53 protein-coding genes and 1 riboswitch (1 of these 54 cut by a window edge) are annotated in these 56487 nt (G+C 70.5%); of the genes, 17 read left to right on the top strand and 36 right to left on the bottom strand.

The window, feature by feature from the left end; all coding sequences use genetic code 11:
- Positions 1-193: 193 nt before the first annotated feature.
- On the bottom strand, positions 194-1147 hold the full coding sequence (locus tag ABZ027_RS24160; RefSeq protein ID WP_356771644.1) for a 2-hydroxyacid dehydrogenase: 954 nt from the start codon (positions 1145-1147) through the stop codon (positions 194-196).
- 75 nt (positions 1148-1222) lie between these two features.
- On the opposite strand from ABZ027_RS24160, the gene ABZ027_RS24155 reads away from it, so the two are divergent.
- Together ABZ027_RS24155 and ABZ027_RS24150 are read left to right on the top strand one after the other, a co-directional pair.
- Positions 1223-2221 carry an aldo/keto reductase gene (locus ABZ027_RS24155; protein ID WP_356771642.1) on the top strand — a complete coding sequence of 333 codons (999 nt, stop codon included), beginning with the start codon at positions 1223-1225 and terminating at the stop codon, positions 2219-2221.
- A gap of 118 nt (positions 2222-2339) precedes the next feature.
- Positions 2340-3512: a PQQ-dependent sugar dehydrogenase gene (locus tag ABZ027_RS24150; RefSeq protein ID WP_356771640.1), complete on the top strand. Its 1173-nt coding sequence runs from the start codon at positions 2340-2342 to the stop codon at positions 3510-3512.
- 21 nt (positions 3513-3533) lie between these two features.
- Here the strand turns inward: ABZ027_RS24150 and ABZ027_RS24145 are convergent, their stop codons facing one another.
- From ABZ027_RS24145 to ABZ027_RS24115, 7 genes are all read right to left on the bottom strand, one after another.
- Complete coding sequence (locus ABZ027_RS24145; protein ID WP_356771638.1) at positions 3534-3722, bottom strand: DUF6191 domain-containing protein; 189 nt, start codon at positions 3720-3722, stop codon at positions 3534-3536.
- A gap of 33 nt (positions 3723-3755) precedes the next feature.
- Positions 3756-6869 carry an AAA family ATPase gene (locus ABZ027_RS24140; RefSeq protein WP_356771661.1) on the bottom strand — a complete coding sequence of 1038 codons (3114 nt, stop codon included), beginning with the start codon at positions 6867-6869 and terminating at the stop codon, positions 3756-3758.
- Positions 6870-7114: 245 nt separating this feature from the next.
- Positions 7115-7300 (bottom strand): hypothetical protein, encoded by a 186-nt coding sequence (locus ABZ027_RS24135; protein ID WP_356771636.1) that lies wholly within the window; start codon positions 7298-7300, stop codon positions 7115-7117.
- 196 nt (positions 7301-7496) lie between these two features.
- The gene (locus ABZ027_RS24130) at positions 7497-8090 is read right to left on the bottom strand and encodes a hypothetical protein (protein ID WP_356771634.1); all 594 of its coding nucleotides are present in this window, start codon (positions 8088-8090) and stop codon (positions 7497-7499) included.
- 35 nt (positions 8091-8125) lie between these two features.
- Positions 8126-8701 carry a GNAT family protein gene (locus tag ABZ027_RS24125; protein ID WP_356771632.1) on the bottom strand — a complete coding sequence of 192 codons (576 nt, stop codon included), beginning with the start codon at positions 8699-8701 and terminating at the stop codon, positions 8126-8128.
- The gene (locus ABZ027_RS24120; protein WP_356771630.1) at positions 8679-10922 is read right to left on the bottom strand and encodes an MMPL family transporter; all 2244 of its coding nucleotides are present in this window, start codon (positions 10920-10922) and stop codon (positions 8679-8681) included. The genes ABZ027_RS24125 and ABZ027_RS24120 overlap by 23 nt, the downstream gene beginning before the upstream one ends.
- A 221-nt stretch (positions 10923-11143) precedes the next feature.
- The gene (locus ABZ027_RS24115) at positions 11144-11488 is read right to left on the bottom strand and encodes a hypothetical protein (RefSeq protein ID WP_356771628.1); all 345 of its coding nucleotides are present in this window, start codon (positions 11486-11488) and stop codon (positions 11144-11146) included.
- 195 nt (positions 11489-11683) lie between these two features.
- Here ABZ027_RS24115 and ABZ027_RS24110 point away from each other — a divergent pair, with 195 nt between their 5' ends.
- Positions 11684-12499 carry a methyltransferase domain-containing protein gene (locus ABZ027_RS24110; RefSeq protein ID WP_356771626.1) on the top strand — a complete coding sequence of 272 codons (816 nt, stop codon included), beginning with the start codon at positions 11684-11686 and terminating at the stop codon, positions 12497-12499.
- A gap of 57 nt (positions 12500-12556) precedes the next feature.
- On the opposite strand, the gene gatB is transcribed toward ABZ027_RS24110, so the two are convergent.
- The 9 genes from gatB to ABZ027_RS24065 form a co-directional block, all read right to left on the bottom strand.
- Positions 12557-14071 carry an Asp-tRNA(Asn)/Glu-tRNA(Gln) amidotransferase subunit GatB gene (gatB, locus tag ABZ027_RS24105; RefSeq protein ID WP_356771624.1) on the bottom strand — a complete coding sequence of 505 codons (1515 nt, stop codon included), beginning with the start codon at positions 14069-14071 and terminating at the stop codon, positions 12557-12559.
- A gap of 15 nt (positions 14072-14086) precedes the next feature.
- Positions 14087-14326 carry a hypothetical protein gene (locus ABZ027_RS24100; protein ID WP_356771622.1) on the bottom strand — a complete coding sequence of 80 codons (240 nt, stop codon included), beginning with the start codon at positions 14324-14326 and terminating at the stop codon, positions 14087-14089.
- Positions 14323-15825: an Asp-tRNA(Asn)/Glu-tRNA(Gln) amidotransferase subunit GatA gene (gene gatA, locus ABZ027_RS24095; RefSeq protein ID WP_356771620.1), complete on the bottom strand. Its 1503-nt coding sequence runs from the start codon at positions 15823-15825 to the stop codon at positions 14323-14325. Before gatA ends, ABZ027_RS24100 begins: the two co-directional genes overlap by 4 nt.
- Before the next feature lie 5 nt (positions 15826-15830).
- The gene (gene gatC / locus ABZ027_RS24090) at positions 15831-16127 is read right to left on the bottom strand and encodes an Asp-tRNA(Asn)/Glu-tRNA(Gln) amidotransferase subunit GatC (RefSeq protein ID WP_018531282.1); all 297 of its coding nucleotides are present in this window, start codon (positions 16125-16127) and stop codon (positions 15831-15833) included.
- 282 nt (positions 16128-16409) lie between these two features.
- Complete coding sequence (locus ABZ027_RS24085; protein ID WP_356771617.1) at positions 16410-18665, bottom strand: bifunctional diguanylate cyclase/phosphodiesterase; 2256 nt, start codon at positions 18663-18665, stop codon at positions 16410-16412.
- Positions 18666-18946: 281 nt separating this feature from the next.
- Positions 18947-21139: an NAD-dependent DNA ligase LigA gene (gene ligA / locus ABZ027_RS24080; RefSeq protein ID WP_356771615.1), complete on the bottom strand. Its 2193-nt coding sequence runs from the start codon at positions 21137-21139 to the stop codon at positions 18947-18949.
- 15 nt (positions 21140-21154) lie between these two features.
- Complete coding sequence (locus ABZ027_RS24075; RefSeq protein ID WP_356771613.1) at positions 21155-22156, bottom strand: methionine synthase; 1002 nt, start codon at positions 22154-22156, stop codon at positions 21155-21157.
- A 49-nt stretch (positions 22157-22205) separates the two neighbouring features.
- Positions 22206-22904: an SDR family oxidoreductase gene (locus ABZ027_RS24070; RefSeq protein WP_356771611.1), complete on the bottom strand. Its 699-nt coding sequence runs from the start codon at positions 22902-22904 to the stop codon at positions 22206-22208.
- Positions 22905-22938: 34 nt separating this feature from the next.
- Positions 22939-23478 (bottom strand): TIGR00730 family Rossman fold protein, encoded by a 540-nt coding sequence (locus ABZ027_RS24065; protein WP_356771609.1) that lies wholly within the window; start codon positions 23476-23478, stop codon positions 22939-22941.
- Between the two features lie 320 nt (positions 23479-23798).
- On the opposite strand from ABZ027_RS24065, the gene ABZ027_RS24060 reads away from it, so the two are divergent.
- The 3 genes from ABZ027_RS24060 (at position 23799) to ABZ027_RS24050 (ending at position 25534) form a co-directional block, all read left to right on the top strand.
- Positions 23799-24122, top strand: coding sequence for a DUF427 domain-containing protein (locus ABZ027_RS24060; RefSeq protein ID WP_356771607.1), 324 nt, complete (start codon positions 23799-23801; stop codon positions 24120-24122).
- A 49-nt stretch (positions 24123-24171) separates the two neighbouring features.
- Positions 24172-24948 carry an alpha/beta hydrolase gene (locus ABZ027_RS24055; protein WP_356771605.1) on the top strand — a complete coding sequence of 259 codons (777 nt, stop codon included), beginning with the start codon at positions 24172-24174 and terminating at the stop codon, positions 24946-24948.
- A gap of 388 nt (positions 24949-25336) precedes the next feature.
- Entirely contained in the window at positions 25337-25534 is a 198-nt protein-coding gene (locus ABZ027_RS24050; protein ID WP_356771663.1) for a hypothetical protein, read from the top strand.
- Positions 25535-25963: 429 nt separating this feature from the next.
- Here the strand turns inward: ABZ027_RS24050 and ABZ027_RS24045 are convergent, their stop codons facing one another.
- Positions 25964-27229 carry a hypothetical protein gene (locus tag ABZ027_RS24045; RefSeq protein WP_356771603.1) on the bottom strand — a complete coding sequence of 422 codons (1266 nt, stop codon included), beginning with the start codon at positions 27227-27229 and terminating at the stop codon, positions 25964-25966.
- Between the two features lie 431 nt (positions 27230-27660).
- Here ABZ027_RS24045 and ABZ027_RS24040 point away from each other — a divergent pair, with 431 nt between their 5' ends.
- Together ABZ027_RS24040 and ABZ027_RS24035 are read left to right on the top strand one after the other, a co-directional pair.
- Positions 27661-28740: a histidine kinase gene (locus tag ABZ027_RS24040; protein WP_356771601.1), complete on the top strand. Its 1080-nt coding sequence runs from the start codon at positions 27661-27663 to the stop codon at positions 28738-28740.
- Entirely contained in the window at positions 28737-29396 is a 660-nt protein-coding gene (locus ABZ027_RS24035) for a response regulator transcription factor (protein ID WP_356771599.1), read from the top strand. The genes ABZ027_RS24040 and ABZ027_RS24035 overlap by 4 nt, the downstream gene beginning before the upstream one ends.
- A 173-nt stretch (positions 29397-29569) precedes the next feature.
- On the opposite strand, the gene mnmA is transcribed toward ABZ027_RS24035, so the two are convergent.
- The gene (gene mnmA, locus ABZ027_RS24030; RefSeq protein ID WP_356771597.1) at positions 29570-30700 is read right to left on the bottom strand and encodes a tRNA 2-thiouridine(34) synthase MnmA; all 1131 of its coding nucleotides are present in this window, start codon (positions 30698-30700) and stop codon (positions 29570-29572) included.
- 60 nt (positions 30701-30760) lie between these two features.
- On the opposite strand from mnmA, the gene ABZ027_RS24025 reads away from it, so the two are divergent.
- On the top strand, positions 30761-31429 hold the full coding sequence (locus ABZ027_RS24025) for an N-acetylmuramoyl-L-alanine amidase (protein WP_356771595.1): 669 nt from the start codon (positions 30761-30763) through the stop codon (positions 31427-31429).
- A 35-nt stretch (positions 31430-31464) separates the two neighbouring features.
- Here the strand turns inward: ABZ027_RS24025 and ABZ027_RS24020 are convergent, their stop codons facing one another.
- The 3 genes from ABZ027_RS24020 to ABZ027_RS24010 all read right to left on the bottom strand — a co-directional run bounded on the left by ABZ027_RS24020 (position 31465) and on the right by ABZ027_RS24010 (position 33267).
- On the bottom strand, positions 31465-32628 hold the full coding sequence (locus ABZ027_RS24020) for a cysteine desulfurase family protein (protein ID WP_356771593.1): 1164 nt from the start codon (positions 32626-32628) through the stop codon (positions 31465-31467).
- A gap of 68 nt (positions 32629-32696) precedes the next feature.
- A complete protein-coding gene (locus tag ABZ027_RS24015; protein ID WP_356771591.1) occupies positions 32697-32975 on the bottom strand; it encodes a DUF4190 domain-containing protein in 279 nt (92 codons plus the stop codon).
- Between the two features lie 124 nt (positions 32976-33099).
- A complete protein-coding gene (locus tag ABZ027_RS24010) occupies positions 33100-33267 on the bottom strand; it encodes a hypothetical protein (RefSeq protein ID WP_356771589.1) in 168 nt (55 codons plus the stop codon).
- Between the two features lie 120 nt (positions 33268-33387).
- Between ABZ027_RS24010 and ABZ027_RS24005 the strand changes: the two genes are divergently transcribed.
- Positions 33388-34014, top strand: coding sequence for a TetR family transcriptional regulator (locus ABZ027_RS24005; protein ID WP_356771587.1), 627 nt, complete (start codon positions 33388-33390; stop codon positions 34012-34014).
- 157 nt (positions 34015-34171) lie between these two features.
- On the opposite strand, the gene ABZ027_RS24000 is transcribed toward ABZ027_RS24005, so the two are convergent.
- Complete coding sequence (locus ABZ027_RS24000; RefSeq protein ID WP_356771585.1) at positions 34172-35023, bottom strand: thioesterase family protein; 852 nt, start codon at positions 35021-35023, stop codon at positions 34172-34174.
- Positions 35024-35167: 144 nt separating this feature from the next.
- Between ABZ027_RS24000 and ABZ027_RS23995 the strand changes: the two genes are divergently transcribed.
- Positions 35168-36397 (top strand): alpha/beta hydrolase-fold protein, encoded by a 1230-nt coding sequence (locus ABZ027_RS23995; protein WP_356771583.1) that lies wholly within the window; start codon positions 35168-35170, stop codon positions 36395-36397.
- Here ABZ027_RS23995 and ABZ027_RS23990 read toward each other — a convergent pair.
- The 10 genes from ABZ027_RS23990 to ABZ027_RS23945 all read right to left on the bottom strand — a co-directional run bounded on the left by ABZ027_RS23990 (position 36306) and on the right by ABZ027_RS23945 (position 47892).
- Positions 36306-36962, bottom strand: a complete 657-nt coding sequence (locus tag ABZ027_RS23990; RefSeq protein WP_356771581.1) for a trimeric intracellular cation channel family protein — start codon at positions 36960-36962, stop codon at positions 36306-36308. The genes ABZ027_RS23995 and ABZ027_RS23990 overlap by 92 nt on opposite strands.
- Positions 36963-37025: 63 nt before the next feature.
- Positions 37026-38417, bottom strand: a complete 1392-nt coding sequence (locus tag ABZ027_RS23985; RefSeq protein WP_356771579.1) for a M1 family metallopeptidase — start codon at positions 38415-38417, stop codon at positions 37026-37028.
- 96 nt (positions 38418-38513) lie between these two features.
- The gene (locus ABZ027_RS23980; RefSeq protein ID WP_356771659.1) at positions 38514-39950 is read right to left on the bottom strand and encodes a dipeptide ABC transporter ATP-binding protein; all 1437 of its coding nucleotides are present in this window, start codon (positions 39948-39950) and stop codon (positions 38514-38516) included.
- Positions 39951-39970: 20 nt separating this feature from the next.
- Complete coding sequence (locus ABZ027_RS23975) at positions 39971-41068, bottom strand: ABC transporter ATP-binding protein (RefSeq protein ID WP_356771577.1); 1098 nt, start codon at positions 41066-41068, stop codon at positions 39971-39973.
- Positions 41065-42066, bottom strand: a complete 1002-nt coding sequence (locus tag ABZ027_RS23970; RefSeq protein WP_356771575.1) for an ABC transporter permease — start codon at positions 42064-42066, stop codon at positions 41065-41067. Before ABZ027_RS23970 ends, ABZ027_RS23975 begins: the two co-directional genes overlap by 4 nt.
- 128 nt (positions 42067-42194) lie before the next feature.
- Positions 42195-43961 (bottom strand): ABC transporter substrate-binding protein, encoded by a 1767-nt coding sequence (locus ABZ027_RS23965; protein WP_356771573.1) that lies wholly within the window; start codon positions 43959-43961, stop codon positions 42195-42197.
- A 92-nt stretch (positions 43962-44053) separates the two neighbouring features.
- Positions 44054-45055: an ABC transporter permease gene (locus ABZ027_RS23960; RefSeq protein WP_356771571.1), complete on the bottom strand. Its 1002-nt coding sequence runs from the start codon at positions 45053-45055 to the stop codon at positions 44054-44056.
- 359 nt (positions 45056-45414) lie between these two features.
- Positions 45415-46215 (bottom strand): enhanced serine sensitivity protein SseB C-terminal domain-containing protein, encoded by an 801-nt coding sequence (locus ABZ027_RS23955; protein ID WP_356771569.1) that lies wholly within the window; start codon positions 46213-46215, stop codon positions 45415-45417.
- Positions 46216-46313: 98 nt separating this feature from the next.
- Complete coding sequence (locus ABZ027_RS23950; protein ID WP_356771567.1) at positions 46314-47114, bottom strand: enhanced serine sensitivity protein SseB; 801 nt, start codon at positions 47112-47114, stop codon at positions 46314-46316.
- A gap of 109 nt (positions 47115-47223) precedes the next feature.
- Positions 47224-47892 carry an AAA family ATPase gene (locus ABZ027_RS23945; protein WP_356771565.1) on the bottom strand — a complete coding sequence of 223 codons (669 nt, stop codon included), beginning with the start codon at positions 47890-47892 and terminating at the stop codon, positions 47224-47226.
- Positions 47893-48070: 178 nt separating this feature from the next.
- A riboswitch (glycine riboswitch) is annotated at positions 48071-48180 on the top strand.
- Positions 48181-48369: 189 nt separating this feature from the next.
- Between ABZ027_RS23945 and gcvT the strand changes: the two genes are divergently transcribed.
- From gcvT to ABZ027_RS23920, 5 genes are all read left to right on the top strand, one after another.
- Positions 48370-49503: a glycine cleavage system aminomethyltransferase GcvT gene (gene gcvT, locus ABZ027_RS23940; RefSeq protein WP_356771563.1), complete on the top strand. Its 1134-nt coding sequence runs from the start codon at positions 48370-48372 to the stop codon at positions 49501-49503.
- Positions 49504-49613: 110 nt separating this feature from the next.
- Positions 49614-49991 (top strand): glycine cleavage system protein GcvH, encoded by a 378-nt coding sequence (gene gcvH / locus ABZ027_RS23935; RefSeq protein ID WP_356771561.1) that lies wholly within the window; start codon positions 49614-49616, stop codon positions 49989-49991.
- A 15-nt stretch (positions 49992-50006) separates the two neighbouring features.
- Positions 50007-51287, top strand: a complete 1281-nt coding sequence (glyA, locus tag ABZ027_RS23930) for a serine hydroxymethyltransferase (RefSeq protein WP_356771559.1) — start codon at positions 50007-50009, stop codon at positions 51285-51287.
- A gap of 74 nt (positions 51288-51361) precedes the next feature.
- Entirely contained in the window at positions 51362-52729 is a 1368-nt protein-coding gene (locus ABZ027_RS23925) for an L-serine ammonia-lyase (RefSeq protein ID WP_356771557.1), read from the top strand.
- A 132-nt stretch (positions 52730-52861) separates the two neighbouring features.
- Positions 52862-53419, top strand: coding sequence for a glycoside hydrolase family 25 protein (locus tag ABZ027_RS23920; protein ID WP_356771555.1), 558 nt, complete (start codon positions 52862-52864; stop codon positions 53417-53419).
- Between the two features lie 100 nt (positions 53420-53519).
- Here the strand turns inward: ABZ027_RS23920 and ABZ027_RS23915 are convergent, their stop codons facing one another.
- Entirely contained in the window at positions 53520-54179 is a 660-nt protein-coding gene (locus tag ABZ027_RS23915; protein WP_356771553.1) for an NAD(P)-binding domain-containing protein, read from the bottom strand.
- A 555-nt stretch (positions 54180-54734) separates the two neighbouring features.
- On the opposite strand from ABZ027_RS23915, the gene ABZ027_RS23910 reads away from it, so the two are divergent.
- Positions 54735-55991 (top strand): transposase, encoded by a 1257-nt coding sequence (locus tag ABZ027_RS23910; RefSeq protein WP_356771551.1) that lies wholly within the window; start codon positions 54735-54737, stop codon positions 55989-55991.
- Positions 55992-56025: 34 nt separating this feature from the next.
- Here ABZ027_RS23910 and ABZ027_RS23905 read toward each other — a convergent pair whose 3' ends face one another.
- Positions 56026-56238 (bottom strand): EF-hand domain-containing protein, encoded by a 213-nt coding sequence (locus tag ABZ027_RS23905; RefSeq protein WP_356771549.1) that lies wholly within the window; start codon positions 56236-56238, stop codon positions 56026-56028.
- 95 nt (positions 56239-56333) lie between these two features.
- Positions 56334-56487: the 3' portion of a MerR family transcriptional regulator gene (locus tag ABZ027_RS23900; RefSeq protein ID WP_356771547.1), read on the bottom strand. The gene runs 761 nt beyond the window's last position; the window shows 154 of its 915 coding nt (coding positions 762-915); the start codon falls outside the window, past its right edge — the gene reads right to left on this strand; it ends in the stop codon at positions 56334-56336.

The following is a 56487-nucleotide window of genomic DNA, read 5'->3' as shown; positions in this document are numbered from 1 at the left end:
GCACGGCGCAGCCCCTGTCGGGACGATACACCAGTCTCGTCACTCAGGGACATAGTTCCTCTACGCTCCGTGACGACCAGCGGGGATGCGGGTACCCACCGCGTCCGGAAGATTGCGGAGGGTACCGGAACCGGACTGTGCGCCTGTCGCGCCCGTCGCGCGGATCGCGCGCCTGGGGCTCGGGCCGTGGGCGTCAGGCGCCGGTCGCGCCCGTCGTGAGGATCACGTTGCGCAGCGGCTCCCGGTTCACGAACCGGTTCAACTGGTCCACCAGGAGCCGCTTGGCGCGGGGCAGGAACGCCGACGTGGGCCCCCCGACATGGGGGCTGATGAGCACGCCGGGCGCGTGCCACAGGGGGTGGCCCGGGGGCAGCGGCTCGGGGTCGGTGACGTCGAGGGCGGCGGTGAGGCGCCCGCTGTCCAGTTCGGCGAGCAGTGCCTTGGTGTCGACGACGGGGCCGCGGGCCACGTTGACCAGCAGCGCGCCGTCCTTCATACGGGCCAGGAAGCCGGCGTCCACCAGGTGGCGGGTGGTCTCGCTGAGCGGTGTGGAAAGGATCACGACGTCCGCCTCCGGCAACAGGGAGGGGAGGTCGGTGAGTGGGTGCACGGGTCCGCGCGCCGTGGTGCGCTGGGAGCGCGCGACGCGCGCCACACGCGCTACCTCGAACGGAACGAGCCGGTCCTCGATCGCCGATCCGATCGAGCCGTATCCCACGATGAGGACGTTCCGGTCCGCCAGCGCGGGCCGGAACCCGCCGCGCCACTCCCCCAGGTCCTGGGCGCGGACGAAGCCCGGTACGCCGCGCAGCGAGGCGAGGGTCAGCGTGAGCGCGAGTTCGGCCGTGCTCGCCTCGTGCACCCCGCGGGCATTGCACAACCGCACGCCGGGGCGCAGGTGTTTGAGGCCCGGCTCGACGGCGTCGGTACCGGCCGACAAGGTCTGCACGACCTGCACGGAACTCAGGCGCGGGACGGGCCGCAGGACGACCTCGGCGGGCTTCATGTAGGGGACCACGTAGTACACGCAGTCGGCGGGGTCGGCGGGAAAGTCCTCCTCGCCGTTCCAGAAGCGGTAGTTCAGGCTCTCGGGGAGTCCTTCGATCTCGTCCGGCGGGACGGGGAGCCACACGTCAGCAGCAGTCATGCTCAGGAGGCTATGTCAGGGACGCGGCAGCGCAGAGGTTAGGTTGGAGGCCAGGAGAGGGAGGGTCACGAGCAGGTGGAGCGCAGGACGATCGGCGCGGCGGCGCTCGCGGTGGGAGCCGTCGGACTCGGGTGCATGCCGATGAGCTGGGCGTACAGCGGGTCACGGCAGCGCGGCGAGGAGTCGATCAGGGCCGTGCACCGGGCGCTGGACCTGGGCTCGACGCTCCTGGACACGGCCGACATGTACGGCCCGTTCACCAACGAGCTGCTGATCGGACGGGCGCTGAAGGAACGGCGCCAGGACGCCTTCGTGTCGACCAAGGTCGGTCTGCTGGTGGGCGAGCAGCACATCGTGGCCAACGGCCGCCCGGGTTATGTGAGACGGGCCTGCGACGCCTCCCTGCGCCGACTGCAGACCGACGTCATAGACCTCTACCAGCTGCACCGGGCGGACCCCGAGGTTCCGGTCGAGGAGACCTGGGGTGCGATGGCTGACCTCGTCCGGGCCGGAAAGGTGCGGGCGTTGGGTCTGTGCGCGGTGGGTGCGCGCGAGGGCCGCCGGTCCGGAGTCGGTCTGCACGACGCGACGCTGCGGCAGCTGCGGAGAGTGCAGCAGGTCTTCCCGGTGAGCGCGGTGCAGGCGGAGCTGTCGGTGTGGTCGCCGGAGGCGACGCGGTCGCTGCTGCCGTGGTGCGAGGCCCGCGGCATCGGTTTCCTGGCCGCGATGCCGCTCGGCAACGGCTTCCTGACCGGCACGCTCACTCCCGGTGAGGGCTTCGAACGGGACGACGTGCGGGCCCGCCATCCCCGTTTCACCGCCGAGATGATGGCCGCGAACCAGCCGATCGTGGCCGGCCTGCGCCGGGTGGCCCGCCGCCACGGCCCGGACGTCACCCCGGCCCAGGTGGCTCTGGCCTGGGTCCTGACCCAGGCCAGACATGTGGTCCCGGTGCCCGGCGCCAAGCAGGAGCGCTGGGTGACGGACAACGCACGGGCGGCGACCCTGCGGCTGACGGCACAGGACCTGGCGGAGGTGGCGGGGCTGCCACGGGCGCAGGGATCCTGGGACTAGGAGGTCCGCGAAATTGCGCCTGCTCCGCGTCGCCCGGCACCTCCGGGGAACCCACGAGACGCGAGCGGGGTTTGACAAGGAGAAGCTGGAGCGAGACCGCCGTCGAAGGGACCACATCGTGCAACATCGAGCTGGGTCGGCCGTGTTGGCCGCAGCCGCTCTCCTGCTGACGGCCGGATGCTCGTCCGACGACGGAGGCGACGGAGGACCGTCGGCAGGCGCCGACAGCGCCCCTCCGAGCAGTACGGCCTCGGAGGCGTCGCCCTCCCGGGGTCCCGCGGAGACAGCGCCGCCGGCCAAGGGGTCGGTGAAGGTGGTCCGTACCGTCACGGAAGGCCTCGACACCCCCTGGGGCCTGGCCCGGCTCCCGGACGGCGACCTGCTCGTCTCGTCCCGCGACGAGGGCACGATCACCCGGGTCGACGGGCAGTCGGGCAAGAAGACCGGTCTCGGCGAGGTGCCGGGAGTCTCCCCGGCGGGCGAGGGCGGCCTGCTGGGCATCGCGATCTCCCCGGACTACGCCTCGGACCACATGGTCTACGCCTACTTCACCTCGGCCTCGGACAACCGCGTCGTCCGCATGCTGTACGACGAGAAGAAGCCGTCCGGCGAGCAACTGGGCGCGCCGGACACGATCTTCAAGGGCATCCCCAAGGGCGTGATCCACAACGGCGGCCGGATCGCCTTCGGCCCGGACCGGATGCTGTACGCGGGCACCGGCGAAAGCGGGGACACCGGTCTGTCCCAGGACACCAAGTCCCTGGGCGGCAAGATCCTCAGGATGACACCGGAGGGCGAACCGGCGCCGGGCAACCCCTTCCCGGACTCCCCCGTGTACTCGTACGGTCACCGCAATGTGCAGGGGCTCGCCTGGGATTCCAAGCAGCGCCTGTTCGCCTCCGAGTTCGGTCAGGACACCTGGGACGAACTGAACGCGATCAAGCCCGGCGGGAACTACGGCTGGCCGGACGCGGAGGGCAGGTCGGACAGCTCCGAGTTCCAGAACCCGGTGTCCCAGTGGCGCACGGACGACGCCTCCCCCAGCGGCATCGCCTACGCCGAGGGTTCCGTCTGGATGGCGGGTCTGAAGGGCCAGCGTCTGTGGCGCGTTCCCCTCAAGGGCACGGCGGCCTCGGCCGACCCGCGGGCCTTCCTCCAGGGCGAGTACGGCCGGCTGCGCACGGTGGTCGCGGCGGGCGGCGACAAGCTGTGGCTGGTGACCAGCAACACGGACGGCCGCGGAGACCCGAAGGACGGCGACGACCGGATCCTTGAGATACAGGTCAGCTGAGGCCTGCCCCGGCCCGGGCGCTCAGTCCTGCGCGGAGGGATCCTCGTCCGGCTTCGGCGGCCGTACGAGGACCTTCCCGGAGGTGAGGTCTATCGGCCCGCGCCCGGGATCGCCGTCCCCGACGTCCTCCCGGGTGAGTTCCAGCCGGTTCTGCTCGTCGTGGGTGTGCTTGCGGCCGGGTGCGAACAGTTCCTCGAACATGTTGAACACGGCGCCTCCCGCCAGTCTCTTGCAGCGTACGCCTCAGCCGGAGGTCGGCACCTGGGACATGTCGGCCGCGAACAGTCCCAGCCGGTGCGCCACCGCCGCCGCCTCGCCCCGGCCCGCGACGCCGAGCTTTCCCAGGATGTTCGAGACGTGGACGCTGGCCGTCTTCGGGGAGATGAACAGCGCCTCGGCTATCTGGCGGTTGGTGCGGCCGGCCGAGACCAGGCGCAGGACGTCGCGTTCCCGGCCGGTGAGGCCGAGGGCGCGGGCCGGGTCGTGCGGGGTGCCGGTGTCGGCCCCGCCGTCGGTGGCGGTCCGGCCGCCGTTGAGGGAGCGGGGGCCGGTGAGGGTGAGGCGGGCGCGCTGGGCCAGGCGGGCGGTGGATTCGGCGAGGGGACGCGCGCCGAGGTGTTCGGCGGTGGCGTGGGTCAGGCGCAGCAGTTCCGTGGCGCGGTCGCGGTCGTCGCCGCTGTCCCCCGACAGCAGCAGGGCCTCGGCCAGGCGGTGCCGGACGCGGGCGAGATCGTAGGGGCGCTCCAGGGCTTCGAAGGCGGTGACGACGTCCGCCCAGGTGTCCGCGCACGCGCTGTCCTCGGCTCGCAGCAGTTCGGCGCGGACCCAGCGTTCGTAGGCCTGCCACACCGGGACATGGGTGGCCAGGGGCTTGGCCGTGGCACGGATGCGTTCGAGGATCTCGGTGCGGCCGGGGGCGACGGCGGGCAGGTCGCGCGCGTCGGCTTCCGCGGCGGCCGAGGTGAGCAGCAGCCGCCAGACGTAGCGCTGGGTGCCGGGCGGGAAGCCGGCGTCCAGGGCGTGCGCGAGTTCGGCGCGGGCGTCGAGGAGGCGGCCCTCGGCCGCGGCGATGCCGATCGCGATGCGCACGAGGGGCAGTTCGTGCTGGGGTGCGCGGTCGTGGGTCCCGAAGTGGCCGCGGGCGGCGGTCAGATGGCTCGCGGCGGCGGCCAGGTCCCCGCGGTCGAGGGCGAGTTCGGCGCGGAGGGTGGCGTGGAAGCCGCGGGGCTTGGCGCTCTGGCCGACGTGTTCGGCCTTGGTGCCCGCTTCGGCGGCCTGGTCCCAGCGGCCCAGGGAGTAGAAGGTCTCGGCGAGGTTGCCCCAGATCCAGGCCTCGGTGTCCAGCAGGCCGAACTTCCGGGCGTGGGCGAGCCCCTCCTCGAGGATCGGCACGGCCTCCTTGGAGCGGCCGACGGCTTCGAGGGTGGAGGGCATGTTCACATAGGCACGGCCGGCGATGGCGGAGATGCCGTACTCGACGGTTCGGTCCTTGACCTCGGACATCTCGGCGAGCCCCGCCGCCACGTCACCGGCCTCGACCATGAGGCCGCCGAGCGTGAGGCGGGCGTTCATCTCGGTGTCGCGGACGCCGAGCATCCGCGCGTACTCCACGGCGCGTTCGGCAGCCGTGAAGGCGTCGGGGCCGGGGGCGTGCACCGCCAACCAGTTGGCCACGCCGGCGAGGACCTCGGCGTGCACCTGCGAAGGGGGCAGACCGCGTACGAGGTCCTGGGCGGTGCCCAGTTCGGCCCAGCCGTCGCCGCGGGACTGCGCCTGGACGAGGCGGGAGCGCTGGGTCCAGAACCAGGCGGCGCGCAGCGGGTCGTCCTCGTCGTCCAGCAGGCGCAGCGCCCGCTTGATGATCTTCAGGGTGCGTTCGCGTTCCCCGCACAGCCGTCCGGCGACGGCGGCCTCGGCCATCAGGTCGAGGTAGCGCAGCGGTGTGGTCGCGGGGTCGCAGCCGCTGGGGGTCCCCCCACGCCGTTCAGGCAGTGGGGGAGGATAGACCTCGGTGTAGTCGACGGGTCGCAGCCGTGCGCGGACGTCCTCGGGGGAGGTGTCCCACAGTTCCATCGCGCGTTCCAGCAGCCCCAGTTGTTCGGAGTAGGCGTGCCGGCGGCGGGCGGTGACGGAGGCGTCCAGGACCGCGGGCAGGGCCTTGGCCGCGTCGTGCGCGTGGTACCAGTAGCTGGCCAGGCGCATCACACGCTCGCCGGCCGGGACGAGCGTGGGGTCGGCCTCCAGGGCCTCGGCGTAGCGGCGGTTGAGGCGGGAGCGTTCGCCGGGCAGCAGGTCGTCGCTGACGGCCTCGCGGACCAGCGAGTGGCGGAAGCGGTAGCCGTCGCCGCTGGGCGCGGCGAGCAGGATGTTGGCGCCCACGGCGGCCCGCAGGGCCTCGATGAGGTCGTCCTCGGTGAGCCGGGCGACGGCGGCAAGAAGCCGGTACTCGACGGTGGAGCCGCCCTCGGCGACGATCCGGGCGACCCGCTGGGCGCTCTCGGGCAGCCCCTCGACGCGCACCAGGAGCAGGTCGCGCAGGGAGTCGGTGAGGCCGGTGCGGCTTCCCTCGTGGGCGGCGACGGCGAGTTCCTCGACGAAGAAGGCGTTGCCGTCGGAGCGTTCGAAGATGTCGTCGACCTGGTCCGGGTCGGGTTCGGAGGCGAGGATGCCGGCGATCTGGCGTCCGACCTCGGTGCGGTTGAAGCGGCCGAGTTCGATGCGGCGTACGGTGCGCAGCCGGTCGAGTTCGGCGAGCAGGGGACGCAGGGGGTGGCGGCGGTGGATGTCGTCGGCGCGGTAGGTGGCGAGGACGACGAGGCGGCCGGTGCGCAGGGTGCGGAAGAGGTAGGCGAGGAGGTGGCGGGTGGAGGCGTCGGCCCAGTGCAGGTCCTCCAGGGCGACCACGACCGTGCGGTCGGCGGCGACGCGTTCCAGCAGCCGGGCGGTGAGTTCGAAGAGGCGGGCCATGCCCTCCTCGTCGTGCCGTCCGGGGCCCGTCTCGCCGAGTTCGGGCAGCAGCCTGGCCAGTTCCTCCTCCTGGCCGGCGGCCGCGGCGGCGAGTTCGTCGGGCAGTTCCCGGCGCAGGGCGCGCAGCGCGGTGGAGAAGGGGGCGAACGGCAGTCCGTCGGCGCCGATCTCGACGCAGCCACCGAGTGCGACGACGGCACCCCGGCAGCAGGCAGCGGTGGCGAACTCCTCGACGAGGCGGGTCTTGCCGACCCCGGCCTCGCCGCCGAGCAGTAACGCCTGCGGCTCGCCCGCGGCGGCACGGGCGAGCGCGTCGTTCAACGTGTCCAGTTCATCGGTGCGGCCGACGAACACGGGACTGACGGACCTGGTCTCCACGGTGCCGAGCATCGCACGTGGGTCTGATGCCGCGGCACCTGTTTTCGACAGGTCCGTCAGTGCGGCACCCGCTGTGGCCGGATAGGGCGGCGCGGCACGTCCCGCCGCCAGGCCCGTCGGCGCGGCACGCGCTGCCGCCGGATCGGTCGGCCGGGCCGCACCCGTCTCGGCGATGTCCCACCCCGGCAGCACCTCGACGTCCCCGGCGCGTACGGGGACGGGCGGCGTCGTACGTCCGCCCGTCCCCGCCCGGGCGCTCACGCGGTGCGGGCGAACCTGTGCCGACGTGGGTGGCCGGTATGGGGATCGTTCTCGGCGGCGCGTAGGGCCGCTTCGCGGCGGGCGGCGCGGTTGCCGAGGACGGCCCGGCGGGCCAGGCGCTCCTGCTCGGCCCGGTGGATCAGTTCGGCGGAACGCAGTTGCTGGAGCTCGTACTCATACATGGTGTGTCCCCCAGGGAGGTCGGTTTCGGCTTCGCTCGGTGCGATGCCTCAACCTTCGTCTCCCAGGGGGGTGCGCCACATCGGGAGAGTTCCGCATCTTCGGCGAGGGACGGGGCCTTAGACGTGCGGGAGGGGCCTCAGGGAGCTCCGTAAGGTACTCACGGATTCCCTAAGGCCCCTCAGGAGCTGCGGTGACTCAGCCGGCCGACGGCAGTCCGAGCAGGATGTCGGTGTACTTGAGGACGGCCAGGAGCAGGCCGATGACGCCGAGCGCGACACCGCCCCAGGAGACCGACTTGATCCACGCCGCCTGCGGCCTGCCGGGGGCGCCGAACGCCGGACGGGCCAGCACCACGACACCGACGACCAGCGCGAGCAGCGCGAAGACGCCGCCCCACAGCGCGGCGGCGTGCCAGGCGTCGCCGTACACCTTGATCTGAGCGGCGACGCTCGCGGTCTGCGACATGTGCAGCTGACCGTCGAGCGTCTCGCGGGCGGAGGCGACCGTGGAGATCCAGCCACCGGTCAGCGACACGACCCCGAGCGCGGCGGAGACGACGGCGCCCGCGCCCTGGCCGACTCCGGTGGGACCCTCGCTAGCTGCCCTGGCCTCGGTGGCGCCCTCGGCGACGTCCGTGTCCGTGTCGTCGGCCGTGGTGTCCTCGGCGGCCTCGGCGCCGGTCGCGGACTCGGTCACCGCGTCGGTCTTGGTGACGTGCACCTTCTCCTCGTCGATCGTGGTCTCGGCGCCCGTCTTGGCGCCGGTCTCGTCAGCTGTCTTGGTTCCCATGGTGCGCACCGTACGGATCCCGTATGAGAAGTTCCTTAATGATCGCTGTGCGGGCCTCGCGCCCGTGCCGCGCGCCACTCGGGAGCGAGGATGGACCACACCTCGAGGTCCAGCCGTACCCCGTGGTGCGGGTAGCTCGCCCGCCGAACGCCTTCCCTGGACATGCCCAGGCGCCGGGCCACGTTCAGGCTGGGCTGGTTGTCCACGGCGGCGATCCACTCGACCCGGTGCATGCCGCGCCGCTCGATCGCGAAGTCGAGGAGCACCCGCATCGCCCGGGTGACCAGGCCGTGTCCGGTGCCGGCGGGTTCCAGCCAGCAGCCGACCTCGCAGTTGCCGTTCTCCGCGTCGAAGTTCAGGAAGAGCACCCCGCCGACGAGCTTCCCCTCCAGCCACAGCCCGTGCAGGGACGCGGTGTCGGCGGCGCGCAGGTCGGCGTACCGCTGGAGCATGTCGCGGGCGCCGTCCAGGTCCGTGGCCTTCTCGCCGAACGGAATGAACCGGTTGATGAACTCGCGTCCCCGGTCGAGGTGCGCCAGGAACTCCTCGGCGTTCCAGGGCTCCAGTGGGCGCAGTTCGGCTCCGTCGTCACCCAGGGATATCGCGTACATCCCGCTGCCGCTCCTTCGCCAGTACGTCCGCCACCGCGGCGTCCGTCGAAGCGGCCAGCCTCTCATGGGCGGCGCGGCACTCGGGCGGCTCGATGCTGATGCGCGGCATACGGCTCTCCAGCCAGCGCGGCAGCCACCAGTTGGCGCCGCCGAGCAGATGCATCAGGGCGGGCACCAGAAGCGTGCGCAGCACGAAGGCGTCGAGGGCGACGGCGGCGGCGAGCGCGATGCCGAACATGGCGATCACCCGGTCGCCGCTGAGTACGAAGGCGAGGAAGACGGAGATCATGATGACCGCGGCGGAGTTGATCACCCGGCTGGTCTCGGCGAGGCCGACGCGGACGGCCCGCCGGTTGTCACCGGTCTCCAGCCACTCCTCGTACATCCGGCTGACCAGGAACACCTGGTAGTCCATGGAGAGGCCGAAGAGTACCGAGACCATGATCACGGGCAGGAAGGGCTCGATCGGGCCCGCGCGCCCCAGCCCCAGCAGTTCGCTCCCCCAGCCCCACTGGAAGATCGCGACGACGACACCGAAGGCGGCGGCGACCGCGGCCACGTTCATCGCGGCGGCCTTGAGCGGGATACCGACGGACCGGAAGGCGAACAGGAGCAGCAGACAGCCCAGCCCGATGACGACACCGACGAACAGGGGCAGCTTGCCGACGATGACGTGGGCGAAGTCGTCGTAGCCGGCCGTCACCCCGCCGACCTGCACGTCGAGGGAGGTGCCGGTCTCGGCGCGGGGGAGCACCTCGGTGCGCAGCCGGTCGACGAGGTCACTGGTGCTCTTCGACTGCGGGGAGGACTCCGGGATGACGGTGAGGTACCCGGTGTCGCCGCCGGTGTCGTAGGTCACCGGCGTCACCGACGCGACGCCCTCGGTGCCGCGCAGGGTGGCGTCGAGGTTGTCCAGGGCGAGCTTGTCCTCGGCCCCGTTGACACGTGTGACCAGGGTGAGGGGCCCGTTCACGCCGGGTCCGAAGCCTTCCGCGAGGAGGTCGTAGGCCTGTCGGGTGGTCGATGCCCGTGGATCGTTTCCCTGGTCGGAGGTGCCCAGGTGGAGGGAGAAGGTGGGCAGCGCGAGGAGGGTGATGACACCCAGGGCGAGTCCGCCGAGCAGTCGGGGACGGCGCTGGACGAACGCCGACCAGCGGGCGGCGAACCCGGTCGGCAGCTCGGGTTGCGGCCCGTGCTCCGCGAGGTGGCGCCGCTCGCGCCGGCTGAGGGCGCGCGGACCGATCAGGGACAGCAGGGCGGGCAGCAGGGTCACGGAGGCCGCGACGGTCAGGACGACGGTCAGCGAGGCGGCTATCGCGACGCCATTGAGGAAGCCGAGCCGGAGGATCAGCATCCCCAGCAGCGCGATGCAAACGGTGGCGCCCGCGAACACGACCGCCCGTCCCGTGGTGGCGACCGCGTTGGTGACCGCCTCGGTGACGGACAGTCCCCGTTTCAGGCCGCGCCGGTGTCTGGTGACGATGAACAGCGCGTAGTCGATGCCGACGCCGAGCCCGATCAGCATGCCGAGCATGGGCGCGAAGTCGGCGACGGTCATGACGTGTCCGAGCAGCACGATCCCGGCGTACGCGGCGCCGACGCTCACCAGCGCGGTGGCGATGGGCAGCAGGGACGCGGCGAGCGAGCCGAAGGCGAGGAACAGCACCACCGCGGCGACGACCACGCCGACCACCTCGGCGAGGTGCCCGCCGGACGACTCGGTGAGCGCGATCGCGCTGCCGCCGAGCTCCACCCGCAGCCCGCCGGACTCGGCGTCCTCGGCCGCCCGGACCACGGCCCGCGCCTCGGACACGTCGATGTGCTCGGCCGGTTCCTCGAAGGTGACCGTGGCGTACGCCGTGTGCCCGTCCGCGCTGATCCGGCCGCCGCCCTGTGCGTCGTAGGGGCCGGACACGGCGGCGACGCCGGGCACCGCCTCGATCCGGTCGAGGGCACGCGTCATGGTCTTTTCGACATCGGTGGCGCGGACGGTGCCGGACGTGGTGTGCCAGACGACGGTGTCGTTGTCACCGCCGAGGTCCGGGAAGCCGTCCCGAAGCAGCTGGGTGGCGCGGCCCGACTCGGTGCCGGGGACCTGGTAGTCGTTCGAGTAGGCGGAGCCGGTGATCGCGGCGGCCGTGCCGACCGAGCCGAGAGCGAGGAGCCACAGCAGGACGACGACCAGACGTCGTCGGACACACCAGCGTGCGAGGGCTGCCACGAACGTGCTCCCAGGGGACCGTATGGATCTTTGACCGGGAAAAGACGTCCATGACACGTGATGAAGTGAACGGCCCGCAAAGAACGCATGAGCAATGTGACGACCACTGTCGCAGCCGAAAGAGATCGTTTACGGAGTTCGTGCGTTTATTCACAGGAATAGGAGCCAGATCACAGGACAGTAACGACCGCTCTGTCAGGTCGGTCGAATTGTCCGTCAGGTCAGTCGAACTGATCGCCCAGCGCCATCACCATCACACCGGCGACGAGCAACCACAGGGCCCGTCGGGTCCGTCCCCGCGAGCCCAGGACCGACGCGAACGCGCACCCGGCGGCGCCGACCGCGTAGGCCACGGGGACGAACGCCGGCGCGGAGCCGGTGAGGCGGAGCATCGACGCGGCCAGGCCCGCGAGGGCGAGCAGGACCCCGGTCCCGGCCGCCGTCCAGCGGGCCCGCAGCGCGTCCTCGACCGGATCCGCGAAGTCCTCCGCCATGCCCTCAGGGGTCTCGGGGCCCTCGGATGCCTCTGCGGTTTCGGAGGCCTCGGAATCACCCGGTCCGCTCATGGCGGGCGTGGCGGGCGAGAGAAGCGCCTTCGGCGCGGAAAGCGGGTGCGCGGCGATGCGGCGCACTGCTAGCGTCCCGGCGTCCGTCGTATCCGGCATATCGCCGCCGACCGAAGCAGGTGCATTGTTTGAAGGTCCGACCGAGCTCCTACGCATCACATCTCCCTACGGAAGACTCAAGGAGCCCGTTCACCGATGTCCGACACCTCACCCGACATCACGACCTCGAATGACGACCTCACCAACCGACTGACCCACCCGAGCCGGCCGCGCAGCAGTCGCTACGACGCCCGCTGGACCATCGAGAACCAGATGGGCCCGCACGCACTGTGGCTGCTGGAGTGGCTGGCGCCCGCCCTCGGCCTGGAGGACCTGCGCCCCGGCGCGCGCGTCCTCGACCTCGGCTGCGGCCGCGCCATGACCTCCGTGTTCCTCGCCAAGGAGTACGACGTCCAGGTCACCGCGGCCGACCTGTGGGTGAAGCCCGACGACAACGCCGTACGCATCGCCGAGGCGGGCGTCGCCGACCGGGTGCTGCCCCTGTTCGCCGAGACCCATGATCTGCCGTTCGGCGAGGGCACCTTCGACGCGATCGTCTCCATCGACGCCTACCAGTACTTCGGCACGAACGACCTGTACCTGCCCACACTGACCCGGCTGCTGAAGCCGGGCGGGCGGATCGGCGTCGTGATGCCGGCGCTGCGGGAGGAACCGGAGGGCGACGAGCCGCCGGCGCACCTGAAGACGTACTGGGAGAAGGATCCCGGCTTCTGGGCCTTCCACTCCCCCGCCTGGTGGCGGCGGCTGTGGGCCCGCAGCGGGGCCGTCGAGGTCGAGACGGCCGACTGGCTCGACGACGGCTGGCGCGACTGGCTGCTGTGGAGCGAGGTGTGCGCCGAGGAGAGCCGGAGCGAGTTCATGGCCGAGATGGCCCGCTGGTCGGTCGAGCTGATGCACGCCGACGTGGAGCATGTCCTGGGCTTCACCCGGGTCGTCGGCCGCCGCGTGTGAGTGACGAGGGGGGATGCACCGGGTCCGGTGCATCCCCCCTCCTCGGGTCCGCCGGGGTCAGCCCTCGCTGACGCCCAGCTTCTCCAGGATCAGCTCCTTCACCCGGGCCGCGTCGGCCTGGCCGCGGGTGGCCTTCATGACCGCGCCGACCAGGGCGCCCGCCGCGGCCACCTTGCCGCCGCGGATCTTGTCCGCGACGCCCGGGTTGCCCGCGATGGCATCCTCGACGGCCGTGGTGAGCGCGCCCTCGTCCGAGACGACCTTCAGACCGCGCTTGTCGACGACCTCATCCGGGGTGCCCTCGCCCGCGAGAACGCCCTCGATGACCTGGCGGGCCAGCTTGTCGTTGAGGTCACCCTTGGAGACGAGCTCGGCGACCCGGGCGACCTGCGCCGGCGTGATCGCCAGCTCGTCCAGTGCCCTGCCCGACTCGTTGGCGCTGCGGGACAGTTCACCCATCCACCACTTACGGGCGGAGCCAGAGTCGGCACCGGCGTCGATGGAGGCCACGATCAGGTCCAGCGCGCCCGCGTTCAGGATCGACTGCATCTCGTGGGAGCTGACACCCCACTCCTCACGCAGCCGACTGCGGCGGACCAGCGGCAGCTCGGGCAGAGCCGACCGGATCTCCTCGACCCACTCGCGCGAGGGGGCCACCGGTACCAGGTCCGGCTCCGGGAAGTACCGGTAGTCCTCGGCCTCCTCCTTCACGCGGCCCGAGGTCGTGGACCCCGTGTCCTCGTGGAAGTGCCGGGTCTCCTGGATGATCGTGCCGCCGCCGTTCAGCACGGCCGCGTGCCGCTGGATCTCGAAGCGGGCCGCGCGCTCCACGGACCGCAGCGAGTTCACGTTCTTCGTCTCGGAGCGCGTGCCGAACTTCTCGCGGCCGTGCGGGCGCAGCGACAGGTTCACGTCGCAGCGCATCTGGCCCATCTCCATCCGGGCCTCGGAGACGCCGAGCGCCTTGATGACCTCGCGCAGCTCCCGGACGTACGCCCTCGCCACCTCGGGAGCGCGCTCACCCGCGCCCTCGATCGGCTTGGTGACGATCTCGATGAGCGGGATGCCGGCCCGGTTGTAGTCGAGCAGCGAGTGCGAGGCGCCGTGGATACGACCGGTCGCGCCGCCGACGTGCATGGACTTGCCGGTGTCCTCCTCCATGTGGGCGCGCTCGATCTCCACCCGGAAGGTCTCGCCGTCCTCCAGCTGGACGTCGAGGTAGCCGTTGAAGGCGATCGGCTCGTCGTACTGGGAGGTCTGGAAGTTCTTCGGCATGTCCGGATAGAAGTAGTTCTTCCGGGCGAAGCGGCACCACTCGGCGATCTCGCAGTTCAGCGCGAGGCCGATCCTGATCGCGGACTCGATGCCGATCGCGTTGACGACCGGCAGCGCGCCCGGCATGCCGAGGCAGGTCGGGCAGGTCTGCGAGTTGGGCTCGGCGCCCAGTTCGGTGGAACACCCGCAGAACATCTTGGTCTTGGTGCCGAGTTCGACATGGACCTCAAGGCCCATGACGGGGTCGTACGACGCCAGCGCGTCCTCGTACGACACCAGGTCGGTCGTGGTGGTCACGGTGAAAGTTCCCTCTCAGCCCAGCAGGACGTCGTCGTCGCCCAGCCGCTTCAGCTCGCGGTAGAGGATGGCGAGGCCGGTGACGATGGCGACGGCGGACACGGTGGCGTCGATCAGGACCAGCGTGTCCTTCTCGGCGCGGGCCTTCTTGAGGCGCTTGGCGACGCCGAACGCGCCGAACGCGGTCCCGGCCATGGACAGGTACGTGCCGGACTTGGACTTCTTGAAGCCCTTGGCCTTGGTCAGTGCGCTCACAGCGACGGAGCCTCCTCGATCAGCGGGTGCCCCCACCTTTCCACGAAGGCGGCCTCGACAGCGGCGCCGACCTTGTAGAGCCGGTCGTCCTGAAGCGCGGGGGCGATGATCTGCAACCCGACCGGGAGGTTGTCCTCCGGCGCGAGACCGCAGGGCAGCGACATGGCCGCGTTGCCCGCCAGGTTGGTGGGAATGGTGCACAGGTCGGCGAGGTACATCGCCATCGGATCGTCGGCACGCTCGCCGATCGGGAAGGCGGTGGTCGGCGTCGTCGGCGAGACGATGACGTCCACCTGCTCGAACGCCTTCTCGAAGTCCCGGGTGATGAGGGTGCGGACCTTCTGGGCACTGCCGTAGTACGCGTCGTAGTAGCCGCTCGACAGGGCGTAGGTGCCGAGCATGATGCGGCGCTTGACCTCGGGGCCGAAGCCCGCCTCACGGGTGAGGGAGGTGACCTGTTCGGCCGAGTGGGTGCCGTCGTCGCCGGTACGCAGGCCGTAGCGCAGGCCGTCGAAGCGGGCCAGGTTGGACGAACACTCGGAGGGCGCGATCAGGTAGTACGCCGACAGGGCGAGGTCGAAGGACGGGCAGTCCAGCTCGACGATCTGGGCGCCCAGCTCCTTGAGGAGGGCGACGGACTCGTCGAAGCGCTGGACGACGCCGGCCTGGTAGCCCTCGCCGCGGAACTGCTTCACGACACCGACGCGCATGCCCTCGACGCTGCCGTTGCGGGCGGCCTCGACGACCGGCGGGACCGGGGCGTCGACGGAGGTGGAGTCGAGCGGGTCGTGTCCGGCGATGACCTCGTGGAGGAGGGCCGCGTCCAGGACCGTACGGGCGCAGGGCCCGCCCTGGTCGAGGGAGGACGAGAACGCCACCATGCCGTACCGGGAGACCGCCCCGTAGGTCGGCTTCACGCCGACCGTGCCGGTGACGGCGGCCGGCTGGCGGATGGAACCGCCGGTGTCGGTGCCGATGGCGAGGGGGGCCTGGAAGGAGGCGAGCGCGGCGGAGGAACCGCCACCGGAGCCGCCGGGGATCTTGGTGAGGTCCCAGGGGTTGCCGGTGGGCCCGTACGCGCTGTTCTCGGTGCTGGACCCCATGGCGAACTCGTCCATGTTGGTCTTGCCGAGGATGACCACGTCGGCGGCCTTGAGCCGCTTGGTGACGGTGGCGTCGTACGGCGGAATCCAGCCCTCGAGCATCTTCGAACCGACAGTCGTCGGGACGCCCTCGGTGGTGAAGATGTCCTTGAGCGCGAGCGGGACGCCGGCGAGGGGGCCGAGCTTCTCGCCCCTGGCCCGCTTCTCGTCGACGGCACGGGCCTGCGCGAGAGCGCCGTCACGGTCGACGTGCAGGAAGGCGTGCACCTTCTCGTCGACGGCCTCGATGCGCGCCAGGTGCGCCTCGGTGACCTCGACGGCCGTGAGCTCGCCGGAAGCGATCTTCGCGGCGGTCTCGGCGGCGGTGAGCTTGATGATGTTGACGTTGTCCGTCATGGCGGTTAGTCCTCCCCCAGGATCTGCGGCACCTTGAAACGCTGCTGCTCCTGGGCCGGGGCGCCGGAGAGCGCCTGCTCGGGGGTGAGCGACGGACGGACCTCGTCCGCCCGCATGACGTTCGTCAGCGGGAGCGGGTGCGAGGTCGGCGGTACGTCTTGGTCGGCGACCTCACTGACGCGGGCGACCGCGCCGATGATGTCGTCCAGCTGTCCCGCGAAGTGGTCGAGCTCTTCGGGCTTCAGCTCCAGACGCGCCAGCCGGGCGAGGTGGGCGACCTCCTCGCGCGTGATGCCAGGCATGCAGCGATCCTCTGGGGTGAGTGAGTGTGGTTTGGGGCCAATCCTATGGGGCGGCGGCCCGTGCCTGTTAAACGGTTTCCCCTTGCCCGGTTCGCCCGCACCGCCGGACGCTTTCGGCCGCACCGCCGGTCGGCCACGCCGCACGGTTCGGTCGCACCGCCGGACGGTCGGTCGCGCCGCCGCACGGTTCGGCCGCAGGGCTGACGCCTCCGCGCTATCGCTGCCTGTCGCCGCCCGACCGCACTCCGCCGGAACCGGTCGCTGTGAGGGTGTTGCCCGCGGTCACTCGGCGGCCGGCAGCGCCGCACGCGGTCGCTGCCAGCCGCGCGAGCCCCGCGCCAGCAGCCACGCCGTCGTCTCCTCGGGCGGCATCGCCGCCGCGACCAGCCAGCCCTGTACGGCGTCACAGCCCAGGTCGCGCAGACGCTCCCAGGTCTCGTCGTCCTCGACGCCCTCGGCGACCACCAGGAGCCCCAGGGAATGCGCGAGGTCGACCGTGCAGCGCACGATCTCCGCGTCCTCGTTGTCGACGGCGAGGCGGGCCACGAAGGACCGGTCGATCTTCAGCTCGCTGACCGGAAGCCGGCGCAGGTGCACCAGCGAGGAGTAGCCGGTGCCGAAGTCGTCCAGGGACATCTTCACGCCGTGCCCGGTCAGCCCGGCGAGGGTGTCGGCGGCGCGCTGCGGGTCCTCCAGGAGGACGTGCTCGGTTATCTCCAGTTGGAGCGCTCCCGCGGGGACTCCGTGACGGGCCAGCCGGGCGGCGACCGAGCCCGCGAACCCGGGGGTGTGGACATCGCGCGGGGAGACATTGACGGCCACCGGAACGAGCAGCCCCTGGGCACGCCAGCGCGCGACCTGGGCGAGGGCGGTGTCCAGGACGTACTCGGTGAGGTGGGGCATCAGCCCGGACGACTCGGCGATGGCGATGAACTCGTCCGGCGGGACCTTGCCCCGCTCCGGATGCACCCAGCGGACCAGGGCTTCGAGCCCGGCGACCTGTCCGTCGAAGCGGACCTTGGGCTGGTAGTGCAGCTGGACCTCGTGCGCGTCCAGCGCCCGGCGCAGATCACCGAGCAGTCCGAGCCGGTCCGGCGTGTTGGAGTCGCGCTTGGACTCGTAGACCTCGACGCCGGTACGGTCCCGCTTCGCCTGGTACATCGCCACGTCGGCCCGGCGCAGCAGTCCCTCGGCGTCGAGGGCGTGGTCGGGGAAGACGGCGACTCCGGCGCTGGCCTCCAGCACCAGGGTGAGGCCGTCGAGATCGAGCGGGGAGCTGAGGGCGGTCACCAGGCCGCGGGCGACCCGGGTCGCGGAGGTGGTGGAGTCGGCGACCGGCAGTAAGACGGCGAACTCGTCGCCGCCGAGCCGCGCCGCCTCCGCTCCCCGGGGCAGCGCCAGCCGGAGCCGGTCGGCGATCTGCAGCAGCAGCCGGTCACCGGCGAGGTGGCCCAAGGTGTCGTTGACCGACCGGAAGCGGTCCAGGTCGATGAGCATCAGGGCGGAGCGGGCGCCGATGCGTTCGGCGTCGTCCAGGGCCGTCCAGATGCGTTCCAGCAGCCACTGCCGGTTGGGCAGCCCGGTCAGCGGGTCGCGCAGTTGCTCCTCGGCGCGGGCCCGGGCCATCCAGAGGGTGGAGTCGAGGGCGAAGAGGGGGATGGCGAACAGCGGCAGCAGAATGGGCTCGGCGGTGGCGACCACGCAGATCAGGGGTGCGATGCCGAGCAGCGCGACCGCCACCAGGCCCTGCCTGACCAGGGCGGTGCGCGCGACGGTGGGCAGACCGCCGGGGCGCGGGGCGTGGAGATACCAGCTCAGGATGCGGGTGACCGCGAGATAGGCGACGGCGACCAGCACCACCTGGGGGGCGGTGTAGAAGGTCCAGGTGTCGGAGTCCCAGGGCCGCTCCACGGACGGCACCCGGCCGAACGCGCCGAGCAGCAGGGCGCCGGCGCCGATGCCGAGGATGTCCACCGCGCCGAGCAGGACGCCCTGTCGCCATTGGTGCCGGCGGGCCACACCGACCAGCAGGACGACGGTCAGGCTGACCAGGCCGGCCGGCACCCAGCCGTAGAGCAGCAGGACCGCGAGGGTGAGGGCGGCGCCGGAGCCGGTGCCGCCCCACCAGCGGGCGCGGCCGAGCGCGACCAGATGGCCGACGATGACGCCGGTCAGCAGGGCCAGGGACCAGCCGACCGTGCCGGACGGGAAGAGCGCGTGGCCGCCGGTGAAGGCCCGGTAGAAGCCCGCGCCCAGCACGAGTCCGGCCGTCGCGACGATCGTGGCGGGAAGGGTGGGCCAGGTCAGGTGCCGGTCCGGTTCCTCGCCCGGCAGTGCGGGTGTGCGTTCGGTGGTGCGTGGCAGGGCGCTGAGACCGTCGACCGCCGTGTAGGGTCCGGCCGGGTACTGTCCGGCGGGCTGCCCGTCGCCGCCCGGACGCTCCGCGGTCATCCCGGCCCACCGGCTCTCTCGCCACGCGCCGACCATCCGGCGCAGGCGCAGCCGTGAGTCCGGGGCGGCGCTCTCGCTCGGTTCCATTCCCGTCCCTCTCACAGCCGGCGGTGCCCGCGCCACGCGGCCCGATGCCCGACAACACCCTTCGACGGCGCCGCGTTGGTCAGCCTTCCCGCTGCTCCTGAAGGCTCTTCAGGAGCAAAGGGATGCCCCCACCGCAGCTGGGCACGGCGGGCGCACATCTCAACAGTAGGCCGCGGAAGGCTTCCACGGGCAGCGGTCGTCGACGGTTGCCCGAATGCGCCCCGGCCACCCGTATGCATCTGGTATGCGCCGATCGGGTGGCCTTCAACCGCTGCTCGTGGCTACTCCTCTGTGGGAAGCGCCACTTCGGCAGCCGCCTCGGGGCCCGATTCCAGCAGGACCTGGAACCCGTCCTCGTTCAGAACCGGAACCTTCAACTGCATCGCCTTGTCGTGCTTCGACCCTGGGTTGTCACCGACAACGACGAAGGACGTCTTCTTCGAAACGGAACCGGTCACTTTCGCGCCACGGGTCTGCAACGCCTCCTTGGCGCCGTCCCGTGTGAAGTGTTCGAGCGTGCCGGTCACGACGACGGTGAGCCCTGCGAGCGGACCCGGCCCCTCGTCCTCGCCGGAGCTCAGCGCCTCCATCCGGACGCCCGCGGCCTGCCACTTTCGGATGATCTCGCGGTGCCAGTCCTCGGCGAACCACTCCTTGACGGCGGCGGCGACGATGGGGCCGACCCCGTCCGTGTTCTTCAGCTCCTCCTCGGTCGCCTGGTCGATCCGCTCGATGGAGCGGAACTCGCGGGCCAGCGCCTCGGCGGCGACCGGGCCCACGTGACGGATCGACAGGCCGGTGAGGACCCGGGCGAGCGGGCGCTCCTTGGCGGCCGCGATGTTCTCCAGCATCGCCAGCGCGTTCTTCTTCGCGTTGCCCTCCTGGTTCGCGAAGACCGTGACGACCTTCTCCTCGCCGGTCTTCGGGTCACGCTTGGGCAGCCCACTGTCCTGGTCGAGGACGTACGCCTTGATGGGCAGCAGCCGCTCGAGGGTGAGGTCGAACAGGTCGCCCTCGTCGGTGAGCGGCGGCTCGGCCGGCTCCAGCGGCTGGGTGAGGGCTGCGGCGGCGACATAGCCGAAGTGCTCGATGTCCAGCGACTTGCGCCCGGCCAGATAGAACAGACGTTCGCGCAACTGGGCGGGGCAGCTACGGGCGTTCGGGCAGCGCAGGTCCACGTCGCCCTCCTTCATCGGCCTGAGCGCCGTACCGCACTCGGGGCACTCGCTCGGCATCACGAACTCGCGCTCGTCGCCGTCACGCAGGTCGACCACCGGCCCGAGGATCTCCGGGATGACGTCACCGGCCTTGCGCAGCACCACGGTGTCGCCGATCAGCACGCCCTTGGCCTTGACGACGTCCTGGTTGTGCAGCGTGGCGAACTCCACCTCCGAACCGGCCACCGTGACCGGCTCGACCTGGGCGTACGGCGTGACCCGCCCCGTACGCCCCACACCCACACGGATGTTGATGAGCTTGGTGTTGACCTCCTCGGGCGCGTACTTGTACGCGATCGCCCATCGCGGCGCGCGCGAGGTGGAGCCGAGGCGCCCCTGGAGCGGGATCTCGTCGAGCTTGACCACCACGCCGTCGATCTCGTGCGCCACGGAGTGACGGTTCTCGCCGTAGTAGGCGATGAACTCCCGTACGCCGTCGAGGTCGTCGACCACCCTGTTGTGCGGGGAGGTCGGCAGGCCCCAGGTCTTCAGCAGGTCGTAGGCCTGGGAGAGCCGGGTCATGCCGTCGAAGCCCTCCAGGGCGCCGATGCCGTGGACCACCATGTGCAGCGGCAGGGTCGCGGTGACCTTGGGGTCCTTCTGGCGCAGGGAACCGGAGGCGGAGTTGCGCGGGTTGGCGTACGGCTTCTCGCCGGCGGCCAACCGGCGGGCGTTGAGGCCCTGGAAGGCCTCCATCGGGAAGTAGACCTCACCGCGGATCTCCACCAGCCGCGGGACCCGGTCGCCCTTCAGCCGGTGCGGGATCTCCGCGATCGTCATCACGTTGGGCGTGATGTCCTCGCCGGTGCGGCCGGTGCCCCGGGTGGCGGCCCGGGTGAGCCTGCCGTCCTCGTACGTCAGGTTCACCGCGAGGCCGTCGACCTTGAGCTCGCACAGCAGGTGGTAGCCGGGGGTGCCGACGTCCTTGGCGACGCGGTCGGCCCAGGCGGCGAGGCCCTGGTCGTCGAAGACGTTGTCGAGGGAGAGCATGCGTTCGCGGTGCTCGACCTCGGCGAGGTCGGTCTCGTACTCGACGGACACCTTCTGGGTCGGCGAGTCCGGGGTACGCAGCTCGGGATGCTCCTCCTCCAGGGCCTCCAGGGTGCGCAGGAGCTGGTCGAACTCCGCGTCACTGACGACGGGAGCGTCCTTCACGTAGTACCGGAAGCGGTGCTCCTCGATCTGCTCAGCGAGTTGCGCGTGCTTCTCCCGTGCCTTGGCGGGCACCGTCGTCTCCGCTTGCTTGTCGCCGGCCACCGTGTTGTCCTCCCGTTACTCTGGGTTGTCCGCGAGGGATCTCGCCGCCCTGACGCAGTGGGCGAGTGCCTCGCGTGCGTACGCGGGGGAAGCCCCCGCGAGGCCGCACGCCGGAGTCACCGTGACCGCCTCCGTGAGAAGTCCCGGATGCAGCCCCAGCCTGCGCCACAGCGTTCTGACACCCATGACGCTACCGGCAGGGTCTGACAATGGGCCGTCCGTGCCCGGCACGACGCCGGCGAAGAGCCGGGTACCCGCCTCCACCGCCTCACCGATCGCGTCGTCGTCACGCTCGGTGAGGAGCGAGAAGTCGAAGGAGATAGCGTCCGCGCCCGCCCGGCGCAGCAGGGCGAACGGCACGTCCGGCGCGCACGAGTGCACCACGACCGGCCCGTCGCCGTGCACCCGGGCGACGTCCCGGAGCGCGGCCTCGACCACCTGCCGGTCCACGGCACGGTGGGTGCGGTAGCCGCTGGCGGACTTCACCTGGCCGCGCAGTACGGCGACGAGGGACGGCTCGTCGAGCTGGAGGACGGCCTGGGCACCGGGGATCCGGCGCCGGACCTCCTCCAGATGCAGGCGCAGCCCTTCGGCCAGCGAGGCGGTGAGGTCACGGCAGGCGCCGGCGTCGGAGAGGGCGACCTCGCCGTTCCTCAACTCGAGGGCGGCGGCCAGGGTCCAGGGCCCGACCGCCTGGACCTTCAGCGGGCCCTGGTATCCCTGGGTGAACTCCTCCAGCGCGTCCAGGTCCTCACCGAGCCAGGACCGGGCCCGTCTGGTGTCCCGTCCCGGGCGGTCGCCGATCCGCCAGCCGCTGGGCTCCACGCGCGCGTAGAGCTCGACGAGCAGTCCGGCGGTCCGGCCGATCATGTCGGCGCCCGGCCCCCGGGCGGGCAGCTCGGCGAGGAACGGGAAGTCCTCGAAGGACCCGGTGACGGTCTTGGCGGCCTCGCGGGCGTCACCGCCGGGCATGGAGCCGATACCGGTGGCGGGGCCGAAACTGAAGTGTGCGTTCACGGGTGAAGCCTACGTAGGCCTCGGTGTGATCCCGCCCGCGAAGCCGCCCTCATCGCCCCGGCCGCACCGTGAGGTCGTTGATCTCCGCGTCCCTCGGCAGGTCGAGGGCGAGCAGGATCGTCGTCGCGACCGACTCGGGGTCGATCCACCGCGTGGGGTCGTACTCCTTGCCCTCCTGCTGGTGGACCTTGACCTGCATGGGGCCGGCCGTGCGGCCGGGGTAGACCGTGGTCACGCGGACGCCGTTTTCGTGCTCCTCGTTGCGGAGCGAGTCGGCGAGCGCCTTCAGTCCGTGCTTGGAGGCGGCGTAGGCGGACCACTCGGCGCTCGCCCGCAGTCCCGCGCCCGAGTTCACGAACACCACATGGCCCTGCGCGGTGCGGAGTTGGGGCAGGAAATGGCGGGTCAGCTCGGCGGGCGCGACCAGGTTGACGTTGAGCTGATGGCGCCACGACCTGGGGGTCAGCTCGCCGACCGGTCCGAGGTCGACCACGCCCGCGACGTGCAGGAGGGAGTCCACCCGGTCCGGGAGCGTCTGGTGGGAGAAGGCCCAGGACAGCTTGTCGGGGTCCGCGAGATCGCCGACCAGCGTCCGCGCCCCGGGGAACTCCGCCGCCAGTTCCTTCGCGCGGCTCGCGTCCCGCGCATGCAGCACGAGGTCGTCCCCGCGCGCGTGCAGCCGGCGGGCCACCGCCGCGCCGATGCCGGATCCGGCCCCGGTGATCACATGTGTCGCCATGCCCGCCATGCTCGCATCACTGAGGCCGGGCGCCGCACCCCCCTCACTCGATGCCCTGGCTCTCCTCCAGGTAGGCCAGCGCCCCGACCGGCTCCTCGGCGAAGAACACCAGGTCGGTCAGCGGTCGCGGCAGGAATCCCTCGTCCTCCATGCGGCGGAACTGCTCCTTGAGGCCGTCGTAGAAGCCCGCGGTGTTGAGGAGGACCACCGGCTTGTCGGTGTGCCCGTGCTTCTTCAGCTCCAGGATCTCGGTGGCCTCGTCGAGGGTGCCCGTGCCGCCCACCATGATCACCACGGCGTCGGCCTTCTCCAGGAGCAGCTTCTTGCGCTCGGCGAGGTCCTGGGCGACCACCATCTCGTCGACGCCCGGGCGGGCCTTGGCCGACAGGAACTGCACGGAGACCCCGACCAGCCGACCGCCCGCCTCCTGCACGCCGTCGGCGACCACCTTCATGAGGCCGACGTCCGAGCCGCCCCACACCAGCGTGTGACCGCCCTTGCCCAGCAGTCTGGCGAACTCACGCGCGGGGCGGGTGTAGCGGTCGTCGAGGTCGGCGGCTGAGAGGAAGACGCAGATTCGCATACGGGTCACCGTAACCGGGAAGAACCACGGGCCCGTGAGCGCTCTTCCGGTATGGCCGACGCACATTTGAATCCTCCCCCAGCTGAAGCAGGGGGATTCCTGGCTCACGATGCCTGCGGGTCAGCGACCCAACAGGTCTTCCACGATCAACACCAGCCGGGTTGAAACCAGCCCGGTTTGATACGACAAAACTTGCAGGTGCCTGTGCTGTCTTGGCTCTCGATCAGCACGGTGTACGCGCTTGGTTCTCGCAGCGCACGGCGTCCAGCTTACCCGATCAGTCCCCGGCCCGAAGGCCGAAGCATCCTTGGAGAAACCCGGTGACAGGACACACGATCACCATCGAGCAGGGCACCCGGCGCGTCAGGGTCGTCCACGGCGACCAGGTGCTGGCGGAGAGCGAACGGCCCCTTCTCCTGCGGGAGACGGGCTGTCCGGTGCGGTACTACCTCCCGCCCGAGGACGTACGGCTCGACCTGCTGACCCCCTCCGACACCCACACGTACTGCCCGTTCAAGGGCACCGCCTCCTACTGGTCACTGCCGGACGCGGCGGACCTGGTGTGGGCCTACCCCGACCCGAAGCCGGACGTGGCCGGCATCAAGGACCACCTCTGCTTCTACGAAGTGGAAGAAGTGGAGTAAGCGGTGTGGTGACCGATTAATCCGTTGCCGTGGGGCAGTCTTCTGAGACATGGACAAGAAGACCCTTTCTCGAGACGGCACGCCCGTCGCGTACGAACGCACCGGGCAGGGCCCGGCGGTCGTCCTGGTGAGCGGCGCGATGTCGACGGGCGGCACGATGCGGCCGCTGGCCGCGGCCCTGTCGGACCACTTCGACGTCGTCGTGTACGACCGCCGGGGCCGCGGTGAGAGCGGCGACAAAGCCCCGTACTCGGTGGACCGTGAGGTCGAGGACCTGGCCGCGCTGATCGATCTGCTGGGCGGCGAGGCGGGGCTGTACGGCGTCTCGTCCGGCGGCGCGCTGGCCCTGCACGCCGCGGCGAGCGGGCTGCCGGTGCGCCGGGTGGCCGTGTACGAGGTGCCGTACGCCGTGTACGAGGGTGGCGCCAAGGAGCGAGCCGAGTACACCGAGCGCCTGGACGAGGCGCTCGCGCACGGCCGGCGCGGGGACGCGGTGGAGCTGTTCCTGAGGCTGACCGGCCTGGCCGAGGAGATGATCCAGGGTGCCCGCAACTCCCCCATGTGGTCCGGCATGGAGGCCATCGCGCCGAGCCTCGCCCACGACAACACCGTGATGGGCGACGGTCTGGTGCCCCGGGACCTCCTCGCGTCGCTCACCGTCCCGGTCCTGTCCGCCGCGGGCGGCGCGAGCCCGGGGTGGCTGCGCGAGGCGGCGCAGACCGTCGCCGAGGCGGCACCCGAGGGCACGTACCGGGTGCTGGAGGGACAGACCCACATGGTGGATCCGCAGGCTCTCGCTCCGGTGCTGGCCGAGTTCTTCTCGTAACCGCTTGACCTCGCTCCCTGACCAAGACTTGGTGAACTCGAAACCCTCAGGGGCGCAATAGCCACATAAGCTTCACAAGCAACTCGCGCCTCCGGCGGCGAGCCTTTTTGTCCCCCGGCATTCCGGCTCGCTTGTGGAGAGCACGCCCCATGAACACCGCGCACACCCTGCCCGACGGCGGTAGACCGGCTCTCCCGTCGCGTCGCCGCCGGGCCGGCTCCCGCAAGGCTGTTTCCGGCCACGCGTATCCGGGGCTGCTGCCGGCCCCGCCCGACGACCGGGAGAAGGTCTCGTACGTCCGGCGGCACGTCTGGGTGCTGACCCTGTCGTCCGCCGTCGGGTTCGTGTGCCTGGTGATCAGCCAGGTGCGGGCGGCGGAGACCAGCGTGTGGATCTGGGCGTACGTCCCGCTCCTGCTGCTGTCCGTCGTGAGCTGTCTATCTCCCTCCGGCTGGACTCCTTCTCCCCGAGCTTCGACCTGCGCGGGCACCGCCGCCTGGTCAGGGCGTGGCAACCGGAGCGGTATCCGGACGTGGACGTCTTCCTGCCCGTGTGCGGCGAGCCCCTGTCCTGCACACCCGGGTGAACTCTGCGACGGGGGCGGGGGATTCGAGGCTCGCGTAGCCGCAGACCTGCCCGACCGCGTCGTCGAGGGCAGCCCTGCTTCCCTCCCGGCCGCCGAGGTGAGTGGGGCCTTGCACTCGATGACGGCCCAGGGCAGCCCGGTCACGAACAGCACCAGGTCGGGGGTGACAGCCCCGGCGTCCTTGCGTTCCACTCGGAACTGGCTGACCGCGAGGAGGTCGTTGCGGCCGCCGTTCGCTCAGCGAGCCATGCCTCGACGGCAAGGGCGGCGCAGTCGGCGAGGCCGACCTGCACGGCGGCACAGCAGGTACCGGTCCCGTCCGCTTGCTCGGTGGAGGCGGACAGCGGCACGCCTGCCGACGCGCCGGTCCGCCGCAGCGCGACATGGCGGCAGAAGACCCCGGAAGGAAAGGTTCTGCCGGGTCCGAGCTCAGCGCAAGACCTCCATCTCGTGGTACCGGCTGCTGGGGTTTTCGAAGAGGGTGGTGGGCCGTTGCTTCAGGTGGAGATCGAAGAAGGCCGTGAGGGCGGCACGTTGGGCCGCCAGGGATCGTCGGGGGTTGATGGTGCCGATGAGCTCGGGGGCGGCGGGGATCTTCATGTGGTCAGTGAGCTGCGGAAATATGACCTGCAGGTCGGTGTACGAGCCGTGCAGGGCCTTCCGCAGGTGGAGTGCATGCTTCCAGCCGGTCGAGGCGGCCCAGAAGGACTTCCAGCTCGCGTTGCTGTCAAAGGAGTTCACGTCGGACGCCATCAGCAGGAACGGTTTGGTGACGCCGGTGCGGATGACCGGGCCGAAGAACTCGCCGTCGAGGTTGGCCGCCGAACTGATGCGCGGTTCGTCGTGAGCGAGCTGGGCGGCCACGGAACCGCCCAGGGACTGGCCGAACATGCCCATCCGGGAAAGGTCCATCACTGCGGGCAGTCCGGCCGGAAGGGGCCTTCCCTGGGTATCGGGGTTACGCCCGTGCGCCAGGGCCTCAATCTGCCGCAGGACGAAGTGGGCGTCCGCGACGCGTGTGCGGGAATGCTTCTCGAGGAGGGCTGCGATGACCTTCGGGGTGAGCTTCTTGGGCAGGGGGGCGGCTCGTTCGACGCGGCCGCCGGGAAACTCGACCTGGTCCACTTCGTAGGTGGAGTCGATCGTGACCACGACGTAGCCACGGCTGGCCAACTCCTCGACCAGGGTGGTGCCGAGCGCGCGGTCGCCGCCGTCGCCGGAGGAGAACAGCACCACCGGCAGCTTCCCGGACGCGCGTGCGGCCGACGCGCCGGTCCGCGCGTGCGTCCGGATTCCCTGCCAGTCCACCGCTCCGGTCTTGATGGTCATGCCGGGTGCGGAGTGCTTGTCCCAGTCGGCCGCAGCCGCTGGGGACAGCCACGGGGCGATCAGGAACTTCCCTCCCCGGTCCGCCGGGTACCACACGCTGACCATCAGCTCCCGGAAGGGTTTCGAGGGCATGAGGGGATCGTGCCGCGTCCGGTCGATCAGGTGCAGATCGACGGTGCCGATCGGCCAGTGGCCGGTGGGCGCGGGCAGGGACACCGCACGGCCCGTCGGTGACGCGCTGGGGTGTTCGGCCGGCGCGCCGGCGGTCCCCGTGGGGGAGCCCGCCGTGGAGCAGGCGGTGCTCACTGTGGCGAGGACGGCGGTGGCCCCCAGCTTCATGAGAGTTCTGCGGCTGGGACATGGCATCGGTCGTCTCCTTGCGAGGGGGCGCGTACTGGAATGCAAGAAGGCTTTCAACGGCGCCATGGCCACTGCGACGTGCTGCGGGACGATCTGCCCGGCATACTCCGGTCTCCCCGGAACCGATCCGTCCTCCCCCGGGACGAGGCTGCCGTGCCACCAGTCGCCCGTGCCAGGCAGCGTGCCGACGGTGACCGGCAGCCCCCTACCCCCGTGGGAGGAGGCGTGCCTACCTGGGGCGCACACCGTTCTACGCCGGTGGTCGGAGGCATTCCCCGGTCCCCCGACCTAGCATGCGAAGACACCCACCACGAAACGAACGCACCGCGAGGACGGACACGATGATCGACGCCGCGCCTGGACACCGTCGCGGCCCTGTTCGGACATCAGGGCACCAGGTGAAGCGTCTGCTGGTTCGCGCGGCGCAGGTGCCCCCCATGGCACAGGACGCGGCGCTGGCGGCGGCACTCTTCACGGTGACCTTCGGGCCGGGGCGGCTGGAGGGCACCACGGGGCTGACCCTGCAGGCGGCGCTGGTGCTGCCGCTGGTGTGGCGGCGCCGGGCCCCTCTCACCGTGTTCGGCGTGATCGCCGCCGTCGCGTTCGCGCAGTGGCTGCTGGGCATCCAGTTGCCCGCCGATGCCGCGCTGCTGATCGCCCTCGGCACGGTCACCGCCCGCTCCCCCTGGCGGCACGCGCTGCTGGCCGGAATCGTTCTGGAGAGCGGCGCCGTGCTATCGGCGGCGCGCTGGGCGCCCGAGGGCCGGTTCCTCGCCTCCAGCGCCGCGATGACCGCCGCGATCGCGGCGTGCGCCCTGCTCGGGGCGAACGTGCGGATCAGGCGCGCCGCCCAGGAAGACCACATCGCCCACCTGGAACGCGAGCGCGACCAGAAGGCGCGGCTCGCGGTGGCCGAGGAGCGGGCCCGCATCGCCCGGGAGATGCACGACAGCATCACGCACAACCTGTCCGTCATCGTCGCCCTCGCCGACGCGGTTGTACACACACGGCCCGACGACCCGCTCGCCGTGACGGACCAGATCGCTGAGACCGGGCGGCAGACACTGACCGACATGCGGCGTTCGCTGGGGATCCTCCGGGACGGCGAACCCGACGCCGAACGCCATCCGCTGCCCGGCATCGCGCAGCTTGAACCTCTGTGCGAACAGATGCGTGCCGTAGGGCTGCCGACCCGCCTTCGGGTGGACGAGGGCCCCGCCTGCGTTCCCGTGGCGGCGCAGCTGACCGCTTACCGAATCGTTCAGGAGTCGTTGACCAACACGCTCAAACACGCGCCTGCGGGCACATCTGCCGAGGTCCGGGTCTCCTGCTCCCCGCGGGCCGTCACGGTCGAGGTGACCGACGACGGACCCGCCGCATCGGTCACCACCCCCGGGCGCGGCATCGCCGGGATGCGGGAACGCGCGGCCGCCTACGGCGGGGCACTGCACGCCGGCCCCTTTCCCGGTGGGGGATGGCAGGTCCTGGCGCGTCTCGATCTGGGCAGCACTCAATGAGCACTCGAGTGCTCCTCGTCGACGACGAGCAACTGCTGCGCGTGGCGTTCACCATGATCCTGCGCGCCGAACCCGACATGGAGCCGGTCGGCGAGGCGGCGGACGGCGATGCCGCCCTGCGCCTGACGCGTCAGCTGCGGCCGGACGTGGTCCTGATGGACGTGCGCATGCCGGGCGCCGACGGCATTGAGACGACACGTCGGCTGATCCGGGAGGCGCCGCAGACGCGCGTGCTCGTCCTCACCACCTTTGACCTGGACGAGTATGCCTTCGACGCGCTCCAGGCCGGGGCATCCGGATTCCTGCTCAAGAACACCAGGCCCGAAGCTCTGCTCGCCGCGATCCGAGACGTCGCCCGCGGCGACGCGGTGGTCTCTCCTCGCATCACCCGGCGCCTGCTGGAAGGTTTCGCCCACCAATTCCCCGCCATCACCATGAGCGGCGACGAGCGCCTACGCCTGCTCACTCCGCGCGAACGCGAGGTCCTCATCAACGTCGCTCGCGGCCTGACCAACACCGAAATCGCCGCCGCCATGCACCTGGCGGAGGCCACTGTGAAGGGACATGTCGGCCGGATCCTGTCCAAGCTGGAGCTGCGCGACCGCGTGCAGGCCGTGATCTTCGCGTACGAGACCGGGCTCATCCGTCCGGCCTGAGGGGGCGGATATGAGTGCACGCCTCTGGTTCGGCGGCCGGTACGGAGCGGGTGCGAACTGGTCGTTCCAGCTACCCCCGCGCTTCCGTGGCGCCCCCGTTCCTCCGCCACGATCCACACCTGCTCCCGGTCCAGCAGCAGCTGCAGGATCCGTTCGCGGTGGCGAGCCTCGTGCTAGGGCACCCCGGCCGTCGCCCGCACCGTGGTCGAGATGGTCGCCGACCCCACCACTCGGGTCTCGTCGTACAGCACGATCGCCTGGCCGGGGGCGACGCCGCGGACGGGCTCGGTGAAGCGCACCTGGAGTTCGCCGTCGACGAGTTCCGCCGCCACCTCCGTCTCGCCGCCGTGGGCGCGCAGCTGGGCGGTGTAGGTGCCGGGGCCGACGGGTGCGGCCCCGCACCAGCGTGGCTTGATCGCGGTCAGTCCGGTCACGTCCAGCGCGGCCGCCGGGCCCACCGTCACCGTGTTGTCCACCGGGGAGATGTCGAGGACGTAGCGCGGCTTGCCGTCGGGGGCCGGGGTGCCGATCCTGAGGCCCTTGCGCTGGCCGATGGTGTAGCCGTACGCGCCCTCGTGCGTGCCGAGCCTGGCGCCCGACTCGTCGATGATGTCGCCCTCCGCCTTGCCGAGGCGCCCCGCGAGGAAGCCCTGGGTGTCGCCGTCGGCGATGAAGCAGATGTCGTGCGAGTCGGGCTTCTTGGCGACGGCGAGGCCACGGCGTTCGGCCTCCGCGCGGATCTCGTCCTTCGTGGTGACGGTGTCGCCGAGCGGGAACATCGCGTGGGCGAGCTGCCGGTCGTCCAGGACGCCGAGGACGTACGACTGGTCCTTCGCCATGTCGGAGGCGCGGTGCAGTTCGCGGGTGCCGTCGTCGCGCACGATCACCTGCGCGTAGTGGCCGGTGCAGACCGCGTCGAAACCGAGGGCGAGGGCCTTGTCGAGCAGCGCGGCGAACTTGATCTTCTCGTTGCAGCGCAGGCACGGGTTGGGGGTGCGTCCGGCCTCGTACTCGGCGACGAAGTCCTCGACGACGTCCTCGCGGAAGCGGTCGGCGAGGTCCCACACGTAGAACGGGATGCCGATGACGTCGGCGGCGCGGCGGGCGTCACGGGAGTCCTCGATGGTGCAACAGCCACGCGCGCCCGTGCGGAACGACTGCGGGTTCGCGGAGAGCGCGAGATGGACGCCGGTCACATCGTGCCCGGCCTCGGCCGCGCGGGCGGCGGCGACGGCGGAGTCGACCCCGCCCGACATGGCGGCGAGGACGCGGAGCGGACGGGTGGGCTGCGTGGTGTCAGTCATAACCCCTCCAGGGTACGGGGGCGCGGGAACCAGGGCTGACGAGTATCCGTTCACGATCACATGGGGGCGAGACGAGCCAACGAGAAGGACGCCGACCGGCGCATCGGTCGGCGTGCCCTGCTGATCGGCGGTGCGGTGGCCGCGGCGGGCACGGCCGTGCTGGCCCGTGACGAGCTGACCCGCCTGTGGTGGCGCGCGCCCGGCGTGGAGAAGCCGCGCACGGAGGGCGAGGTCGACTACGCGGGCGCGAGGTGGGCGGCCGCGTCCGAGGCGAACTGGCGGCGCGCGGACCGCCCCGACGACTACGGCATAGACATGGTGGTCGTCCATGTCACCCAGGGCGGCTTCGCCAGCGCGGTGAAGGCGTTCCAGGACCCGGGGCACGGCGCGGCCGCCCACTACATCGTCCGCAAGGACGGCCACGTCACCCAGATGATCCGCGAGCTGGACGTGGCGTACCACGCGGGCAACCGCGCCTACAACGAACGCAGTGTCGGCATCGAGCACGAGGGATTCGTCGACCGGCCCGAGGACTTCACGGACGAGATGTACGAGGCCTCGGCGCGGCTCACCGCCCGGATCTGCGCGCGCTACGACATACCCGTGGACCGTGGGCACATCATCGGCCATGTGGAGGTGCCGGGGACGGACCACACCGACCCCGGGAAGCACTGGGACTGGGACCGGTACATGAAGCTCGTGCGGCAGGCCCGTACAGCGGTGGCGTGAGCGGGCGCCCCTGACCCGGATTTCGCCCCGATCCCCTAGGTCAGCCCCGCCGACCGCGCCCGTTCCACCACCGGCCCGATCACCTTGGCGACCGCTTCCACGTCGGCCTCCGTGGAGGTGTGGCCGAGGGAGAAGCGCAGGGTGCCGCGGGCCAGGTCGGGATCGGTGCCGGTGGCGAGGAGGACGTGGCTGGGCTGGGCGACGCCCGCGGTGCAGGCGGAGCCGGTGGAGCACTCGATGCCCTGCGCGTCCAGCAGGAGCAGCAGCGAGTCGCCCTCGCAGCCCGGGAAGGTGAAGTGGGCGTTGGCCGGGAGGCGGTCGACGGGGTCACCGCCGAGGATCGCGTCCGGGACCGCCGTACGCACCGCTTCGATCAGGCTGTCGCGCAGGGCGCCGATCTCCCGGGCGAACCACTCGCGCTGCTCGGCGGCGAGCCGGCCGGCCACCGCGAAGGAGGCGATCGCCGGCACGTCGAGGGTGCCGGAGCGGACGTGCCGCTCCTGCCCGCCGCCGTGCAGGACGGGGACGGGGGTGTGCTCGCGGCCGAGGACCAGGGCGCCGATGCCGTAGGGGCCGCCGATCTTGTGGCCCGACACCGTCATCGCGGCGAGGCCGGAGGCGGCGAAGTCGAGGGGGGTCTGGCCGAAGGCCTGCACGGCGTCGGAGTGCAGGGGGACGCCGAACTCGGCCGCGGTGGCCGCGAGTTCACGGACCGGCAGGATGGTGCCGATCTCGTTGTTGGCCCACATGACGGTGGCGAGGGCCACGTCGTCGGGGTTGCGGGCGATGGCTTCGCGCAGCGCCTCGGGGTGGACCCGTCCGTGCGGGTCGACCGGGAGGTACTCGATCGTGGCGCCCTCGTGTTCGCCGAGCCAGTGGACGGCGTCCAGGACGGCGTGGTGTTCCACGGGGCTGGCGAGGACCCGGGTGCGGGCCGGGTCGGCGTCTCGGCGGGACCAGTACAGGCCCTTGACCGCGAGGTTGTCGGCCTCGGTGCCGCCGGAGGTGAACACGATCTCGCTGGGGCGGGCGCCGAGCGCTTCCGCGAGGGCTTCTCGGGCCTCCTCGACGGATCGCCGTGCGCGACGGCCGGACGCGTGCAGGGAGGAGGCGTTGCCGGTGGTACCCACGTGCGCGGTGAGTGCCTCGACCGCCTCGGGGAGCATCGGGGTGGTCGCGGCGTGGTCGAGGTATGCCATGGTGGCCACGATTCTACGGGGCGCCCGCGGGCGGCCTCGGGGCAGCCGGGCAGTCTCCTCGGCCGGCCTCAGAAGCTCCAGGACACGGTGTTGTCCATCTGCATGAAGGTGACGAGGACCAGGAGGTCCGCGACGCCCAGTCCCAGCCCCAGGTACGCGCGGCCCTTGCGGGTCGTGCCGCGCCACAGGGCCACCGACGCCAGCACGATGGCGATCGGGCCGAGGAAGAGGTTGAGGACCAGCAGCCCGAGAAGGCCGAGGATGAAGGACGCGACGGCCATGCCGTTGGCGTCGCGGGCGCCGGTGCGGCGCGTGGTGGTGGCGGTGGCCGGTGCGGTGAGTTGCATGACGGGTCAGCTCCTTGAGGACGAGTGGGGCGAGCGGGACGTGGGGGGGCGTGCGGGGCGAGCGCGCGGACAGCGGCCGGTTCGCGTCAGTCGCGCCGGCTCGCGTGAGTCGCGTCAGCTCGCGTCAGTTCGCGGATGTGCCGCGACGGCGGCCGTGGCGCTCGCGGATCGCGAAGATGCCGAGCCAGGCGGCGATGACGGCGGCGGCCACGAGGGTGAAGGACAGCGGCGCGTGCGCGACGGTACCCATGACCACGCCGAGCAGTAGGAGCGCGGCGACGAGGAACAGCATGGCGGGGATCCCTCCCGTTTCAGTTGGGTGAACGATTGTGGCTACAGTTGTTCACTGACTTCCCAGCCTAACGCGCCTCATGGCTTTCCAATTCCAGAGAACAGTTGTTAACTGCATGGCATGAGTCACACTCTCGGCATCCGACAGGTCCAGAAGCAGAAGACCCGCCAGGCCCTCCTGGACGCCGCACTGGCCCTGCTGGAGGAACAGAGCCTGAGCAGCCTCGGGCTGCGCGAGGTCACGCGCGCTGTCGGCGTCGCACCGACCGCCTTCTACCGGCACTTCCGCTCCATCGCGGATCTCGGTGTGGCACTCGTCGAGGAGGCGCTGGGCAGCCTGCATCCGATGATCCGGACGACGGTGTCCACCGCGGACGACAGCGGCCGACGCATCGAGCGCGCCGTCGAGCTGATCGCCGACCATGTGGCCGAGTACCCCGCACACGTCCGGTTCATCGCCCGCGAACGATGTGGCGGGGTCCAGCCGGTCCGGCAGGCCATACGGGACCAACTGTCAAGATTCGGCCAGGAGGTGAGGAACGAGCTGGCCAAGGACCCCGAGTCCGCCGACTGGGACGACGACGACCTGCTGATGCTCGCCAACCTCTATGTCGACCAGATGCTGATCACAGCCTCCCTGTTCCTGGACGCCCAGGAGTCCTCGCAGGAGGAACGGGAGCGGGTGGCGCAGGTGGCGCAGCGCCAGATGCGGCTCATCAGCATCGGCCGCCGGCACTGGCTGGACTGAACGGGGCAGGGGCCGGGGTCCCCGGCACGTTCGGGTACGGCCGGGTCCAGAACATGGGCGCGGGCCCGGACCCGGGGCGGGTCCGGGCCCGTGCGACAACCATGGGCCAGTTCCGGTCAACATCGCACCCACGGAAGGGGTGCGCCAGGGGCGCCGCTCAGCCGAGCCTGACCCTCGCCAGCTGCCGCGACTGCGCCACCAGCCGGTCCGCGCTGTCCCAGACCTCGGCGTCCTCCTCCAGGAAGCCGCCGGCCAGGTTGCGCGTGGTGATCGACACCCGCAGCGGGCCCGGGGCCGGACGGGAGCGGACGTGGACCGTCAGCTCGACCGTGGGCACCCAGCCGGACAGGCCGATCTCGAAGGCGGTCGGCGGCAGCGCGTCGACCGCGAGCAGCAGCGAGAGGGGGTCGGCGTCGCGACCGTCGGCGAGCCCGAACCAGGCCCGCATCTCACCCTTGCCGGAGGGGGCGCCGAGCGCCCAGCCCAGCGTCGACGGGTCGAGCTTGAGCATCAGCCGGTCGGCGATGGCCGAGCTGCCGTCCACCGGGGCGGGCCCGTCCTCGGGGCCGAAGCACTGCTCGACGGGCGGGATCGCGGGCGGCTCGGCGGTCGTACGGACGTCGTCCGGGAGGGAGTCCAGGTCGCCGTAGGAGGCGAGGACGCGGATGCGTTCGACCTCGCGGCCCTGGTCGTCGTACTGGAAGAGGGAGGCCTGGCCGGTCGAGAGCGTGCGGCCGGTGCGGACGACGTCCGTCCGGACGACCGCCGGGCCCGGCTGAGAGGCGGTCAGGTAGTGCGCCGAGATCGTGAACGGGTCGTCGTGCGGCAGGGCGTGCGCGAGCGCGCGGCCCACGACGGCCAGCAGATAGCCGCCGTTGACGGCGTTGATGATCGTCCAGCCGGCGGAGAGGTCGATGTCGTAGACCCCGGGCTCGCGCCGGGTGAGCGCGGTGTCACGGTCGAACTCGCTGTCGCCTATGAGGGCGCGCGCGATAGCTGCTTCTGACATGCCTGAACGGTACAACAGCAAATTACTAAGCGGTAGCTTTCACATGCGGCGCAGGACGCTCTCAAGTGAGGCTTCGGCAATATCTCGGTAAGTGTCCGTACTCGTCCGTAAACCCTTGGCCCCGACTTCCCCGTCTGTACGGGCATGAGCCTCACCGGGACTTCCTTCCTCTACACCCTGATCGCCCTGGCCGTCGCCGCGGTCGTGCTGCCGCTCGTGCTGTGGTCACGGCTGCGGGGACCCAGGGTCGTGCGTGCCGCGGTTCGGGTGCTGATGCTGCTGTTCGCCCAGGGCACGGCGGTCGTCCTGGTCTTCGTTCTGGTCAACAACGAGAACAACCTCTACGACAACTGGGGCGACGTGCTCGGCACCGCCGACCACGTGCAACAGGCCGCCGACCTGGGCGCCGACGGCACCGGCGGGATAGCGCTGCACCGGTTGCCCAAGGTCCGGCAGACGTTCGAGGCGGCCGGCGGGTCCGGGATGCATGCGGCGGGCGGCGTGCGGGTCACCCAGCTCAAGGGCCGGGTGTCGGGCGTGAACGCCGAGGTCTACGTCTGGCTGCCGCCGCAGTACCGCGAGCCCTCCTACCGTCATCACCGGTTCCCGGTGGTGGAGTTGCTGCCGGGCTACCCCGGCTCGGCGAAGGCCTGGTTCGCGTCCCTCGATGTGCACGAGCAGTTGCTGCCGCTGATGCGGGACGGCCAGGTCGCGCCGTTCATCCTGGTCGCGCCCCGCACCAACCTGCTGGCCGGGGTGGACACCGGCTGCGCCAACATCACGGGCACGGTGAACGCCGACAGCTGGCTCAGTATCGACGTGCCGAAGATGGTCATGGACAACTTCCGCGCCGAGCGCGCTCCGCAGGGGTGGGCGGTCGCCGGGTACTCGGCGGGCGCGCACTGCGCGACGAAGCTCGCCGTCGCCCACCCCGACCGCTACCGCGCCGCGATCAGCCTGTCCGGCTACAACGACCCGATCGGCGAACGCAATTCGCTGACCGCGCAGACCCCGGCCCTGCGGCACGCGAACGATCCCCTGCTGGAGCTGCGGGAGGCGCGCACCCCGCCCCGGATCGCGCTCTACCTGTCCGGCCAGCCGCACGACGGCTACGAGGCGGCCGTGGCCCTCGAACAGAGCGCGAAGGCGCCGACGACCGTGCATGTGGTCTACATCCCGAAGAGCGCGGGCGGGCACACCATGGCGCTGTGGCGGCCCCAGGTGGTGCCCTCGTTCCGCTGGCTGACCGTCGAGATGGGCCAGAGCCGCCCCACGGAGGGCACTACTCCTCTCGTACCGTCGAGCGCCGGTGCCAGGCACGCGGAGCTCGCCAGTGGAACCGCATCGCGAGCAGCCGCAGCACGAAGGCAGTGAGGGCGGCGGACGCGCTGGTGAGCGGGGTGAGGGCCGAATACCGGATGCACAGCGCGACCATCGTGGCGCCCACGATCGCCGGGACCGCGTACAGGTCGCGGTCCCAGCGCAGCAGCGACGGCACCTCGTTGGCCAGTACGTCCCGCAGGACGCCGCCGCCGACCGCGGTGGCCAGACCCAGCGCCACCGACGAGGTGAGGCCCAGGCCGTACTCGTACGCCTTGGTGGTGCCGGCGACGCAGAACAGGCCGAGGCCCGCCGCGTCGAAGACGTTGACCGCGCCCTGGATGCGCTCCACGTGCGGGTGCAGGAAGAAGACCAGGAGGGCGGCGAACAGCGGGGTGGTGAAGTAGCCGAGGTCGGTGAAGGCGGCGGGCGGCACGGCTCCGATGACCAGGTCACGGAACAGCCCTCCGCCCAGCGCGGTGACCTCGGCGAGGACGGCTATGCCGAAGACGTCGAAGTTCTTGCGGACGGCCAGCAGCGCGCCGGATATGGCGAACACGAAGATGCCGACGACGTCCAACGTGTGCTGGACGGAGGGGCTGAACAGTTGCTGAAGCACCCCATATTGTTACTCAGGCCCCGAGCACCCCTTGCAATACAAGGGCCAAAGGCTTCACGAGGCCTACAAGGCGGGCTTCCCGTTGGTGAACAGCCAGGTCTGGAACAGGTCGTCCAGCTGCTTGCCGCTGATCTTCTCGGCGAGGCGGATGAAGTCGTCCGTGTCGGCGTTGCCGTAGCGGTGCAGCTTCGTCCAGGTCGGCAGCAGCTTGAAGAACGCGGCGTCGCCGATCCGTTCGCGCAGCACCTGGAGGGTCATCGCGCCGCGCTGGTAGACGGCGGAGGCGAACATCGTGTCGCGCTGCGGGTCACCGACCGTCACCTGCCAGAAGGCGTTGTCGGCGGGCCGGGAGTTGTAGCCGGCGAGGAAGGAGTCGTGCGCCGAGCGGGTGCCCTGGTGCTCGGCCCACAGCCACTGGGCGTAGGTGGCGAAGCCCTCGTTGAGCCAGATGTCCTTCCAGTGCGCCACCGAGACGGAGTCGCCGAACCACTGGTGGGCCAGCTCGTGCACGATGGTCGTCTCGTTGCGCACCGCCGAGTAGACGGGCTTCGACTGCACCTCCAGCGAGAACCCGGCCTGGGGCATGTCGTCGACGATCGCGCCGGTCTCCTCGAAGGGGTACGGCCCGAAGACCTTCGCCCAGTAGTCGGTCGCGGCGGCGGTCACGCCGTACACGTCGACGGAGTTGGCGTTTTCCAGCACCGGGTCGATGGCCACGTAGATCGGGATGCCGGAGGGGGTCTTCCCGGTCCGCACGTCGAACTTCCCGATGGTGGCGGTCGCGAGGTAGGTCGCCATCGGCTTCTTCTCGCGCCAGTGGGTGTACGTCGAGCCACCCTTGTCGTACGTCGACACCAGCCGCCCGTTGGAGACGCCGGTCAGGCCCTTGGGGGCCTTGATCCGGATGTCGTAGGTGGCCTTGTCGGAGGGGTGGTCGCTGGACGGGAACCAGGTGGAGGCCGCGTTGGGTTCGCAGGCGACGAAGACGCCGTCGTCGGTCTTCATCCAGCCGTAGTCGGAGCCGAAGACGATGGGGCCGCCGAGGGGCTCGGGGACACCGCCGTAGGTGACGGTGACCGTGAAGGTGCGGCCCTTGCGCAGGGAGGTGCGCGGAGTGACGCGCAGTTCGTCGCCGGCGCGGGTGAACTGGGCCCGTCTGCCGTTCACCTCGACGCGGGTGACCTCGAGTTTCTGCAGGTCCAGGTCGAAGGACGACAAGTTCCGGGTGGCGCGGGCGGTGATCGTCGTACGGCCGTCGAGGCGGTCGGTGTCGGGGGCGTACGCGACGTCGAGGGCGTAGTGCTGGGCGTCGAAACCGCCGTTGCCGAGTTCGGGGAAGTAGGGGTCACCGATGCCGGGGCTGCCTGGGGCGGGCGCGGGGGCGGCGGCGATGACCAGGAAGGAGGCCGCCGCGGTCGCGAGGACCCCTAGACGTGCCGAACGGGAGAGCGTCATGAGTCGTCCCTTCGAACGTGTGCCGATCAGTCGGACACGGAGGACTCTGCACTCTCCCGTTTCGGCATGTGCATGACTTTGCCAACTTGTCATGCGCTACTTGTCAGTTGACTCCTGGCGGCTCTCAGCGGCGTCATCGGTCTTCGCGGCCGGTACGGCGGGCTCGGCGGAGTCCGCGGGCGCGGCGGGCTCGTCGGAGTCCGCGGGCGCGGCGGGCTCGTCGGAGTCCGCGGGCTCGGCGGGCTCGTCGGAGTCCGCGGGCTCGGCGGGCTCGTCGGAGTCCGCGGGCTCGGCGCCCTCCTCGGGCTCGGCGACCTCGGCGACCTCAGTGGTCTTACCGACCTCCGCGGGCTCAGCCGACTCAGTCGGCTCGGCGGGCTCCGCGACCTCCGCCGCCACCGCCGCCGACGTCTCCGCCGACTCCTCCAGCACCGCGTCCGGCACCAGTTCCGCCGCCGCCTTGGCGTCGGAGAGCAGGACCGTCTCCTGCGGTGCCTGGTCCTCGAAGTTCTCCGGGTGGTGACAGGCCACGCGCTGGCCGGGCTTCAGCTCGATGAGCTTCGGCTCCGTGGTCCGGCAGATCTCCGTCGCCTTCCAGCACCGGGTGTGGAAACGGCAGCCGCTCGGCGGGGAGATCGGCGAGGGCACGTCGCCCTTGAGCAGGATGCGCTCGCTCTTGGCCGACCGCCGCCTGGGGTCCGGGATCGGCACGGCCGACATCAGCGCCTTGGTGTACGGGTGCATCGGCGCCTTGTACAGCGAGTCGCGGTCGGCCAGTTCGACGATCTTGCCGAGGTACATCACCGCGATCCGGTCCGAGACGTGCCGGACGACCGACAGGTCATGCGCGATGATCACATACGTCAGCCCGAGTTCCTCCTGGAGGTCGTCCAGCAGGTTCACCACCTGCGCCTGGATCGACACGTCCAGCGCGGAGACCGGCTCGTCCGCCACCACCAGCTTGGGGTTGAGGGCGAGCGCGCGGGCGATGCCGATGCGCTGGCGCTGGCCGCCGGAGAATTCGTGCGGGTAGCGGTTGTAGTGCTCGGGGTTGAGACCGACCACCGACAGCAGCCGCTGCACCTCCTTCTTCACACCGCCCTCGGGCGAGACGCCCTGGAGCTTGAAGGGGGCGCCGACGATGGTGCCGATGGTGTGCCGCGGGTTCAGCGAGGAGTACGGGTCCTGGAAGATCATCTGCACGTCACGGCGCAGCGGACGCATCCCGCCCACGCCGAGGTGGGTGATGTCCTTGCCCTCGAACTCGACCGTGCCGCCGGTCGGCTCCAGCAGCCGGGTGATCAGCCGGCCCATCGTGGACTTGCCGCAGCCGGACTCGCCCACGACCCCGAGGGTCTCACCGGAGCGGACCTCGAAGTCGATGCCGTCGACCGCGTGCACGGCGCCGACCTGCCGCTGCAGCAGGCCCTTCTTGATCGGGAAGTGCTTCTGCAGGCCGGTGACCTTCAGCAGCACGTCACCGCCGGCCCGCCCGCCATCGCTCTGCGCGGGAATCGTCCCCGCCGTCGCCACTTTCTCGGCTTTCTCGTCGCTCACAGCTTCGGCGCAATCTCTTCGATCCAGATACGCTCCCGCTGCTCCTGCGTCATGTGGCAGGCGGCCCAGTGCCGGCCACCGACCTCGGTCAGCTCGGGGCGGACCGTGCGGGTGACGTTGTCCTTGGGGATGTCGGCGTACGGGCAGCGCGGGTTGAAGGCACAGCCGGACGGGATGTTGATCAGCGAGGGCGGGGATCCCTTGACCGGGATGAGTCGCTCCTGCTGATCCCGGTCAAGGCGCGGCATCGAGCCGAGCAGACCCCAGGTGTACGGGTGCCGCGGCTCGTAGAACACCTCCTCGGCCGGACCCCGCTCGACACAACGGCCGCCGTACATCACCAGGATGTCGTCGGCCAGCTCGGCGACGACACCGAGGTCGTGGGTGATGACGATGACCGCGGAGCCGAACTCCTTCTGCAGGTCCCGGATGAGGTCGAGGATCTGCGCCTGGACGGTGACGTCCAGGGCGGTCGTCGGCTCGTCCGCGATCAGCAGCTCGGGGTTGTTGACCAGCGACATCGCGATCATCGCGCGCTGGCGCATACCGCCGGAGAACTCGTGCGGATAGCTGTTGACCCGCTTGTCCGGCTGCGGGATGCCGACACGGTCGAGCATCTCCACCGCGCGCCGCTTCGCGGTCTTCTTGTCCACGTCGTTGTGGACCCGGTACGCCTCCACGATCTGCTGGCCGATCGTGTAGTACGGGTGCAGCGAGGACAGCGGATCCTGGAAGATCATCGCCATCTCGCGGCCGCGCAGCTTGCGCACCTGGTCCGGGTCGCTGCTCAGCAGTTCGGTGCCGTCCAGCCAGATCTCACCGGAGATCTGCGCCTTCTTCTTGCCGTACTGACCGGCGGTGTGCAGACCCATGATGCCGAGCGAGGTCACCGACTTGCCGGAGCCGGACTCGCCCACGATGCCGAGGGTCTTGCCCTTCTCCAGCTGGAAGCTGAGCCCGTCGACGGACTTCACCAGGCCGTCGTCGGTCGGGAAGTGCACCTTCAGGTCACGCACTTCGAGGAAGGCGGTGGGTGCGGGCCGGCCGGTCACGGGTTCCCCCACGGCCGATCCGGTCTTGTGCAGGTCGGTCATCCCAGCCTCACTCGCGGGTCGATGACGGCGTACAGCAGGTCCACGACGAGGTTGGCGACGGCGATCGCGAGGGCCGCGAACAGCGTCACCCCGAGGATCACCGGCAGGTCCTTGCTGCTGATGGCCTGGACCGCGGCGAGACCGAGGCCGGGGAGGTTGAACGTGGACTCCGTCAGCACGGCGCCACCGAGCAGGACGCCGATGTCGAGACCGAAGACGGTCAGGATCGGCGTCATCGCGGACCGCAGCGCGTGCCGGGTGATGACCACGCGTTCCCCGAGGCCCTTGGCCCGGGCGGTGCGGATGTAGTCCTCGCCGAGCACGTCGAGCATGGTGGCCCGGGTGAGACGGGCGTACATCGCGGCGTTCAGCAGGGCCAGCACGATCCATGGCAGGAGCAGGGACTCGAACCAGACGCCGATGGAGTCGTCGGTACTGAGGCTGTCCTCGATGTGCACCCAGCCGAGACTGTGCACGAAGATGCCCATCGCCACCATGCCGGTGAAGAAGATCGGCAGGGAGACGCCGCCGAGGGCACCGATCATCGCGGCGCGGTCCCAGACGGAACCCCGCTTGAGCGCGGAGACGACGCCGGCGCTGACACCAGCGATGAGCCAGAGGACACACGCACCGGCGGCGAGCGCGGCGGTGACCGGGAGCGCCTCCTTCAGCGTGTTCCACACCGGCTCCTCCGTGACGAAGGAGTAGCCGAAGCAGGGGGCCGGGCAGCGCGTGACGTCACTGCCGTTGGCGTAGGTCCGGCCCAGCGGAATGCCCTTGACGAAGTCCCAGAACTGGACGAACAGCGGATCGCCCAGGCCCAGCTTGGTCCGGATGCCCTCGACCTGCTCGGCACCGGTTGCCTTGCCGGCGAAGAGGACGGCGACGTCCTGTCCCGCCCACTTGGGCAGCATGTAGAAGACGGTGAAGGTCGCGAGCAGTACGACCAACACCATGATGACAACGGCGACCAGACGCCGGATGAGATAAGCAAGCACTGTGCGCGGCCCGGCGGCGGCCGGGGGCCTCCTCGTGGGAGGTCCCGGCCGCCACCAGAGCCATCACCTGCCCTTCGGACTGGCGGGATTGGGCGGCAAGGGATCAATCAGCTTCGGTCTGCCGAGGGTTACTTGGTGACACCCAGGGACACGTAGTCGTAGCGGCCGTTGTACGCGGCGGACGAGTAGACGTTCGTCAGCCGGGGACCGCGCCACGAGATGTTCTTCTCGTAGATGAACGGCATCCAGTCGGCGTCGTCGAGCAGCTGCTTGTTCATCTCCTCGTACAGGCTCTTGGCCTTGGCCTTGTCCGTGGTCGCGATCGCGTCGTCGAAGAGCTTGTCGATCTTCGGGTTCTTGATCTGCGACTCGTTGTAGTTGCCGTTCTCGAAGATGAAGCGGCTGTCGAACAGCGGCTGCGCGTAGCCCTGGCCGGTCGGGAAGTCCGGGCCCCAGCCGCTCATCGTCATGCCGTAGCCGCGTTCCTTCACGACCTTCGGCGAGCCGGTGATGCTGGAGGACTGGGCGCCGTCGATCGGGTCGACCTCGACCTTGATGCCGACCTTGCCGAGCTGCTCCTGCAGGGCCTCGGCCGCGTCGACCTCACCCGGCTGGTTGGTGCGGGCGGTCAGCTTGGTGGAGAAGCCGGACGGCTTGCCGCACGCCTTCAGCGACTCCTTGGCCTTGGCCACGTCCGGCTTGCCCTTGCGGGCGACGACGCCGTACGGGTCGTAGTCGCTGTAGCCCGGGATGGTCTTCGGGAAGACCGAGTTGGCGATGTCGCCACCGGCGATCGCGCCACCGCGGGTCTGCTGCAGACCGGCGAAGTCGGTGGCGTAGAAGACGGCCTTGCGGCAGTCGACGTTGTCGAACGGCTTCGCCGTCTGCACCAGGGCCACGTAACGGACGAAGGAGGTCTGGAGGTTGTCCACGTTCGACTTGTGGTCCTGGACGGCGCTGACCCGGCCGGACTGGGTCATGCCGGTGCCGTTGACGTCGACGTCGTAGTCACCTTCCATCAGCCGCTTGTCGTTCTCCTCCAGGTTGGCGGAGATCGTCACGGTGATCTTGTCCGGAAGGGCCGGGCGGATCGGGTCCGAGGCCTTCTTCCAGGCGGTGTTGCGCACCAGCACGAGGCCCTTGTTGGCGTTGTACGACTGGACCTTGTACGGGCCGGAGGAGAACGGGTGCTGCGTGTACTTGGCGCCGGTGTCCTTGCTCTGCTTCACCGGGGCACCGGTGGGCATGGCCAGGAACTGTTCGAAGTCACCGTTGGGCTTGGGCAGTTTGAAGACGATGGTCTTGTCGTCGGGCGTCTCGATCGCCTTCAGGCCCAGCTTGTCCTTGGACTTGTCCTTGTAGGGGCCCTTGTACTCGCCCTTCGGGTCGAGCGTCTGCTTGATGTACGCCGGGCCACCGGTGATGGTGTCGGTCGCCCAGATGCGCTCGATGCCGTACTTGATGTCCTTGGAGGTCAGCGCGGAGCCGTCCTCCCAGGTGAGGCCGTCACGCAGCTTGTACGTGTAGGTCTTGCCGTCGGCCGAGACCTCGCCGGGACCGGTGGCCAGGTCGCCGACCAGCTTGTTCGACGCCTCGCCCGGCTTGGTGTCGTACGTGACCAGGGTGCGGGTGAAGAACCGCATGAAGTCCCACGTCATGCCGTAGTACGTACGCTGCGGGTCCAGCGAGTCGAAGTCCTGCTTGCCGACGAACTTCAGCGTCCCGCCCTTCTTGGTGGACGCGTTGACGACCTTGTTCAGCGCCGCGCTGTAGCCGGCGCCCTTCTCGCCTTTGTCGTCACTGTCTCCGCCGCCGCACGCCGTGGTGGTCACCAGCGCCGCGACAACGAAGGCTGCGCCAGCAGCGAGCCGCCGCTTCGGGGAACCTGTGGGCATTTTCTCGTATCCTCCGAGATTCGCGGTTCCGGGCCTTTGCCGGAAAACCATGGGAAGAGCCACCTGACGGTGCGGCAGGGGCAAGTCGTGCGTCAGCGGGTCCCCTTGGGATCCAGAGCGTCCCGCAGGCCGTCGCCGAAGAGGTTGAAGGCCAGGACGGTGATGAAGATCGTCGCACCGGGGAAGACCATGAACATCGGGTCGTGCTCGTAGGTCTGCAGGGCGTCGCGCAGCATGCCGCCCCACGACGCCGTCGGCGGCCGCACACCCGCACCGAGGAAGCTGAGCGCCGCCTCCGTCAGGATGTTGGTCGGAATCATCAGCGTCGCGTAGACCATGATCGGCGCGAACAGGTTGGGCAGCAGCTCCCGGAAGAGGATGTACCGCCTGCCACCGCCCAGGCTGCGCGCGGCCTCGATGTACTCGCGCTCACGGAGGCTCAGCGTCTGGCCCCGGACGATACGGCCGACGTAGGGCCAGCCGAAGAAGCCGATGACCGCGACCAGGACGGCGATGCGCACGCCCGAACCGGTCAGTCCCAGCAGGTCGTCCGGGAGGACCGAGACCAGGGAGATGATGAAGAGAAGCTGCGGGAAGGAGAGCAGCACGTCCATGACACGGCTGATCAGCGCGTCGACCCAGCCGCCGAAGTAACCGGCGACGATCCCGAAGAGCGTGCCGAGGACCACCGCGACGACCGCGGCCAGGAAGGCCACCAGGAGCGAGATGCGCGCGCCGTAGACGATGCGACTGAACACGTCACGGCCCTTGTTGGGCTCGACACCGAACAGGTAGTCACCACTGACGCCGCCCCAGGTGCCCTGCGGCAAGTTGGTCAGCGGATCGAGTTCCTCCTGGTGGAACTCGTTCGGCGGGTGGCCGAGCAGCGAGACGATCAGCGGGGCGAACACGGCGACCAACACCAGGACCAGCACGGTGATTCCGCCGGCCAGAGCAACCTTGTCCTGCTTCAGGCGGTGCCAGGCGATCTGCTTCAGGGACCGGCCTTCGACCTTCTTGGCGCCTGAGTCCGCGGGGTCGGCTGGAGCGGCCGGCGCCGCTTCCGCAGCGGTGTCGTGCAATGGCGCCGTCATGGCAGGGACCCCTCTCAACCGGCGGTGACCGGCCCGCACTTGCCGCTGTAGCGGCGTCATCTTCAATCGAACACAAAGGGGCAACCCCCCTTGGACGGGGAGTCTTCAACGCCTCGGCGATCAGGTGCCAGCCTTGGCGGTGAATGGATGCGCAACCGTGATGCTGCACCAGCGATTCCGTTATCCGAACAGTGGGTAACAGCTGTCGGACGTGTGGAAGTTGGGACACCGGGGCGAAACGGGCAGCATTGAGGTCAACAGACGCCAATCTACGCGCATGGATCGACACCTAGAGCCAAAAGAAGATCAATAACCTCGAAGTGACTCATGTCACGAGGGTGAGCCGCCGCCCGAACCGGTCAGTACCGGCCACCCGCCTGCGGATAGCCGTAACCGGCCGCCGGGGCCTGGGCGGGGGCAGGGGCGGCGTGCGCCTCCCGGTCGTAGAAGGGGCGGGCGTTGGCCCGCATCCACAGGGCGACCGGGTCGTACTCGTCGGACATGGCCACGGTGGAGACCGGCAGCCCGTCCGGGACGACACCGATGGACTGCTGCATCATCGCGCGCACCGAGTCGACGGCCGGCGGACTGGTGTCGTACACGTCGAGGCCGACGGCGAGATAGGGCGCCCCGAGCGCGGGCTGCACCCAGGCGCGGCGCAGGGCGCGCACCGCCGGGGTGCGGTGGGCGTTCTGCGCGATCAGGGCGTAGAACTGCGGGATCTCGATGCCGGGTTCGGACAGCCTGAGGGGCCCGGCGGGCTGGCGGTCCAGGCCGGTGGCGATGCGGCGCAGGTCGAGCCAGGGGATGCCGACGCCGCCGCCGGGGGCGTGCGGGTTGAGCCAGAGGCCGTAGTGGTCGGGGTAGAGGGTGCGGGCCACGTCGAGGCCGTCGATCACTTCGTACGATCTGTTCCAGCCGCTGGCCGACAACTCCTGGGCGGAGGTGACGCATGGGGCGTAGCCGTACCCCTCGACCTGCATGTTCCCGTACTGGGCGTCGGGGGAACCGGCCTGGCCGTGCCACAGCAGCATCCAGACCTGTCCGGAGGACGGGGTGGCGAGCGCGCGAAGGAGCGCCTCGTAGGCGTCGTAACGCCCGGGCGTCACCTGGCGCAGCATGTGCTCGACCTGCCCGGCCGCGGTGCCGCTGGCGCTCACCTTTTACCGACCCTTCGTGATGTGGCCTGAATAGGGACCCAGCTTAGGCGCTCCGCCGGGTTCAGCCGTTGAGCTGTTTCAGTAGCCCTGTCGCTGTTTCAGTAGCCCTGTTGGTAGAAGGGCCGCACACTCTGCCTCATCCAGTGGCCCACCGGGTCGTCCGTCACGTCCAGGAGCACCAGGTTGACCGGCCACCGGACGGGGACGGTGCCCAGGGCACGGGCCAGGGCCTCCATCGGCAGGGCCCGCAAGTCGCCCTCCCACTGGGACAGTTCCACGCCCACGAACATGACCGGCTCGGCCGTCTCGATGACGGCGAGGCAGCGGCGGGCGGTGAGCACCACGCCCGTGGCGGCGAACTCGGACGAGGCCGCCGCGAGGAAGTCGACCGGGTCGTCCTGCCAGTCCGGCTCGAACAGGCGGACCCGGCCGCCGGCGGCGGGACCGTCCAGCGGGGTCCGGCCGACCCGGCACAGTTCGGCGACGGCGGCCGGCGGCAACGGGACACCGACCGTGCCGTCCGGGTTCACCGCGAGGCCGACCTGGGGCGGCAGACCGCGGGCGAACTCGACCGCGGGGGCGATGGTGTACGACAGGTGCGAGCCGACCACCTGGCGGAACTGTTCCTCGGAGCTGAACACCGGGACGTAGGCCTGGCCCTCGATCTCCAGCGTGGGCAGGTCCAGGGGGCCGCTGTGCGGTCCGCCGCCGTTGGGCAGCGGCACCCAGAGGAAGCTGCGGCCGAGCACCTCGATGATCCGCCCGCCCGCCCCGGGCACGCCGAGGGAGGCGGACAGCACCTCCTCCAGCTCGTTGCCGGGCCATCCGCCGTGCGGATGAGGGTGCGCCTGTGCCGGGAAACCCGGGAAGTCAGCGGGGAAGTCCGCCGGGAAGTCCATCTGCCTGCCTACCGCCTGCCTGGTACCGCCTGCTGTAGCTGAAAAGGCTATCGGGTACGGAGCGCCCATGAGAGACGGGCGGCCGGTCCGGCCACCGAACCGGTCCGGCTCAGCCCGTGAACCCGATCCGTCGCAGCACGTTCGCCGCGTCCCGGTCGACCAGCACCGCCGAGCCGCAGCCCGCGGGCAGGTCGCCGTTCGCCACGGAGCCGATCAGGCGGGAGGCGGCGCCCCGGTGACGCAGGAACGCGTACCGCGAGACACCGCGGCCGCGCTCGCGCTGCCCGGCGAGGGCGGTGTCCGGCGTGACGTCGAGCAGCAGCAGGTGCAGGGTGCCACCCCGGCGACGGGCCTCGCGGGCCAGCCAGCCGCGCACCCAGGCCTGCGTACCGCAGTCGTGCACCACGACCCCTTTGCCGGAGCGCAGGGCGCGGCGCAGACCGGCGTAGTGCGCGAGGCGGACCAGGGGGCGGTAGACCGCGTACGGCAGGAAGCGGGGCATCCGCGTCGCCCAGCGGTCGCGGGCGTCCTGGGAGTCGATGCGCAGCCCGTTGACCGTGCGGCGCATCAGGGTGGACTTGCCGCTGCCGGGCAGGCCGGTGATCGCGACCAGGTCCCGGGGGCCGAAGAGCAGGGCGTGCGGGCTGCGGCCGCCGCGCTCACGGAGGTCGCGGACGACGGGTGCGCCGAGCGGGCCGCACGCCTGAGGTGCCGGGACCGTCGTCTGCTCGGGCAGCGCGAGAGCCGAGGTGGTCGCGTACGCCGTGGTCCTGTTCACCGTGATCGTCCTCCCCTGGGGTGGTCACGACTTCCCTGCCCGTCGAGTGTAAAGAGAAGGTAATGCGCGGTGTCTCGTGTTTTCGTGCTCGTCCTGCCACAAGCCGGTTACAGATGCCGCCCTGCCGTACTCGACCGATGCGTGCAATGATGTCGGCGCCAACTGCATACCGGCCGCTTGAATCCGCGCGGGAGAGTTCCGGGTCGTACGTGTGTCGTACGGATGCCCGGGCGCCGAAGGAGCAAGTCCCTCCCTTGAATCTCTCAGGCCCCGTACCGCGCGGGCGAGGCACATCTGAAAAGCGGGCCGCTGCGACAGTGGCCCCACCCAAGGTGCAAGTCGTGATCACCGCTTCGCGTGGTCCTGACGAACCTCTCAGGTTCCGATGACAGATGGGGAGGAACGACCTCGCCCTCCCTCACGCTCGACATGAGCTCGCGCGGGAGGTCCCCCATCGCCTCGGGAGACGACCGTCCGATGAGCAGTACCGCACCCCGTCACACCGCGCTCGACGCCCTGCATCGTTCGCTCGGCGCGACGATGACCGACTTCGCCGGCTGGGACATGCCCCTTCGCTACGGCTCCGAACGCGACGAACACCAGGCCGTGCGCACCCGGGCCGGTCTGTTCGACCTCTCGCACATGGGCGAGATCACGGTGACCGGCCCGCAGGCGGCCGCGTTCCTGAACCACGCGCTGGTCGGCAACATCGCCTCCGTCGGCGTCGGCCGCGCCCGCTACACCATGATCTGCCGGGCCGACGGCGGCATCCTGGACGACCTGATCGTGTACCGGCTCGACGAGGCGGAGGCCGGGTCCGCGCACTACATGGTCGTCGCCAACGCCTCCAACGCCCAGGTGGTGCTGGACGCGTTGACCGAGCGGGCCGCCGGTTTCGACGTCCAGGTGCGCGACGACCGGGACGCCTACGCGCTGATCGCCGTACAGGGCCCCCAGTCCGCGGGTGTCCTGAAGTCCCTCACCGACGCCGACCTCGACGGCCTGAAGTACTACGCCGGTCTGCCGGGCACCGCGGCCGGCGTGCCCGCGCTCATCGCCCGCACCGGGTACACCGGCGAGGACGGCTTCGAGCTGTTCGTGAAGCCGGAGCACGCCGTGCGGCTGTGGCAGGCGCTGACCGAGGCCGGCGAGGGTGTCGGCCTGGTCCCGTGCGGCCTGTCCTGCCGGGACACCCTGCGCCTGGAGGCGGGCATGCCGCTGTACGGGCACGAGCTCTCCACCGCGTTGACCCCCTTCGACGCCGGTCTCGGCCGGGTGGTGAAGTTCGAGAAGGAGGGCGACTTCGTGGGCCGCGAGGCCCTCCGGGAGGCCGCCGCCCGTTCGGAGCACAACCCGCCGCGGGTTCTCGTCGGCCTCGTCGCCGAGGGCCGCCGGGTGCCGCGTGCGGGGTACCCGGTCGTCGCGGACGGCCGGGTGATCGGCGAGGTCACCTCGGGCGCGCCCTCGCCCACGCTGGGCAGGCCGATCGCGATGGCGTACGTCGACGGGGCGCACGCGGCGCCGGGCACACCCGGTGTCGGTGTGGACATCCGGGGCAGTCACGAGCCGTACGAGGTCGTGGCGCTGCCGTTCTACAAGCGTCAGAAGTGACGGCGGCGGGCAGTCGGCGTGCGTGACCCTGCGCACTTTCCGCTGCTCACGTACGTTTCCAGCAGTCCCTCATTCACCAGCACTCCCCCGCGTACAGGAGAATTCAGGCCATGAGCAATCCCCAGCAGCTGCGCTACAGCAAGGAGCACGAGTGGCTGTCGGGCGCCGAGAACGGCGTCTCGACGGTCGGCATCACGGAGCACGCGGCCAACGCGCTCGGTGACGTCGTCTTCGTCCAGCTCCCGGAGGTCGGTGCCGGTGTGACCGCGGGCGAGACCTGCGGCGAACTGGAGTCCACCAAGTCGGTCAGCGACCTGTACTCCCCGGTGTCCGGTGAGGTCACCGAGGTCAACGAGGACGTGGTCGACGACCCGTCGCTGGTGAACTCCGCCCCCTTCGAGGGCGGCTGGCTGTTCAAGGTCCGCGTGGCCGAGGAGCCGGCCGACCTGCTCTCCGCCGACGAGTACACCGCCTTTTCCGCCGGCTGAGGAGTCCTGCACCTGATGTCCGTTCTGAACACGCCCCTGCACGAGCTCGACCCCGAGGTCTCCGCCGCGGTCGACGCCGAGCTGGTCCGCCAGCAGTCCACCCTGGAGATGATCGCCTCCGAGAACTTCGCGCCCCTCGCGGTGCTGGAGGCGCAGGGCTCCGTCCTGACCAACAAGTACGCCGAGGGCTACCCGGGCCGCCGTTACTACGGCGGCTGCGAGCACGTCGACGTGACCGAGCAGATCGCGATCGACCGGGTCAAGGACCTGTTCGGCGCCGAGTACGCCAACGTGCAGCCCCATTCGGGCGCGTCCGCCAACCAGGCGGCCCTGTTCGCGCTCGCCCAGCCCGGTGACACCATCCTCGGTCTGGATCTGGCGCACGGCGGCCACCTGACCCACGGGATGCGGCTGAACTTCTCCGGCAAGCAGTTCGACGTGGTCGCCTACCACGTGGACGCGAAGACCGGCCTGGTCGACATGGCCGAGCTGGAGCGGCTCGCCAAGGAGCACCGGCCGAAGGTGATCATCGCGGGCTGGTCGGCGTACCCGCGGCAGCTGGACTTCGCCGAGTTCCGCCGGATCGCCGACGAGGTCGAGGCCCACCTGTGGGTGGACATGGCGCACTTCGCGGGTCTGGTCGCGGCCGGTCTGCACCCCAACCCGGTTGCGTACGCGGACGTCGTCACCTCCACCACCCACAAGACGCTGGGCGGCCCGCGCGGCGGCATCATCCTCGCCAAGAAGGACTTCGCGAAGAAGCTGAACTCGTCCGTCTTCCCGGGCTTCCAGGGCGGTCCCCTGGAGCACGTGATCGCGGCCAAGGCGGTCTCGTTCAAGGTCGCCGCGAGCGAGGACTTCAAGGAGCGCCAGCGCCGTACGGTGGACGGCGCGCGGATCCTCGCCGAGCGCCTCACCGCGCCGGACGCCCGCGAGGCCGGCGTGAACGTGCTGTCCGGCGGCACCGACGTGCATCTGATCCTGGTCGACCTGCGCGAGTCCGAGCTCGACGGCCGGCAGGCCGAGGACCGGCTCCACGAGGTCGGCATCACGGTCAACCGCAACGCCGTCCCCGACGACCCGCGTCCGCCGATGGTCACCTCGGGCCTGCGGATCGGTACGCCCGCCCTCGCCACCCGCGGCTTCACCGCCGAGGACTTCGCCGAGGTCGCGGACGTCATCGCGGAGACCCTGAAGGCGCCCGCCCCCTTCGAGGGGGACGCCATGGCAGCGCTGAAGGCCAGGGTCGAAGCCCTCGCCGACAAGCACCCGCTGTATCCCGGTCTGAGCAAGTAGTTCCCTTCCCCGGGTGCCGCGCACACTGAGAGGCGTGTGCGGCACCCCGCACCACCCCGTACCAAGGAGTCACCGTGGCCATATCGGTCTTCGACCTGTTCTCGATCGGAATCGGCCCGTCCAGTTCCCACACGGTCGGCCCGATGCGCGCGGCGCGCATGTTCGCCGCCCGGGTGCGCAACGAGGGACTCATGGAGACGGTCGCCTCCGTGCGCACCGAGTTGTACGGCTCCCTGGGCGCGACCGGGCACGGCCACGGCACGCCCAAGGCGGTACTGCTCGGCCTGGAGGGCGACTCGCCGCGCACGGTGGACGTGGAGTCGGCGGACGACCGGGTGACACGGATCAGGGAGACGGGCCGCCTGCGCCTGCTGGGCGAGCACGAGATCGCCTTCTCCTACGACGACGACATGGTCCTGCACCGCCGCAAGACCCTCCCCCACCACGCGAACGGCATGACGCTCTGGGCGTACGACGCGGCGGGCTCTCAGCTGCTGTCGAAGACGTACTACTCGGTCGGCGGCGGCTTCGTGGTGGACGAGGACGCGGTGGGCGCGGACCGCATCAAGCTGGACGACACGGTGCTCAAGTACCCCTTCCGTACGGGCGACGAGCTGCTGCGCCTGACCAGGGAGACGGGTCTGTCGATCTCCGCGCTGATGTTGGAGAACGAGCGGGCCTGGCGCACCGAGGAGGAGATCCACGAGGGACTGCTGGAGATCTGGCGGGTGATGCAGGCGTGCGTGTCGCGCGGCATGTCTCGCGAGGGCATCCTGCCGGGCGGCCTGAAGGTCCGCCGCCGCGCGGCCGTCTCCGCACGCCAACTGCGCGCGGAGGGCGATCCGTTGGCTCGCGCCATGGAGTGGATCACGCTGTACGCGATGGCGGTGAACGAGGAGAACGCGGCGGGCGGCCGGGTGGTGACCGCGCCCACCAACGGAGCCGCGGGGATCATCCCCGCCGTCCTGCACTACTACATCAACTTCGTGCCGGGCGCCGACGAGGACGGGGTGGTCCGTTTCCTGCTGGCGGCGGGCGCGATCGGCATGCTCTTCAAGGAGAACGCGTCCATCTCCGGCGCCGAGGTCGGCTGCCAGGGCGAGGTCGGCTCGGCCTGCTCGATGGCCGCGGGCGCGCTCGCGGAGGTGCTCGGCGGATCTCCGGAACAGGTCGAGAACGCCGCCGAGATCGGCATGGAACACAACCTGGGCCTGACCTGCGACCCGGTCGGCGGCCTGGTCCAGATCCCGTGCATCGAACGCAACGGCATGGCCGCGGCGAAGGCGGTCACGGCCGCCCGGATGGCGATGCGCGGCGACGGCTCCCACAAGGTGTCCCTCGACAAGGTCATCAAGACGATGAAGGACACCGGCGCCGACATGAGCGTGAAGTACAAGGAGACGGCGCGGGGCGGGCTCGCGGTGAACATCATCGAGTGCTGACGCCCGTCGGCGTAGAGACGTTCGACAAATGCCGCAGGTCGACGTTTCCGCGTGGGGCGGTGATCGCCCGTGCCAGGGTGGGGCGGCGGTCACCGACCGACTCCTGACCCCCACAGGCACTCCGGGAGCACCATGCTGCGTGGCATCGACGTCAGCGCGTACCAGTCCTCGTCCTACGGCACCGACGGCCTCTCCTTCGCCTTCATCAAGGCGACCGAGGGCCGTTCGTACGTCAACCCGAAACTCGCCGCGCAGGCGAAGCACGGTCGTGACGCCGGTCTGGTCGTCGGCTTCTACCACTTCCTGTGGCCGGGCAACCTCACGGCCCAGGCGGAGTACTTCGTCTCGCACGCCCCCGAGAAGGCGGGCGACATCCTCGCCGTCGACTGGGAGACGACGGGCGAGGGCACGCACGCGAGCAACGCGGAGAAGGACAGTTTCATCCGCAAGGTGCGGGCGCTGCGGCCGAACAACCGGGTTGTCCTATACACGAACCGGCACTTCTGGCTGAACGTCGATACGACCTCGTACGCGGGAGACGGTCTCTGGATCGCCGACTACGTCACGGCGGGCAAGCCCCGCATCAAGGCGAACTGGCGCTTCCACCAGTACACCGACGATCCGCTGGACAAGAACGTGGCGAACTTCGCGAGCAAGGCCGCGCTGCGGGAGTGGGCCGCGGACGCCTGAGCGGATCCAGCCCTCTCAACGGGCCGGTTCCGCCGGAAGGCAGGACCTGGTGCCGTGGCCGGAATGGTTCACCGGCTCGTGAACCTTTCCGGCCACGGCCCTAGAAGCGCCACTCCGGCCCTCGCTCCGGGCTCGCCTCCGCGAGCGCCTTCGTGACGCCGTCGACACCCTCCCGCAGTCCGTACACCGGGGTGCCGGGCTGCTGGCGCCAGGAGTCGTCGAGGGTGCCCGCGTCGACCGTGTCGAAGCCCAGCTCGTCGATCAGGGCCCGCACCCTGCTCTTCGCCTCCTGGTCGTCGCCGGCCACCGGCAGTGCCAGACGGTCCGGGGCGCCGGCCGGGCGCGGTCGGTCCAGGATGTCCTGGGCGTAGGTGCCGTTGAAGGCCTTGACGACGGTGTGGCCGAGGCGCCGCGCGGTCCAGCGGCTCTCGGTGAGCCCCTCGTCCTCGATCTCCGCGATCCTGCCGTCGCGTTGCGGGTAGTAGTTGCCGGTGTCGATCACGGCGACCCCGTCCGCCGCCTCGTCGAACAGGCCGGACGCCAGGTCCGGCACCGCCTTCAAGGGGATCGTGACGACGACGACGTCCGCGCCTCGCGCCGCCTCCGCGACCGGGACGGGGGTCGCACCCGTCTCCGCGGCCAGCTCGGTGAGCGTGTGCGGGCCACGGGAGTTGGCCACGGAGACGTCGTGGCCGAGGGTGGTGAGCCGCCGGGTGAGGTTGCCGCCGATGTTGCCCGCGCCGATGATGCCGATCTTCATGACAAGCCCTTCCGGATCGATGCACACGCATACGTCTGTAGTGCGTCAACCCTCTCTGCCCGAGAGCTATTCCGGGCACCCCGGGACTCTCCCGGTCCCCCCCTGCCGAAGGGCGTCCTGGCCTCCGAACAGATCCTCCAACTCCTTGTGCAGGACCTCCGCCGCGACCCCCGCGTCCTGGCCGCTGGACCTCGAGCGGCACGACGGCCGCTGGCACGTCCGCGTGGCGCGCCGGACATGAGGAAGGGGGGACCCTCGGGTGCCCCCCTTTCCGCTCGGTTCACCTGGTCCTTGCGAGGAGGCCCCGGCGTTCACGACGGGGAGGAAGCGCATCCGGGTGTCGCGACGCGGAGCGTCGCCGCATCCGGTTCAGGGCGCGGAGCGCCCGTACCGCTGTCGGCACCGGCGAGGTGATGCGAACGCGTGTGCCTGTGATAGCCGGTCAGGGTGGTGGCGGTGGGATCGGGGTTCGTATGTGCGGCTGTCGTACGTATGGTCCTTCGCGGGGTCCGGGACGGCACAGAGTGTCCCGGCCGGGGACTGTGAAGGGGCGGGATGGCGCAGGTGGGAGCGGCTACGGAGGAGGCCGGGCATGCCCGCTACACCTACCGAGTACGTGTGTCGTCCACTGCGCGTACCGCGCTGGCGGCGGAGTGGGGCCGGTGCCGTTGGATCTGGAACGAGTGCGTCGCCAAGTCCAGGGCCGTCCACCTGCACAACAAGGCCACCGGCCAGAAGACCACGTGCGGACCGGCGCAGCTCGACAGGATGCTGACCGAGACCCGGGCTCGTACGCCATGGCTGCGTGAGGGCTCATCGGTTCCCCAGCAGCAGGTCATCCGCGACTTCGGCCGCTCCCGCGCCAAGGCCCACAAGGACATCCGCGAGCGCCTGCCCATGGCGCGCCGGGCGGGGATGCCGAAGTGGAAGACCAGACGCGAGGCACTGCCGACCCTCAACTACACCCGGCGCGGGTTCCGGCTGAAGGACGGCCGGCTCCACCTGGCGGGCGGCATCGTCCTGACCGTGGTGTGGTCGCGGGACCTGCCAGGTGAGCCGTCCTCGGTGCGCGTGTACCAGGACAGCCTCGGACACTGGTACGCCTCCTTCGTCGTCCCTGCCCAGGTCCAGCCCCTGCCCCAGACCGGTCGTGTACTCGGTGTCGACTGGGGGGTGAAGGAGACCGCGACCACCACGTCCGACGCACACGACCTGCCACACGCCGAGCACGGCAAGAAGGCCCAGGCGAAACTGACCCGGTACGACCGGATGATGGCCCGCCGAAAGCCGAAGAAGGGACAAGCGGCGTCGAAGGGCTACCGCGAGGCCAGGAAGCTGCGGGCGAAGGCCCACAAGAAGGTCGCGAGACAGCGTGAGGACACCGGCCGCAAGTGGGCCAAGAAAGTGGTCCGCGACCACGACGCCATCGCGGTCGAGGACTTCCGCCCGAAGTTCCTCGCCAAGACCACCCTGGCCCGCAAGGCCGCTGACGCCGCCATCGGCGCCACCAAGGCCGCTCTGACCGAGATGGGCCGCAAGCACGCACGCCGCGTGCATCTGGTCCACCCCGCGCACACCACGATGGACTGCGCCAACTGCGATGCGAGAGCCAAGCATCGCTCCCCCACTGCCTCAAGGGCGTGGGGGGACCCCCAGCCGCTGGGTGAGCGCACCTACACCTGCACCGCATGCGGAGCCGTGTCCCCGCGGGACAAGAACTCCGCACGCGTCATGCTCGTCCGGGCTGGTCTCAACCCGGCTGGTGCCGATGGCAGAAGACCTCCTGGAGCGCAGCTCCAGGAGGCAGCCTGAGCCAGGAATCACCTCCCTTCAGGGAGGCGAGGATTCAATTGTTCAGGTAGGACCAGAACTCGTCGAAGGAGAGGACCTTGTCGCCGTTGAGGTCGCGGCTCTTGATGATCGCCTCGGCCACCGACTCCGTGACGTTCCAGTCGCCCTGCTGAGCCAGGGCCGTCTTGAACTCGGCAGCGGTGATGAAGCCGTCGCCGTCCGTGTCGATCCGCTCGAAGTGCTTGCGTGCCTCGTCGATGTCCGCCACCGATCCGCCCCTTTTTCTCGTGTTTCTCGTGCCGCTCAGGACGTGCGGGTCATGAGCGCTGTGCACGACGTGCCGCCGTACTGACGCAGGTCAGATTAACCGCCCGTCCGGGCTCGCAGTGCGGCGACCACCCAGGAGAACTCCTCGGGGTACGCCGACTGCGGTTCGAGTCCCCGTACGACGGACGCCAGTTCGCGGTAGCGGGCGAGCTGCCTGCTCGAGGCCGCCTCCATGCGCTCCAGTACGGCG

The organism is Streptomyces sp. NPDC006332, assembly GCF_040612855.1.
In the GTDB taxonomy this organism is placed as follows: Bacteria; Actinomycetota; Actinomycetes; order Streptomycetales; family Streptomycetaceae; genus Streptomyces.
The sequence above is the reverse complement of the archived record's forward strand: the minus strand, read 5'-3'. Positions and strand labels throughout refer to the sequence as shown.

Excerpts from the sequence above, each read along its gene's own strand:
- ABZ027_RS24160 (WP_356771644.1), bottom strand. The coding sequence starts at position 1,147 with ATGACTGCTGCTGACGTGTGGCTCCCCGTCCCGCCGGACGAGATCGAA.
- ABZ027_RS24140 (WP_356771661.1), bottom strand. The coding sequence starts at position 6,869 with ATGCTCGGCACCGTGGAGACCAGGTCCGTCAGTCCCGTGTTCGTCGGC.
- ABZ027_RS24135 (WP_356771636.1), bottom strand. The coding sequence starts at position 7,300 with ATGTATGAGTACGAGCTCCAGCAACTGCGTTCCGCCGAACTGATCCAC.
- ABZ027_RS24130 (WP_356771634.1), bottom strand. The coding sequence starts at position 8,090 with ATGGGAACCAAGACAGCTGACGAGACCGGCGCCAAGACGGGCGCCGAG.
- ABZ027_RS24125 (WP_356771632.1), bottom strand. The coding sequence starts at position 8,701 with ATGTACGCGATATCCCTGGGTGACGACGGAGCCGAACTGCGCCCACTG.
- ABZ027_RS24115 (WP_356771628.1), bottom strand. The coding sequence starts at position 11,488 with ATGAGCGGACCGGGTGATTCCGAGGCCTCCGAAACCGCAGAGGCATCC.
- ABZ027_RS24110 (WP_356771626.1), top strand. The coding sequence starts at position 11,684 with ATGTCCGACACCTCACCCGACATCACGACCTCGAATGACGACCTCACC.
- gatA (WP_356771620.1), bottom strand. The coding sequence starts at position 15,825 with ATGACGGACAACGTCAACATCATCAAGCTCACCGCCGCCGAGACCGCC.
- gatC (WP_018531282.1), bottom strand. The coding sequence starts at position 16,127 with ATGCCTGGCATCACGCGCGAGGAGGTCGCCCACCTCGCCCGGCTGGCG.
- ABZ027_RS24085 (WP_356771617.1), bottom strand. The coding sequence starts at position 18,665 with ATGGAACCGAGCGAGAGCGCCGCCCCGGACTCACGGCTGCGCCTGCGC.
- ABZ027_RS24070 (WP_356771611.1), bottom strand. The coding sequence starts at position 22,904 with ATGGCGGGCATGGCGACACATGTGATCACCGGGGCCGGATCCGGCATC.
- ABZ027_RS24065 (WP_356771609.1), bottom strand. The coding sequence starts at position 23,478 with ATGCGAATCTGCGTCTTCCTCTCAGCCGCCGACCTCGACGACCGCTAC.
- ABZ027_RS24055 (WP_356771605.1), top strand. The coding sequence starts at position 24,172 with ATGGACAAGAAGACCCTTTCTCGAGACGGCACGCCCGTCGCGTACGAA.
- ABZ027_RS24045 (WP_356771603.1), bottom strand. The coding sequence starts at position 27,229 with ATGCCATGTCCCAGCCGCAGAACTCTCATGAAGCTGGGGGCCACCGCC.
- ABZ027_RS24040 (WP_356771601.1), top strand. The coding sequence starts at position 27,661 with ATGGCACAGGACGCGGCGCTGGCGGCGGCACTCTTCACGGTGACCTTC.
- ABZ027_RS24035 (WP_356771599.1), top strand. The coding sequence starts at position 28,737 with ATGAGCACTCGAGTGCTCCTCGTCGACGACGAGCAACTGCTGCGCGTG.
- mnmA (WP_356771597.1), bottom strand. The coding sequence starts at position 30,700 with ATGACTGACACCACGCAGCCCACCCGTCCGCTCCGCGTCCTCGCCGCC.
- ABZ027_RS24025 (WP_356771595.1), top strand. The coding sequence starts at position 30,761 with ATGGGGGCGAGACGAGCCAACGAGAAGGACGCCGACCGGCGCATCGGT.
- ABZ027_RS24020 (WP_356771593.1), bottom strand. The coding sequence starts at position 32,628 with ATGGCATACCTCGACCACGCCGCGACCACCCCGATGCTCCCCGAGGCG.
- ABZ027_RS24015 (WP_356771591.1), bottom strand. The coding sequence starts at position 32,975 with ATGCAACTCACCGCACCGGCCACCGCCACCACCACGCGCCGCACCGGC.
- ABZ027_RS24010 (WP_356771589.1), bottom strand. The coding sequence starts at position 33,267 with ATGCTGTTCCTCGTCGCCGCGCTCCTACTGCTCGGCGTGGTCATGGGT.
- ABZ027_RS24005 (WP_356771587.1), top strand. The coding sequence starts at position 33,388 with ATGAGTCACACTCTCGGCATCCGACAGGTCCAGAAGCAGAAGACCCGC.
- ABZ027_RS24000 (WP_356771585.1), bottom strand. The coding sequence starts at position 35,023 with ATGTCAGAAGCAGCTATCGCGCGCGCCCTCATAGGCGACAGCGAGTTC.
- ABZ027_RS23995 (WP_356771583.1), top strand. The coding sequence starts at position 35,168 with ATGAGCCTCACCGGGACTTCCTTCCTCTACACCCTGATCGCCCTGGCC.
- ABZ027_RS23985 (WP_356771579.1), bottom strand. The coding sequence starts at position 38,417 with ATGACGCTCTCCCGTTCGGCACGTCTAGGGGTCCTCGCGACCGCGGCG.
- ABZ027_RS23975 (WP_356771577.1), bottom strand. The coding sequence starts at position 41,068 with ATGACCGACCTGCACAAGACCGGATCGGCCGTGGGGGAACCCGTGACC.
- ABZ027_RS23965 (WP_356771573.1), bottom strand. The coding sequence starts at position 43,961 with ATGCCCACAGGTTCCCCGAAGCGGCGGCTCGCTGCTGGCGCAGCCTTC.
- ABZ027_RS23960 (WP_356771571.1), bottom strand. The coding sequence starts at position 45,055 with ATGACGGCGCCATTGCACGACACCGCTGCGGAAGCGGCGCCGGCCGCT.
- ABZ027_RS23950 (WP_356771567.1), bottom strand. The coding sequence starts at position 47,114 with ATGGACTTCCCGGCGGACTTCCCCGCTGACTTCCCGGGTTTCCCGGCA.
- gcvT (WP_356771563.1), top strand. The coding sequence starts at position 48,370 with ATGAGCAGTACCGCACCCCGTCACACCGCGCTCGACGCCCTGCATCGT.
- gcvH (WP_356771561.1), top strand. The coding sequence starts at position 49,614 with ATGAGCAATCCCCAGCAGCTGCGCTACAGCAAGGAGCACGAGTGGCTG.
- glyA (WP_356771559.1), top strand. The coding sequence starts at position 50,007 with ATGTCCGTTCTGAACACGCCCCTGCACGAGCTCGACCCCGAGGTCTCC.
- ABZ027_RS23920 (WP_356771555.1), top strand. The coding sequence starts at position 52,862 with ATGCTGCGTGGCATCGACGTCAGCGCGTACCAGTCCTCGTCCTACGGC.
- ABZ027_RS23915 (WP_356771553.1), bottom strand. The coding sequence starts at position 54,179 with ATGAAGATCGGCATCATCGGCGCGGGCAACATCGGCGGCAACCTCACC.
- ABZ027_RS23910 (WP_356771551.1), top strand. The coding sequence starts at position 54,735 with ATGGCGCAGGTGGGAGCGGCTACGGAGGAGGCCGGGCATGCCCGCTAC.